This is a genomic window from Streptomyces sp. NPDC047072, from assembly GCF_040643855.1.
GTDB lineage: Bacteria > Actinomycetota > Actinomycetes > Streptomycetales > Streptomycetaceae > Streptomyces.
This window is the reverse complement of the sequence record NZ_JBEYVC010000076.1, coordinates 1-45,194: the sequence shown is the minus strand read 5'-3', so window position 1 is coordinate 45,194 and position 45,194 is coordinate 1. Positions and strand designations below refer to the sequence as shown.

Here is a 45,194-nt window from a genome sequence, read left to right as displayed (position 1 = left end):
CGTACCCGCGCACCTCGGCCCAGTCGGACAGGACGAGCAGCAGCAGGCGGTGGCGCCAGGGGACGCCCGGGTCGATCCCGCGGGCCGTCTCCCGGGCGGCGAGCGTGAAGACCTGCGCGGCGAGCTGCCGCGCGGTGGCCTCACCGGTCGTGCACGCGCGCGTGTAGGCCAGCACGGACGGCTGGTGACGGGCCCGCAGCTCCAGCAGCGCCTGGTAGGCGGTGACCGGGTCGGCGCGCAGCAGGTCGGTCAGCCGGGCGTCGGACGCATCGGTGTGCACCGCGTCCCGAGCCATGCGCACCCACCTCTTTCTGACGTACCGGCCAGTCTGTGAGGGACCATAGTGGGGTAAGAGAAGCGTGGGTGAAAGGGTTTCTCGGAGTAACGGAAGAGGCTGTGGACACGCCTGTGCCCGGAGCCCCACCGGGCCCCGGGCACACCCGCAGGTCACATGGCCGTGAGCGCCGAGAGCGCCGAGAGCGTCACTCCTCGACCGTCAGACCCTTCCGCAGCCGCACCAGCGTCCGCGACAGCAGCCGGGACACATGCATCTGCGAGATGCCGAGTTCGTCGCCGATCTCCGACTGGGTCAGGCCCGCCACGAAGCGCAGCGAGAGGATCTGGCGGTCCCGGGAGGGCAGCTCGGCGATCAGCGGCTTGAGCGACTCCACGTACTCGATGCCCTCGATGCCGTGGTCCTCGTAGCCGATCCGGTCGGCCAGCGCGCCCTCGGAGTCGTCCTCCTCGGGCTGGGCGTCCAGCGAGGAGGCGGTGTACGCGTTGGACGCGGCCATGCCCTCGACGACCTCGTCCTTCGACAGCTGCAGGCGCTCGGCGAGCTCGGCCACGGTGGGGGCGCGGTCGAGCTTCTGGGCCAGCTCGTCCCCGGCCTTGGCCAGGTCGAGCCGCAGCTCCTGCAGCCGGCGCGGGACGCGCACGGACCAGGAGGTGTCACGGAAGAAGCGCTTGATCTCGCCGACGATGGTCGGCATCGCGAACGTGGGGAACTCCACACCGCGCGAGAGCTCGAAGCGGTCGATCGCCTTGATCAGGCCGATCGTGCCGACCTGGATGATGTCCTCCATCGGCTCGCTGCGGGAGCGGAACCGGGAGGCGGCGAACTTGACCAGGGCGAGGTTCAGTTCGACGAGCGTGTTGCGGACGTACGAGTACTCGTACGTCCCCTCCTCCAGCGACTCCAGCCGCTCGAAGAGGGTCTTGGACAGGGCTCGTGCGTCGACGGGCCCCACCTCGTCGTAGGGGGGAATCTCCGGGAGACCGGCGAGCGGATCCAGGTCACTGTGTTCCGGAAGGGGTGTCGACGTCGCCTGCGGGGTATGCGATGCGTCGAGCCGGGGTGACATGATGTCCTCCATCGTTCTCGGCATATGGCTGCCGAAGCCGTGCGTGCACTGCGGTGTGCGGCGCCTCCAAAGCCGGCCGTGGTCGAGTACGTGTCTCTACTAGCCCTACCCGGTGTCCCAGGGCGATCGCAAGTGCGTTATGTGCACTTATGTCTGTTTGTGTGCGGTTGTTCGGGTGTCGGAGGGTGTGGAGAAGGCGTAGTGTTCGAGGGCGTCAGTCAGCAGGGCAGCCACGACGTCGGGAGAGAGAGACGGCATGGACCGCGGGACGGTCGGCAGCGCACAGTCTGGCCGGCTTCTGGTCGAGGTGCGGGAAGAGGGCTCCAGCGCAGTGGTGACCCCGGCGGGTGAGTTGGATCACCACACCGCGGATCTGTTGCGTGAGCCACTCGAGGACTGCCTCGCCAAGGGAAAGAGCCGGCTCGTCGTCGACTGCTCACGGCTGGAGTTCTGCGACTCCACCGGGCTGAACGTCCTCCTGGGGGCGCGCCTGAAGGCCGAGGCGGCCGGGGGCGGGGTCCATCTGGCGGGGATGCTGCCGGTGGTGGCGCGGGTCTTCGAGATCACCGGGGCGGACGCCGTCTTCACGGTCCACGAGACGCTGGCCGCCGCCCTGGCCGACGAGACCGGCTGAGCCGGCGGCCCGGCGGACGGCCCCGGATGGTGCCCACGCGCGTGCCCCGCTCGTCCCTGAGTGACCGGCGGTTACCGGGCGTCACGCCCGGCCGCCGGACATACGTCCCGAATACGGGGGTGTTCTGCCGGTCCGCCCGGGCAGGAGACATCCGTACCGACTGCGTGGTGAACGGCCCTGCAGTGACCTTGTGAATCGTGAACCGGTGAAGCGGTGAGGTGAAGCGCTGATGAGCACCACCCGGCCCTACTCGCCGGGCGACCGTGACCCGGAGCAGGACGCCGCCGCTGAGGCGTCGGCCGGGGGGCAGGTTCGCCGGCTCGGCTTCGAGGGGGCGAGCGGGGTCGTTCCGCTCGCGCGTGACTTCGCCCGGCAGGCGTTGTACGCGTGGGGCTGGCTGCCGGCGGCGACCGCGGACCGGCGGGCCGCGGCGGAGGATGTGCTGCTGGTGGTCTCCGAGTTGGTGACCAACGCGTGTCTGCATGCCGAGGGCCCGGACGAGTTGGCGATCAGCTGCGACAACAAGGTGATCCGGGTGGAGGTCTCGGACCGCGGCACGGGCCAGCCGGCCCCGCGCACCCCCCATCGGGCGGGACGGCCCGGCGGGCACGGCATGTTCATCGTGCAGCGGCTGTGCCTGGACTGGGGAGTCGTACGGCTGCCCGGGGTCGCGGGCAAGACCGTGTGGGCGGAGTTGGGCGCACCGGCCTGACGAGTTGGGCGCACCCGTTCAAGAAGCCTCACCGTTCCGCCACTTCCTTTGTCTTCCTTCCTTCAGGGGTGCGGCGTACCTTGACGGCCGATCTGATGTGCCGTCAGGAAATGAGGTGGAGCGCCGTGTCGTACCCGAAGCGAACCGTCGCGCTCGTGTCCGCCGGGGCTCTGGCCGGGGCGGTGGTGGTGCTGTCCGCGCCCCTTGCGCAGGCCGAGGTCGTGAACGTCAACTACGCCTGCAAGACGCCGATCGGGGACAAGAGCGCGGTGTCGCCGATCGACATCAAGGGCGTGAAGAGCGGCAGCGGCTACAAGATCACGATGTCCTGGCAGAAGGGCGTCTCCTCCAGCCCGGTCGACCTGGGCAAGGGGGCGATGAACCCGAGCGCCACCGTGAAGCTGGGCGGTGCCGACAACGGCACCCTGACCGTGACCGGGCCCGCCAACCAGGCGGTGGTGCCCGCCAACACCCCCATCAAGATCAATGACTTGACGGGCACGTACACCCCGAAGAAGACCGGCAAGGTCACCTTCACGGCGGGCGTGCTCACCATCAAGGCGCTCGGTACGACGACCACCTGCACACCGACGAACAGTCCGGGCCCGTCCCTGACCCTGGACGTCACCGCAGCGGGCGGCTCGGGCGGCACCACGACCGAGAACGACACCGGCGCCGAACTCCCGCAGACCGGCCCCGCGGACTCCGCGATCGCCCTCGGCACGCTCGGCGGCACGGTGCTCCTCGCGGGCGCGGCCGGCGCGCTCTGGCTGAGCCGCCGTCACCAGACGGGCCGCGTCCGGCACTGAGCGTTCCACGACAGCCGTTCTACGACAGCCGGAGCCGCCGATGTCGTCAGCCGCACGGGTCCCCGCCGTCCTCGCCCTGGCCGTCCTCGCCGTGGGCGCGCCCGTCCCCACGGCCCTCGCCGCCGACGGGTGGTCCCTCGCGCCCGCGGGCGGCGGCCGGCCGTCCTTCTACGTCGAGGGCGCGCCCGGGACGGTCGTCGAGGACACGGTGTCCGTGACGAACCGGGGCGGGAAACCGGTCACCGTACGGCTGTCCGGTGCCGTCTTCGCGCGCGCCGCCGTGACCGTCCCCGCCCGCACCCGCGCCGACGTCCCCTTCACGGTGCGCGTCCCGGACGGCGACCGCACGGCCGGCATCACCGCCCGCGACACCGACGGCCGCACCCGGCACGTCGGCCTCCGACTGCGCCCGTCCACACCGGAGTTGGCCGCGCTGACCGTCGAGCACGTGACCGTCCGCGGCGACCGCATCACGTACGACGTGGTCAACCGCGGCACGACCGCCCTGGTGCCGACGCTCGCCGTGCGCGCCGACGGCCTGTTCGGCCGGGTCCTCGACCGCGCCCCGCGCCTCCTGCGGACCGGCGTCCCGCCGGGCGGCCGCCTGCACCTCACCGAACCCTGGGCCGACCGGCCCGCCCTGGACGTGGTCGACGTACGGCTGACGGTGACGGCGGCGGGCGGCGCCCGCGACACGGCCCGGACCGAGGCACGGTTCGTGCCTTGGAACGCGGTGGCGGGACTCGCGGCGGTGGCGGCCGCCGGCGCGCTTCTCGCCGTACGACGACGTCGGCGCCGTACGCCCGACGGCGTGCCCGGATCCCCGGGCGCGCAGGCCGAGTTGACGGGAGCGACGACGTGAGCGGCAAGGGGCGGATCGCGGTGCTCGCGGTGGTGCTGGCGCTGGTGTCGGCGCTCTTCGCGGGGGGCGCCGCGGCGGCGGACGGGCCGACCGTGAAGGTGTCCAAGTCCCAGGCGGGGACCGGGGGTTCGATCACCGTGACCGGCAGCGGCTGGCGGCCGAAGACCCTGCTGATGATCCTGATCTGCGGACAGGCGGTGCCCTCGCGCGGGGTGCCCGGCGGCACCAACTCCTGTGCCAACGCGGACGGCCGGGCCACCACCACCGGCGCCGACGGCCGCTTCAGCAGGCAACTCCCGGTCGCCGAACCGCCGGTGCCCTGTCCGTGCGTGGTGCACGTGGCGACCGTCACCGGCGCCAAGGCCGAGGCGGACGTCATCTTCCAGGTGGCCGGGCACGCCGTGGAGCCGCTGCCCGCGCAGACCGGCGACGGCCGGCTCTCCGTCCTCACCGACACCCGACTCGACGGCTCCGGCGGCCTGTTGACCTGGTTCGGCGCACCGCCCGCCCGCACCCTCGTCCTCACCATCGGCAACATCGGCACCTCCGCCGTGAAGGACCCGGTCTTCCAAGTCGGCACCGCGCACGGCGTGTTCGCCCCGCAGTGGGACGACCAGCAGTGGCGCGGCACCGTCGAGCCCGGCAAGCGGGCGCAGATCAGACTGCCGGTCGAGCTGTCGGCCGGCGCGCACGGCGACTACACGGTCTCCCTCAAGTACGGCGGCAAGGTCCTCGCCGAGCGGCCCTGGGACGTGGGCCGGCCCTGGGGCGTGACCCTGTTCTGGATCCTGGTCTGCCTGGTCGTGCCGGCGGCGCTCTTCCGCCTCGGCATGGCGGTGGTCGACCGGGTCCGGCCGCGCCCGGCCGGCGGCGTCCGGCACCGCGGACTCAGCCTGCCCGTCCCGGCGTTCGCCCGCCGGCTGCCCGGTCTCAAACCCTCCACGGCCGCCCACGCGGCCACACCCGCTTCGACTCTGCCGTGGTTCACCCCGGACGCCGATCCGGGCGCCGCGGCCGGTCGGCTCTCCGCACCGCACCACGACGACAGCCCGACGAGTCCCACGACTCCCACCACGAAGGGATCCACGTGAGCAAGCGAAGGAGAGTCACACCGGCCACCGGGCCGAGAAGAGCGGGGGCCGCGACCTGCGCGCTGGTCCTGGGCGGGGCAGGGGTCCTGCTGGGTGTCACCGCGGGGCCCGCGCAGGCCGCCGAGGTGTCGTTCGCGACCCGCTGCGTACCGCCCGCGGGCGTCGGCCTCGACCCCGTCAATGGGACCACCAAGGTCGAGATCACCGCACCGGCCACCGCGAAGGTCGGCGACGAGGTGCAGGTCGTGTGGAAGTTCACGCAGGCCGCCTCCAAGAACCCCGACATCATCGACCTGCCCGCGAACTCGGTCCAGCCGACCGGCACCCTCAAGGCGGCCGGCGCGCAGACCGCCGACATCGCCATGACGGGGCCGCGCGAGAACCCCGCCATCCCCAAGGGCGGCGCGATGGTGCTGTCCGACATGAAGGGCACGCTGAAGCTGACGGCGGCCGGCTCGGTGACGCTCACGCCGGGCCCGTACACCGTCAACGCCCTCGGTACGAACACGGTGTGCACGCCGACCGAGACCGTGCCGACCGGAGCGACGATCAACGTCGGTGCGGGGGACGGGACTTCGAGCCCGACGCCGACCGACACCGACACCGGGACCGGGTCGCCGGATCCGACGGACAGTGCGACGCCGACGGACACCGGTACGCCGACCGACACGCCCAGTGACACCCCGAGCGCCACGGAGTCCGGTGACGACGGGCAGACCGACTTCACGGGCAAGGCCGTCGACATCCCGTACACCTGCCAGTCGCCCATCGGCGAGAAGAAGGCGACCTCCACGATCCAGGTCAACGCCAAGAAGGACGGCGGGAGTTACGCCATCACCGTGCAGTTCAAGAACTCGCCGATGGACAGCCCCGCCGACATCCCCGCGGACTCGGTGAAGCCGTCCATGGAGGTCGTCCTCGGCGGCGCGGACACCGGTTCGGTCCATGTGGAGGGGCCGAAGAACTCCGAGGCCATCAAGTCCGGCGACCCGATCGAGATCCCCGACATGACGGGCACGTACAAGCCGGGGGCGACGGGTGAATCGACGCTGTCCCCGGGCGTGTTGACGATCGAGGCCCTCGGCACGACCACGACCTGCAAGCCGGACAAGACGGAGGTCTCCCTCACCCTGACCACGGAGGAGCAGGAGGGCGGCGCGTCCGGCGGTACGTCGGGTTCGGGCGGCTCGTCCAGCACGTCCGGAGGTCTCGCGGCGACGGGCTCGGACGACCACGCGGCCCTGAAGGCACTGGGGTTGGTGGCCGGGACCGCGGTGCTGCTGGGCGGGGCGGTGTTCACGTTCATGCCTGGGAGGAGGGCACGGTAATCACCCTCAGGGGCGCGGGGAACCGCGCACGGTCCGGGAACCGACAGGGCCGCCGCAATCACCTGGATCGCGGCGGCCCTGTCTTTCATGTCAACGCTAGTGAACGTCCCCCATCAGGGACTTGACCTTGCGCCGGTACCTCCACACGGCGAACCCCGCGAGAGCGGCGAGCGCCGCCTCGCCGAAGACCGCCGGCGTCCCGCTGAGGTCGACCCCCGCGATCGCCGGGTTGGACAGCAGGCTCGTGATCGAGTCGCCCGCGGTGACCGCGAGGAACCAGACGCCCATCATCTGGGACGCGTACTTCGCGGGAGCCATCTTCGTCGTCACCGACAACCCCACCGGCGACAGGCACAGCTCACCCACGGTCTGGATGAAGTAGATGCCCACCAGCCACATCGGGCTGACCGCCGTGCCGTTCGCCGCCATGGCGATCGGGATCAGGAAGAAGAAGAACGAGACGCCGACCAGGACCAGGCCCATCGCGAACTTCACGACCGTGCTGGGCTCCTTGCCCCTGCGGTTCAGCCACACCCACAGCCAGGCGAAGACCGGGGCCAACGCCATGACGAACAGCGGGTTCAGCGACTGGTACCACGAGGTCGGGAAGTCGAAGCCGAGCAGCGAGCCGGCCGTCTTCTGGTCGTTCGAGCCGAACGCCTGGACCGTGGACGCGCCCTGGTCGTAGATCATCCAGAACACGGCGGCCGCGACGAAGAACCAGATGTAGCCGGACATCTTCGACTGCTCGGCGACCGACAGCTCCTTGTCCCGCTTGATGCGCAGCAGCACACCCGCCGGGACGACCAGGCCGATGACGGTGAGCGGGATCATCGCCCAGTTCAGCGTGAAGTGACCGGTCCAGCCGACGACGCCGTAGAAGACGGTCGCGGCGATCACCCAGAGCAGGCCCTTGCGCAGCCAGGCGGCGCGCTCCTCGGCGGCGAGCGGCTTCGGGACGACGCTGCTGCGCGGGTTGAGCGTGCGGGTGCCGAGCAGGAACGCGGCCAGTCCGATCGCCATGCCGACCGCGGCCAGACCGAAGCCGAGGTGCCAGCTGATCTCCTGGCCGACGGTGCCGATGGCCAGCGGGGCGAAGAAGGCGCCCGCGTTGATGCCCATGTAGAAGACGGTGAAGCCGCCGTCGCGGCGCGGGTCGTCCGGGCCGTCGTAGAGGTGGCCGACCATCGTGGAGATGTTGGCCTTGAGCAGGCCGGAACCGGCCGCGACCAGGGCCAGGCCCGCGAAGAACGGCGCCTGTCCGCCGGGCACCGCCAGCGTGAGGTGGCCGGCCATGATCGTGACCGCGGCGATGGTGACCGTCTTGCGCGGCCCCCAGACGCGGTCGCCGAGCCAGCCGCCGGGCATGGCGAGGAGATAGACCATCGCCGAGTAGACGGAGACGATCACGGTGGTGGTCGCCGCGTCCATCGCGAGGCCGCCGCCCATGCTGCCCTTGCCGGCGTCGGGTCCGCCGGAGAGCAGGTAGACGGTGAGCAGGGCCTTCATGCCGTAGTAGGAGAACCGCTCCCACATCTCGGTCATGAAGAGGACGGCCAGTCCGAGGGGATGGCCGAGGAAGGTCCTGTCGGTCCCGGGGGTACCCGGGGTCACCGGGTCCTTCGTCAGGCTGGACGCCATCGTGTGTTCCTTGCTGATCGGGTGCGCAAATCACCATACGGCAGGGCAACGACCGAAAAGGAAGGACTTGAGACACGAATCACAGGCGACTGGGGAACCGTACACCCCATTTCCAAGGCTCCTGCGCACTTCAATGATGTAATTCACAGGTTCGCCATAAGGTGCCCAAAGGTAAGAACCGCAGCGTGCCGATCACACTCTTCGTTCTGTCAAGAGCGGTCTACCATCACCTCTATGACCCGTGTACTGCTCGCCGAGGACGATGCGTCCATTTCGGAGCCGCTGGCCCGCGCACTGCGCCGGGAAGGGTATGAGGTCGAGGTGCGGGAGGACGGTCCCACCGCACTCGACGCCGGAATGCAGGGAGGCATCGACCTGGTCGTGCTCGACCTGGGTCTGCCCGGCATGGACGGCCTGGAGGTGGCCCGCAGGCTGCGCGCCGAGGGCCACGCCGTACCGATCCTCATCCTGACCGCGCGCGCCGACGAGGTGGACACCGTCGTCGGACTCGACGCGGGCGCCGACGACTACGTCACCAAGCCCTTCCGGCTCGCCGAGCTGCTCGCCCGGGTCCGGGCGCTGCTGCGGCGCGGTGCCGCCGAGCCCTCGCAGCCGCCGGCCACGCACGGCGTGCGGATCGACGTCGAGTCCCACCGCGCCTGGATGGGCGACGAGGAACTCCAGCTCACCGCCAAGGAGTTCGACCTGCTGCGGGTCCTGGTGCGGGACGCGGGCCGGGTCGTCACCCGCGACCAGCTGATGCGCGAGGTCTGGGACACCACGTGGTGGTCCTCCACCAAGACGCTCGACATGCACATCTCGTGGCTGCGCAAGAAGCTGGGCGACGACGCGGCCAACCCGCGGTACATCGCCACGGTACGAGGCGTGGGCTTCCGCTTCGAGAAGAGCTGAACCCTGGGTATCCGCGGGGTCCCGTCTAGCAGGTAAGAGGACATGCGCCGTCGACTGATCCAGTCCACGCTCGCCGTCGTGCTCGTGGTGATCGCCGTCTTCGGCGTGTCCCTCGTCATCGTCGAGACCCGCACCATCAGCAACAGCGCCCAGGAGCGGGTCGACTCCGAGGCGATCCGGCTGGCCGGGATCGTGGACAGCCGGCTCTTCGCCGCGGAGAACGTGAGCGCCGACATCCTGCGCGACCAGGTCGCGCAGGAACGGTACGCCGTGATCCGCATCCCCGGTCAGGACCCGATCGAGGTCGGCACCAAGCCCTCCGGCGAGGTCATCAGCTCCACCGAGGAGGGCGAGGAGGGCGAGACGGTCACCGTCGAGGAACCGCGCTCCTCGGTGACCCGCGAGGTCGGCCGGACCCTGCTCATCATCGGCCTGGTGGCGCTGCTCGCGGTGATCGCCGCGGTGCTGCTCGCCATCCGGCAGGCCAACAAGCTGGCCTCGCCGCTCACCGACCTCGCGGAGACCGCGGAACGCCTCGGCTCCGGGGACCCGCGGCCCCGCCACAAGCGCTACGGCGTCCCCGAGCTGGACCGGGTCGCCGACGTCCTGGACTCCTCCGCCGAGCGCATCGCCCGCATGCTCACGGCGGAACGGCGGCTGGCCGCGGACGCCTCCCACCAGCTGCGTACGCCGCTGACCGCGCTGTCCATGCGGCTGGAGGAGATCACCCTCACCGACGACCCGGACACGGTGAAGGAGGAGGCGAACGTCGCGCTCACGCAGGTGGAGCGGTTGACGGACGTCGTCGAGCGGCTCCTGACGAACTCCCGCGATCCACGCGCCGGCAACGCCGTCACCTTCGAGCTCGACGAGGTCATCCAGCAGCAGCTCGCGGAGTGGCGGCCGGCCTATCGCAGTGCGGGGCGGGCGATCGTCAGCTCCGGGAAGCGGCATCTGACGGCGGTCGGGACGCCGGGGGCTGTCGCCCAGGTCCTGGCCGCGCTGATCGAGAACTCCCTCATGCACGGTGGGGGGACCGTGGCACTGCGGACCCGGGTCACCGGGAATCAGGCGGTCATCGAGGTCACGGACGAGGGGCCCGGGGTGCCTGCGGATCTCGGGGCGCGGATTTTCGAGCGGACCATCAGTGGCCGTAACTCCACCGGTATCGGTCTTGCCGTCGCCCGGGATCTTGCCGAGGCCGATGGGGGGCGGTTGGAGATGTTGCAGGCCCAGCCGCCGGTCTTCGGGTTGTTCCTGTCCAGGACGCCGGTGAAGAAGGCGGCCGTGTTGGAAGACGACGAGCCTACGGTTCGGTAGTCGGGTGCGGGCCGGTGGGGGCTGGTCGCGCAGTTCCCCGCGCCCCTAAAAAATTCAGCTCACCCTTTGCTTTGACGGCGACCTCGGCTTCGTCACCGCCGCCTGCTCCGCCTCCGCCTCCTTCACGAAGGACTCGGCGCTGGCCACCGCCTCCTTCGCCGGCAGGGTCTTGAAGACCCACGTGCGGTACGACCAGAAGCGGAACAGGGTCGCTATGCCGATGCCGACGAACTTGAAGACGTTGCTCTGGATCGGGCTGTCCCAGCCGAAGCCGTACGTGGCGGCGTAGAGCAGGCCGTTCTCGATGACCAGGCCGACCGCGCTGAACAGCAGGAACAGCGTCAGTTCCTTGGTGCGGCCGCTCTTGTCGCGGTCGCGGTACGTGAAGTACCGGAAGCCGATGTAGTTGAAGACGATCGCCACGATCGTGGCCACGATGCTCGCGCGGACCACCGGCAGCTCGGTCAGATGCCGGACGAGATTGAAGACGGCGAGGTTGACGAGGAGACCCGCTCCGCCGACCGCCCCGAACTTCGCGGCCTCGCGGATGATCCTGCGCAGCGCTGAGGAACCATGTCCCATGGTCGTACAGGCCCCCGGTCGGTTGGCGTCGGTCGACGGATCCGTCAACTCAGCCATGCTAACCACCCCCCTTGTCGGTTGCCTGTGGATGGGCTCACAGAGCGGGAAACAAGCTGGTAAGAGGACCGGTAAGAGGAGCGGAATCCGGCCGCTCCGGCGCGGCCGATACTCTTGGGGCGTGACGTTCCCGGTAGTCGGCATGGTCGGCGGGGGGCAGCTCGCTCGTATGACACACGAGGCGGGCATCCCGCTCGGCATCCGTTTCAAGCTTCTCAGTGACACCCCCCAGGACTCCGCGGCGCAGGTCGTGAGCGATGTCGTCATCGGCGACTACCGCGATCTCGACACGCTGCGTGACTTCGCGCGGGGGTGCGATGTGATCACTTTCGATCATGAACACGTTCCCACCGAGCACCTCCGTGCGCTGGAGGCGGACGGCATCCCGGTCCGCCCGGGGCCCGACGCGCTCGTGCACGCCCAGGACAAGGGCGTGATGCGCGCGCGGCTCTCGGAGATCGGTGTGCCGTGCCCCCGGCACCGGATCGTGAGCGATCCGGCGGACGTCGCCGCGTTCGCGGCCGAGGGGGACGGGTTCCCCGTCGTGCTGAAAACAGTCCGCGGCGGCTACGACGGCAAGGGCGTGTGGGTCGTCGACTCCGCCGAGGAGGCCGCCGACCCCTTCCGGGCCGGTGTGCCCGTCCTCGCCGAGGAGAAGGTCGACTACGTCCGCGAACTGGCCGCCAACGTCGTCCGCTCGCCGCACGGCCAGGCCGTCGCCTACCCGGTCGTGGAGTCCCAGCAGGTCAACGGCGTCTGCGACACGGTCATCGCGCCCGCCCCGGACCTGGACGAGTCCCTCGCCCTGCGGGCCGAGGAGATGGCCCTGTCGATCGCCAAGGAACTGGACGTCGTCGGCCACCTCGCCGTCGAGCTGTTCCAGACCCGAGACGGCCGCATCCTCGTCAACGAACTCGCGATGCGCCCGCACAACTCGGGCCACTGGTCGATGGACGGCGCGATCACCTCGCAGTTCGCCAACCACGTCCGGGCCGTCCTCGACCTCCCGCTCGGCGACCCGCGCCCCCGCGCGAAGTGGACCGTCATGGTCAACGTCCTCGGCGGCGACTTCCCCGACATGTACTCCGCGTACCTGCACTGCATGGCCCGCGACCCCAAGCTGAAGATCCACATGTACGGCAAGGACGTGAAGCCCGGCCGCAAGGTCGGCCACGTCAACACCTACGGCGACGACCTGGACGACGTTCTCGACCGCGCACGTCACGCAGCCGGCTACCTGAGAGGCACGATCACAGAATGAGCCCCGTTGTAGGCATCGTCATGGGGTCGGACTCCGACTGGCCCGTCATGGAGGCCGCCGCGCAGGCCCTCGACGAGTTCGAGGTCGCGTACGAGGTCGACGTGGTCTCCGCGCACCGGATGCCGCGCGAGATGATCGCGTACGGCGAGCAGGCGGCGGAGCGCGGACTGAAGGTGATCATCGCCGGGGCCGGGGGCGCCGCCCACCTCCCGGGCATGCTCGCCTCCGTCACCCCCCTCCCCGTCATCGGCGTTCCGGTCCCGCTGAAGTACCTCGACGGCATGGACTCGCTGCTGTCCATCGTGCAGATGCCGGCCGGCGTCCCGGTCGCGACCGTCTCCGTCGCCGGGGCCCGCAACGCGGGGCTGCTCGCGGCCAGGATCCTCGCCACCCAGGACGACGAGCTCCTCGGCCGGATGAAGGACTTCCAGCAGGAGCTGAACGACCAGGCGACCGACAAGGGCAAGCGGCTGCGCGCCAAGGTCGAGGGGGCCGGGAACGGCGGCTTCGGCTTCGGGAAGTGACGGCCGTGAGCGCACTGGAGACCGCCCGGGAACTGCTCGCCGAGTTCCCGGTCGTCGACGGGCACAACGACCTGCCCTGGGCACTGCGCCAGCAGGTCCGCTACGACCTCGACGCCCGGGACATCGCCGTCGACCAGAGCGCCCATCTGCACACCGACCTGGCCCGGCTGCGGGCCGGTGGCGTAGGCGCGCAGTACTGGTCGGTGTACGTCCGCTCGGACCTGCCCGACGCGGTGCCGGCGACCCTGGAGCAGATCGACTGCGTACGGCAGTTGCAGGCGCGGTACGCCGACACCCTCCGGCCCGCGCTGACCGCCGCCGACATGGAGGCGGCGCGCGCGGAGGGCCGTATCGCCTCTCTCATGGGGGCCGAGGGCGGGCACTCGATCGCCAACTCCCTTGCGACGCTACGCGCGTTGTACACGCTCGGGGTGCGTTATATGACGCTCACCCACAACGACAACAACGACTGGGCGGACTCCGCGACCGACGAACCCGGTGTCGGCGGCCTGTCGGCCTTCGGCCGTGAGGTGGTGCGGGAGATGAACCGCGAGGGCATGCTCGTGGACCTCTCGCACGTGGCGGCGACGACCATGCGGGACGCCCTGGACACCTCCACGGCGCCGGTGATCTTCTCGCACTCCTCGTCCCGGGCGGTGTGCGACCACCCGCGCAACATCCCGGACGACGTCCTGGAACGCCTGCCGGCCAACGGCGGCATGGCGATGGTGACGTTCGTGCCGAAGTTCGTGCTCCAGGCCGCCGTCGACTGGACGGCCGCGGCCGACGAGAACATGCGCGCGCACGGCTTCCACCACCTGGAGACCACGCCCGAGGCGATGAAGGTGCACCGCGCCTTCGAGGAGCGCACCCCGCGCCCGGCCGCCACGGTCGCGACCGTCGCCGACCACCTGGACCACATGCGCGAGGTGGCGGGCATCGACCACCTGGGCATCGGCGGCGACTACGACGGCACGGCCTTCACCCCCGACGGCCTCACCGACGTCTCCGGCTACCCCAACCTCATCGCCGAACTCCTGGACCGCGGCTGGTCGAGGCCCGACCTCGCCAAGCTGACCTGGCGGAACGCGGTACGGGTGCTGGGCGCGGCGGAGGACGTGGCCCGGGATCTTCAGGCGACGCGGGGGCCGTCGAACGCGACGCTGGAGTCGCTGGACGGCTGACGGACCCGGACCGATCTTGGCCGATGCACTGCGCATGGGCGGTGGGCGGGAGGGTGGGCGAGGAGGTTCCCTGTTGAACGTCCGCCGTCATGGGTAGACCTTCCACAGGGTCCAGGACGTGGCATCTCCATGGAGGAGAGGGGGCGGCGTTGGCTGGGGGTCGAGATGCGGTCGTGTGGTGGAAGAGCAGCTACACCGGGGACGGCGAGGGCAATTGCTGTGAGATCGCAGTGTCGTCCGGTCAGGTGCGGGTGCGTGATTCCAAGTGTCCGGAGTCGGCCATGTTGTCCTTCGCCCCTGCTTCCTGGCGCTCGGCACTGCCGATGTTCTTGACCTCGTACGGCGCCGAGCAGGACCATGGGTGACTCGGATCCAGCCGGACGGACGATGAACGCTCAGCATGTTGGACAGTCGAAGACCAGGGAGCCCGGTGTTCTCGGGTACTGCCTGGTGGCTGGCGTGTTCGCCTCCGCCGCCGGGGCGGCGGCGTCCTTGCTGGGGGGAAGCCCGTGGGTACGGTTGGCGACCTGGCTGACGGTACTGGTTGCAGTGGCCGCCGCCGCGGGGTGGTGGTGGGCGCAGTCACCAGCTAAGGCCCGTCGATGGACGATCGGTCTTCTGGCGCCGCCGGCAGCGAAGGACGCACCGAGTCGAAGAGTCTGATGAAGCTCCGCACGAGTACCGGCCCGCTTCCCACACTGCCGATCCAGCAGATTTCCGGGGCCACGCCCATCCTGATGCCGGCATAGGCCACCAGGGCGGAGGACGCGGAGAAGAACAGCAGCAATGCCGCGATGGTGCGCAGGACACGTAGGACGTCGTCCACGTGCGCGTGCCGACGCCGCATGTTGTTGTCGGCCACCGTCCTGTGCAGCAGGAGGAAGCGAGCACAGGCGTCCCGGCCGCCGAGCGCGGCCCGAACGAGGGCCGCGCTCCGCGGGGCGCGACCGAACCCTGGTTCCGGGACAGCAGGACGCACGGAGTCACCTCGCGTGCTCGCGGCATCCGGCCCGGAGCCGCGACGCCCGTTCCTGCTGTTGTCCGTCCTCATGGCTTCCCCCGGGCCTGATGGCGCGCCGTACGCGTCAGGTGTGCTGCAACTGTTCGATGAGTTCGTCGAGCATCCTCAAGGTGTCCTCCTCACTGAGGGCTTTGCTCCGCAGATCTTCGAAGCACTCCTGGTAACGGGCGACGATCGCGCGGTCGTCGCGAACCGTGTCCACGCTTCCCGGGCCGGCCTTGTAGAGCACGTCCTCGTCGTCCTTGAAGCCCAGGAGGAAGAAGCTTCCGTCCAGGCTGTCGTGGGCCCCCGCCGTGAAGGGAAGCACCCGTAGGGTGGCCTTGTGCTCAGTGGTCAGCTCCTTGAGGAACTCCAGCTGACGGCGCATGACAGAGGGCCCTCCCAGCTGACGGCGCACGGCCGCCTCGTCGAGGATCATCTCCAGATCGGGTCCGTCCTCCTGGAGGGCCCGTTCCTGCCGGGCCATGCGGAGGTCCAGACGGCGCTGGATGCTGGCGGGCGTGCGGCCGCCCTCGAAGATGGCGGTGATGTAGTCCGCAGTCTGGAGGAGCCCGGGAATGAGGCTCGGGTGGTAACCCCGGATGTTGGTCGCCGCGCTCTCGTAGCCCAGGTACTGGGTGAACGGCGGGCTGATGACGTCGTTGTACTCGGTCCACCAGGACTGGCCCTTGCTGCCGCGGGCAGCTTCTTCCAAGTCGGTGACGACGTCCTGGTCTTCGACCCTGTATTCCCGGAGCAGCGCGCGAAGATCCGTGACCGACAGGCTGACGGTGCCCGCCTCGATGCGGATGATCTTCGACAGCGACCACTCCAGTGCCTCCGCGGCCTCCCGCTGGGTCAGTCCGCGTTTGTCGCGGGCCGCCTTGAGGGCCAGGCGTAGCTTGCGGCGGTTCAGGCTCGGGTCGACGGCCGTGGGCATGATGCTCCTCTTCTGGTGACGGTCGATGGTGGGAAGACGCCAGTCCTCCACATCGGAAATCGCCACGAGCGAGGCGGCGTTACTGAATTGCTGCCGCCTCTTCGCCGGGTGCGTCAAGCTGAGCGCGCACCGATACCGTCAATCGGGTGATTACCCAAAAGACACATGGCTAATCGCTCCGGTCTAGAGTAGGCCGCAAATATCGCTGCTTGATGATGGTGTGGGAGGGGAAAATGTGCTTGTGGTGAGTGATTGGCGACAGAGCTTGTTTGAGGAGCGGGAGTCTTCGGGTCCTGCATGATCTGACGAAGACGCACGAGGTGATGTACGGCAGCCGTACCCCGAACGCCCCGTCCACCAGGAAGCCCCCCGCACCCCGTGCGACGGTGACCGTACTGCGATCACGACGTAGATCACGACGTACGGAGCCCGCCATGGCAGACCTCCAGGACGAACTGCACACCACGGCCGAGGTCGGCGGACTCGACGACCTCGCCGACCCCTTCGAGGCGGCCCCGCAGCCGTACGCCCCCGTCTCCGACCCCGGCACCACTCCCCTGGAACGCGCCCACGCCATCCTCGCCGCGCACCCCGTCGCCGACGGCTACAGCGGACTGCCCTGGGCCCTCAGGCACCTGCCCTGGTTCGACCTGGAACTCGGCGAGAGCGCCGTCGACACCGACGTGCCGCGGCTGCGCGAGGGACACGTCGGCGCCCTGCTGTGGTCGCTGCACCTGCCCGAGGGCCTCGACGGGGACCGCGCCGTCGGCGCCACCATGGAACAGCTCGACCTGGTCAAGACCGTCGTCCGCAACCACCCCGAGGGCCTGCGCCTGGTCTGCACCGCGGGCCAGACCACCGACGCCCGCAACTGCGGCCGCATCGCCGTCCTCCTCGGCCCCGCGGGCGCCGCCGCGCTCGGCGACTCCCTCGGCATCCTGCGCTCCCTGCACGCCCTCGGCCTGCGCGCCCTCACCCTCTCCGGCGCGACCTGGGCGAGCGAGGCGGGGCTGACCCGGTTCGGCGAGGAGGTGCTGCGCGAGATGAACCGCCTCGGCGTCCTCGCCGACCTCTCCGGCGCCTCCGAGGACACCGCCCGCCGCGCGCTCGCGGTCTCCAAGGCGCCGGTGCTCTTCACCCGCTCCGCCGCCCGCGCCCTACGGCCCCACCCGGCCAACCTCCCCGACGAGCTGCTCGCCGAGATGGGCGCCGCCAAGGGGCTGTGCATGGTGCCGCTGACCGCCGAGCAGACCGGGCCGACGGTCCGGGACGTGGCCGACCACCTCGACCACGTCCGCGAGGTCGCCGGCGCCGAGTGCGTGGGCCTGTCCGGCACGTACGACGCGGGCACCGCGCATCCGCAGGAGCTGCGGGACGCCTCCTGCTACCCGCACCTCGTCGCCGAACTGCTCCGCCGCGGCTGGAGCGAGGAGGACCTCGCGCTGCTGACCTGGGGCAACGTCCAGCGGGTGCTGCGCGGCGCGGACTTCACGGCACGGGCGGCACAGCAGCGGCGGGAGCCGTCCACGGCGAAGATCGCGGAGCTGGACGGCTGACGGTCTCGGCTCACGGGATGGGGTCGATCCGGCAGAGGCAGAAGGGATGCCCCGCCGGATCGGCGTACACCCGGAAGTCCTTCTTCTCGTAGTCCTCCCGGTCCAGCACCCGCGCCCCCAGCGCCAGCACCTTCTCCTCCGCCGCGTCGATCTCCTCCCAGGTGGTCCCGCCGTCGAGGTCGATGTGGAACTGCTGGGAGTTGCGGTCCGCCCGCGGCCACTCCGGCGGGGTGAAGCCCTCGGCGCGCTGGAAGGCGAGCCGCGGCCCGTCCGGGACACGCAGCACGACCCAGTCGTCGTCCTCCCGCTCCGGGCTGCCCCCGCAGACCTGGGCGTAGAAGGCGGCGAGCGCGCGCGGATCGGGGCAGTCGAGCACGACGGAACGGAAACGGGCGACGGTCACGGCGGACCCTCCAGGTGTCGGCGGGCACAGAGCTTTCAGCAGGCGCAGAGACAGAACGGGTGCCCCGCCGGGTCGGCGTACACACGCCAGGAGCGCGAGCGGTCGTCCGTGTCCAGCGCCTTCGCGCCGAGCGCCAGCACCTCCTTCTCCGCCGCGTCCAGGTCCTCGACGGTCAGGTCCAGATGGAACTGCTGCGAGGCATCCGGCGCGGGCCACTTCGGCGGTACGAATCCGGCGGCGGCCTGGAAGGCGAGCGCCTTGCCGTCGGCGGTCGTGAGGTCCGCCCACCCGTCCTGCGCCTCGACGGTGCCGCCCAGCACCCGCGCGTAGAACCCGGCCAGCTCACCGGGGTCGGGACAGTCCAGGACGACGGCACCCAGCTTGGCGAGAGCCATGACTTCCTCCCGTTACCTGTAGAAGCACTCAACGAGTAACTGCGTTACCGCATACTCCCGCACTGGAGGTAACGTCGCAAGGGAAATCACAAGCTAGGTAGCGTGCACCCATGAGTGAGCGATCGCCCGCGCCCGGGGGCCTGGCCCTGGTCCAGTCCCTGGTCAACACGCTTGACCTGGAGTCGGGCGCGGACGCGCTGGCCACACCGGAGGGCCGCGCCCGCTTCGGCCTCACGCAGGAGGACCTTCCGGCCGCGCTGGAACTCCGCGAGTCCCTGCGAGCCACCCTGCTGGCCCACGCGGGCCACGCCCCGCACCGCGAGGTCGCGCCGCTGGGAGAGCTGCTGGCGGGGGCGCCGCTGATCGTGAGCGTCGAGCCCACGGACGGCTCGGCCACCCTGACCCCGCTGACCGGTGCCCCTCTCCTCTCCCGCGTGGCCGCAGCGGTCGCCACGTCCCTGATCGAGGGCACCTGGACCCGCCTCAAGTCCTGCGAGGCCAAGGACTGCCACTGGGCGTACTACGACCGCAGCCCGGCGGGAAGGGGCCGCTGGTGCTCGATGCAGGTCTGCGGGGCGAGGGCGAAGATGCGCCGCTACAGAGCGAAGAGTTAGTGGTCCCACCTAGGGGCGCGGGGAACTGCGCGACCAGCCACAACGGACCCGCAGCCGCCCGCCAACCCTAAGAGGCACCCCCCTGCCGCGCCCGAGACCCCACCAGCAGCAGACACAACACGGCAACCCCCGCGACGATCCCGGTCAACACCAGCAACGGATCCAAGGGCCGAACAGCGGACGCCGTGGTCTGCGTGGCCGCCTGCGGTACGACGACCGGCGAAACCGCGGGAGCCGGCGTGGGCGTGGCCGTAGGCGTCGGCGTAGCCACCGGCATCTCCATGCCCGGCATCGACCGCACCGCACTCGGCGTCGGCGTCCGCTGAGGACTCGGTACAGCCGCCGCCCGGCTCCGCGCCGGCTCCACCGGCACCCGCGACGGCGTCGGTGCAGCCACCACCGCCGCCCGCACCACGATCCCCGCCGTCATGTCCGGATGGACCGTGCAGTAGTACCCGTACGACCCGGCCGCCGTGAACGTGAAACTCCAGCTCTGCCCCTTGCTCAACATGGGCGAGTGGATGGCGACCGGCCCCGACGTGGTCTTCACGTCGTGCGGCGCGGTGTCGTGGTTCGTCCAGGTCACCGTCGCCCCCGCGGGCACACTGAGCGACGCCGGCGAGAACGCGTACCCGTGCATGGACACGCTGTAGGACGCCGAGGACGCCTGCCCGGCAGGCAGCAGCCAGACGAAGAGCAGAACAAGCACCGCGGCCCCTCGCAACGCCTTCATGCGAACTCCCCCGCGACCAGCAGCCGAAGCCGCGTGGCCGGCAGCCGGAACGGCAGCCGGAACCCGGTGGCCCGCCGCAGCAGCCGGTAGGGCAGAAGGGCCGTGCCCACGGCGAGAAGGCGGTCCTCGGTCCGGTCGACGATCCGCAGCCGCAACAGGACCGGGAACGGGGAGTCGTCGAGGGTGAGGTCACCGGTGAGCTGAAGACGGTCGCCGGGCGCTACGACATCCACCCGGTCGGAGACGAACGCGGCGCGGAAGGCACCCCCGTCGAACACGAGGCGGTACGTCTCCGCGCTGTCGTCCGACACCTCCCGCACCGCCTCGACAAGGGCGACACGACGGCGCCGTACAGGCAACGGCCCGTACCAAGCGGTGAGTTCGGCGAACGGGCGGGGCGGCGAAACGGTGGGCAGGGTGACGGTTGTCATCCCGAACTCCTTGGCAGGCGGTTCCCGAAATGTGGCGGCGGTGTGGAGAATGGGCCATGGACGCCGTTCCGGCCGACTGAGCCTCGGCCGGAACGGCGTCCACCCCCGCGTCAGCAGCTGGTGGTGAGGAAGTCCGTGGTGGGCGTGAGCAGGTGCTCGGCCCAGACGGTGTGCATCTTCACGTAGCTGTCGGGGTTCAGCAGATCGGTGACCTGCTGCCCGAGCGACTCCTCCAGGTGTGCCGAGTAGATGTGCTGGAGCAGCACGGTGAGGGTGTCGTCGGCCACCGAACTCCCGCCGTCCACCGCCGGCTTGAGGATGCTCTCGATCCACACGGTGTGCATCTTGAGGTACGAGTCGAGCGCCAGCGCGTCCTGCACCTGCTGCCCCGGCGACTCCTCCAGGTGGGCCGAGTAGAGGTGCTGGAGGATCGGCAGCAGCACGTTCTTGACGCTGGTGCACTGCTCGCCGGAACCGCCGTCACCGGTACCGCCCGTGGCCGTCGGCGTGGGAGTCGGGGAGGCCGTAGGAGCGGTCGTCGGAGTGGCCGTGGGCGTCGCCGTAGGACCGGTCGTGGGGGTCGGGGTCGGCGTCGCGGTCGGGGTGGGCGCAGGGGTCGTACCGCCGCCGCCACCGCCCGAGGCCGCGACGACCTTCACGGAGGACACCATGTCCGGGTGCACCGCGCAGTAGTACTCGTAGGTGCCCACCTTGGTGAAGGTGTACGACCACGAGTCGCCCTGCTGGAGCGTCCCCGAGTCGAAGGCGACCGGGGCCTTGGTGGTGGTCACCGTGTGCGGCGCGCTGTCGTGGTTGGTCCACTGCACGGTCTGGCCGACCTCGACGACGAGCTGCTTCCCGTCGCCGAACTTGTAGCCCATGATGTCGACTTGGTAGTCCGGCGTGGCGGCGGCCTTCATCGCGGCAGCGGCGGCAGCGGGCGCCTGAGCCGCGCCCGCGGCCTGCTGCGAGGCCGTCGTGGAGCCCGTGGCCGCGCTCAGCAGCCCGAGTCCGAGTACGGCGGCGAGCGCCGCGCCGAGGCCGGCGAACAGCAGGGACCGGTTCGCGGCCGGCGACTTGCTGCGCCGCCCACCGGTCTCGTCTTTGCTTCTCACTACAACTCCTTCTGTATTTCCGGGAGTTCAGCGGCCGGGATCGGCCGTGACCAGCAGACTCGTCACGGCGAGCACGACGAGGACCAGCCCCGTCTCGACCGCGACCGAGTAACCGAAGGGCCGCACGGTGGCGGCGTCGCCGCGCAGCAGCACGGCGAGATCGAGGCGGGTGCGCACCCACTGGCGGCTCGCGTACGCGGCCACCAGGACGCCCCCGAGGACGGCCGTCTTGACCAGCAGCAGATGCCCGTACGACGTGTGCAGCAGGGCGTCGTACGACCCCACGACCTGCCACGCGAGCACCAGCCCGGCGCCGACGATGCCGGTGACGCTCACCGCCGCGAGCTTCGAGTAACCCGGCACCACCGCGGCCAGCTCCGCGGCCCGCCGGCGCGGCAGCACCGCCAGTGCCAGCATCGCGAGCCCGCCGATCCACAGCGCGGCCCCGAGCAGGTGCACGAAGTCGGCGACGGCGCCCCAAGTGGGCTCGCTGCCCTCGGAGTTGTGGCCCGTCATGCCGGTGGTGCGCAGCAGTCCGAAGGAGACCGCGAGGGCGCCGGCCCGCCACCCGGGCGAGCGCGCCCCGCCCTGGAGCAGCGCGGCGAGCACCACGGCCGCGAGCACCCACATCAGCGCGCGGCAGGCGAGCACGATGCCGGGCTGGGTGGCCAGGAGGTCCGCGTACGTCGCCGGGCGCAGCGCGTCGCGCGGGCCGCCGAAGGAGACGTAGGCGCCCTGGAGGCCGATCGTCGCCACGGTCGCGAGCAGTCCGCCGGTCCAGGCCAGCCCGAGCAGCAGCCGGGCGCGCGGTTCGGCCGCCCCGTCCGGCCACAGCAGCGTGAGGAAGGCGAGTCCGCCGACGAACAGGGCGAGCGCGAGGTAGCCGGTCCAGCGGGCGGCGACGAGACCCTTGCGCACCGAGGGGGAAGGCGCGGGAGCGGTGGCCTTGTCGCCGCCGGTCGAGGAAGTCCCCGCGGCGGCCTGGGACTTGGGGGCGACTGCGAAGGCGATCCGCCCGGAGGAGGCGTGCCCGTCCGCCTCGTCCACGACGGACCACACGAGCGCGAACCGCCCGTCCGCCGGATTGCCGAGCGCGACCTGTACGACGTTCTTCCGCGCCGTCCGCGACACCGGCAGCCGGTCCCCGTCCACCGTCAGCACACGTACGGAGGCCAGGTCGACGGCCTCGTCGAAGGTGAGCGTGAGCCGCTCGGGCGCCTTCGCCAACCGCGCCCCGTCCTTGGGCGAGGAACTCACCAACTCGGTGTGGGCGGCGGCGGGTTGAGCGACGGCGAGCAGAGCGCAGACGAGGGCGGCGAGCAGCACCAGGACACGCTTCACGGGGTCGCCTCCGGCTGCGGGGAGGGGGCGAGGAGTCCGCCCAGGAGGCTGGAGGCGGGCGCGAGGCCGACGCAGGGGGAGGGCTCCGGGGACGGGCTCGCGGTCGAGCCGTTCAGGAGGCCGAAGACGGGATCGGTGACGGCGGAGAGGAGCGGTTGGACGAGGCTGACCTCGCCGGTCGCGCAGGCGTCGGTGGGGGACGGCGTCGGGGTGGGTGTCCCGGCGGGCGGCGCCGGGGACGTCGTATGGCCGGAGTGACCGCCGTCGCCCGGGGTGGTGGGCAGGGTGCCGGTGCCACCGGTGACCGCGCCTTGGCTGCCGGTGCCGTACCCACCGGTGCTGTACCCGCCCGTCGCGTATCCGCCGGTGCCGTATCCGGCATCCGCGCCGACCCCGCCGTACGACGGCAACTCACCGCTGCCCGAAGGTACTTGGCCCGTCGCCGTCCCGGGCGTGGCCGCCGGCGGAGTCGTGGTCGCGGGCGTCGCGGCCGGGGGCGTCGCGGCCTCGGCGGTGCCGGCGGGGGCGCCGATGCCCGACGCGTACCCCAGCACGATCACCACCGCCGCCACGAGCGCCCCGGCGACCACCTCGTCGCGGTGGTCGCGCGGAACCTCCGCCCTGCGGAACAAGGGCATGACTCACTCCTGACATGCTCAGGTCAATTCGACCGTAGAGTGCGGCGAATGACGAACAGTGGAGTGGAGGGCGGATTCCGCGTCACTACGCGGTGGTTAACCGATCGTTGCCTACCTCTCCTTTACAGGTGCTTGGGCTGTGAGAACGGTCAATTCGTCACCGTGCTCGAATGCAAATCGAACTCGTCTTGTGGATTCCAGGGAAGCCTGCATATGCCGATCACGGCCGCCGCCTCCTCGGGGTGCTCCACGAGCCACGCGGAGAGGTGCTCACGGACGATCTCCTCGACACCTTCACGCACCTCGCCGCCGCCGAGCCGGCCCCTCGTGGCGCCCTCGAACTCGGGCGTGTCCAGCCGCACCGCCACGACCGACGTCAGACCCCTGCCGATCTGTCCGGGACCGAAGTCGGGGTCGTCGGCCGTCAGCAGCCCGCGCGATCGCCCGTACGAGGTGAGCGCGGCCGCCAGCCCGGCCCGGAAGCCGGCGACATGCGTGCCGCCCTCCGTGGTGGCCCGGCTGTTGGCGAAGGACCGCATCCGCTCGTCGTCCGCGTCGCTCCAGCGCAGCGCCACCTCCACGATGCCCGCCATCCGCGGATCCTCCCGCTCGACGTGGACGACGTCCGCGTGCACGGGACTCCCCGCCCCCCTTTCGAGCAGTGCCACGAAGTCCCGTGTCCCGCCAGGGAATCGGAACCGGCACGCCCGGGACTCGCCCGGGGTGCGCTCGTCGGTCAGGGAGAGCTCCAGGCCGGGGTTGAGCAGGGCGAGTTCCCTGAGGCGCTGCTCCAGAGCTTCGTAGGAGCACTCCGTCGTCGCGAAGATCTCGTCGTCGGGCCGGAAGAAGAAGGTGGTGCCGGTGCCGGTCGCGGGCCCTGCGGTCACAGGCGGACCTGCGGCGACTCCCCGCGCGTACTCCTGGACCCACCGCTCCCCGCCCCGCCGTACCTCGACCGTCAGCCGGCTCGACAGGGCGTTGACGACGAAGAGCCAGTTGTTGAAGAAGGGTGTCGCGTCCACGACGTGACGGCCACCGACGTACTTCTCGGCCCCCCAACGGCTCAGCACGGCCTCAAGGGTGGGCTCACCGGAGTGCCCGGCGGCCTCCACGGGGATGCCCGACCCACCGTCGACGACCCGCACGCCGTCGGGCCTGAGCGTGACGTCCACGGAGCCGGAGCCCGCGGCCAGAACATCGTTCACCGCACGGTCGACGACGGCGAACACCATGTGCCGCACACCGCGCTCACCGGTCGACCCGACCCACATCCCGGGCCGCTTCCGCACGGCCGCAAGCCCCTCCAGCACCTCGATCCGACTGCCGTCATAACGCACGCCTTCATGACTCACAGAGTCCCCCTCCGAAGGAGTTCAACAGAGGACTCCACCCTAGGAGAAAACGAGAGAAACACCAGGTCAGACCACATTCGCCGAACCCCTGACAGCCCCGGACAACGCCCCCCGGCCGCCCCCCGACCCCATCAGTCGCCCCCGCCCCCCGCAGCCCGCCCGACCCCCCGCCACCGCCCCGTACGCCCCCGCCCCGCGCACCCCGAGCCCCCCGGATCGAGAAATCTCACCCCGGGTCTCCACCCGCGCCGTCCCCCCCCCCGCGGCCTCCGAAGGGATTGGTGCGTTTGTCCCGCCAAGACCCATCAGAAAGCGCTTGCAGCCGGGACATCTGCACCAATCACTCCGCGACCCGGCCCTGGCCCCGGTCGCTTAGGCCGTCGGGCGGCCCATCGCCCGGTACGTCCAGCCGGCCTTGCGCCACAGGGTCGGGTCCAGGGCGTTGCGGCCGTCCAGGATCAGCTTCGTCGCCGCTGCCTCGCCGAGGGCTGCCGGGTCCAGGTCGCGGAACTCTCGCCACTCCGTCAGGTGGAGTACGACATCCGCGCCGCGGACCGCGTCCACGGCCGTGTCGGCGTAGCCGAGGGTCGGGAAGAGGCGGCGGGCGTTGGCCATGCCCTTGGGGTCGTAGACGGTGACCTGGCCGCCCTGGAGGTGGATCTGGCCGGCGACGTTGAGGGCGGGGGAGTCGCGGACGTCGTCCGAGTCGGGCTTGAAGGTGGCGCCGAGCACCGCGACCCGCTTGCCGAGGAACGACCCGCCGCCCAGCGCCTGCCGGGCCAGCTCCACCATCTGGCCGCGCTGGCGCATGTTGATCGAGTCGATCTCGCGGAGGAAGGTGAGGGCCTGGTCGGCGCCCAGCTCGCCCGCCCGGGCCATGAACGCCCGGATGTCCTTGGGCAGACAGCCGCCGCCGAAGCCGATCCCGGCGCGCAGGAACTTCTTCCCGATCCGGTCGTCGTACCCGATCGCCTCCGCGAGCCGGGCCACGTCGCCGCCCGAGGCCTCGCACATCTCCGCCATCGCGTTGATGAAGGAGATCTTGGTCGCCAGGAAGGAGTTCGCGGAGGTCTTCACCAGCTCGGCGGTCGGGAAGTCCGTCACCACGAAGGGTGTGCCCTCCGAGAGCGGGGTCCTGTACACCTCGCGCAGCAGCTTCTCCGCGCGCTCGCTGCGCACGCCCACCACGATGCGGTCCGGGTGGAGGGTGTCGTCCACCGCGAACCCCTCCCGCAGGAACTCCGGGTTCCAGGCCAGCTCGGCGCCCTCGCCGGCGGGGGAGTTCTCGACGAGGTAGCGGGCGAGTCGGTCCGCGGAGCCGACCGGCACCGTCGACTTGCCGACGACGAGGGCCGGGCGGTCCAGGTGCGGGGCGAGAGAGGCGATCGCGGAGTCGACGTACGACATGTCGCAGGCGTACTCGCCGTGCCGCTGCGGGGTGTTCACGCAGACGAAGTGCACGTCACCGAAGGCGCCGACCTCCGCGAAGTCCATGGTGAAGCGGAGCCGGCCGGTGGAGCCCTCGATGCCGGCGACGTGCTTGCGCAGCAGGTCCTCCAGGCCGGGCTCGTACATCGGGACCTCGCCCCGCTGGAGCATCTCGATCTTCTCGGGCACGACATCGAGCCCCAGCACCTCGAACCCGAGCTCGGCCATGGCCGCGGCGTGCGTGGCGCCGAGATAGCCGGTGCCGATCACGGTGATCTTGAGGCTCATGAGGTCTCCAGAGGGGTCTGCGGTCATGCGGTGCCCGAGCATAGTCGGGCCCTGCGACGGGCAGTTTTCCCCCTGTCGCCAAGCTCACGTATCACTGCCGTGGGCAGGCCCCTAAACTTTGAGTTACTTAACGGTAATTAGCGCAGGCAACGCAGCGTCCTTGGAGCGTGAGAGACCTTGGCCGGATCGGCTGACTTCGACCTGTACCGCCCGTCCGAGGAGCACGACATGCTCCGGGACGCCATCCGTGCCCTGACGGAGGCGAAGATCGCGCCGTACGCCGCCGCGGTCGACGAGGAGGCGCGCTTCCCGCAGGAGGCGCTGGACGCCCTGGTTGCGAACGACCTGCACGCCGTGCACGTCCCCGAGGAGTACGGCGGCGCGGGCGCCGACGCGCTCGCCACGGTCATCGTGATCGAGGAGGTGGCGCGCGCCTGCGTCTCGTCCTCCCTGATCCCCGCGGTGAACAAGCTGGGCTCGCTCCCGGTCATCCTCTCCGGCTCCGAGGACCTGAAGAAGAAGTACCTCTCGCCGCTCGCCAAGGGCGACGGCATGTTCTCGTACGCCCTCTCCGAGCCGGACGCCGGCTCCGACGCGGCCGGCATGAAGACCAAGGCGGTCCGCGACGGCGACTTCTGGGTCCTCAACGGCGTGAAGCGCTGGATCACCAACGCGGGCGTGAGCGAGTACTACACCGTGATGGCCGTGACCGACCTCACGAAGCGCTCCAAGGGCATCTCCGCGTTCGTCGTCGAGAAGTCCGACGAGGGCGTCTCCTTCGGTGCCCCCGAGAAGAAGCTCGGGATCAAGGGCTCCCCGACCCGCGAGGTCTACTTCGACAACGTCCGCATCCCGGCCGACCGCATGATCGGCGAGGAGGGCACGGGCTTCGCTACGGCGATGAAGACCCTGGACCACACCCGCATCACGATCGCGGCCCAGGCTCTCGGTGTCGCCCAGGGCGCGCTGGACTACGCCAAGGGGTACGTCCAGGAGCGCAAGCAGTTCGGCAAGGCGATCGCCGACTTCCAGGGCATCCAGTTCATGCTCGCGGACATGGCGATGAAGATCGCCGCGGCCCGCTCGCTGACGTACCAGGCGGCGGCCGCCTCCGAGCGCGGCGACAAGGACCTCACCTTCCAGGGCGCGGCCGCCAAGTGCTTCGCCTCGGACGTGGCGATGGAGGTCACCACGGACGCCGTCCAGCTCCTCGGCGGCTACGGCTACACCCGCGACTACCCGGTCGAGCGCATGATGCGCGACGCCAAGATCACCCAGATCTACGAGGGCACGAACCAGGTCCAGCGCATCGTGATGGCGCGCAACCTGCCGTAAACAGGACGTCGAAGAAGCCCCGGCCCGCGCGGACCGGGGCTTTTTCACGTCGGGGGAGGATCAGAGGCATGGGCGTACGACATGACGACGGCGAGCTCTCCCGACTCTGGGAGGAGCACCTGCACGCGCCGTTCCCGGCGGGCTTCCGGGGCGTCGACGTCGCGGGGGTGGATCTGGTCCTGCTCGACTCGGACACCGCGGGCCTCGTCCAGTGCGAACTGGGTGGTGGTCTCGGTGACGACGCCGTCGCGACCCTCTGGTTCTGCGTCACGCGCCTGGACGAGGTCCTGCCGCTGATCGACGACCCCTGTTGCGCGGGGTACTACGAGCGCCTGCGGAGGGCGGCGGGAGTCGTGGCGGCGCGCTACCTGCCCGCCGCGACCTGACGCCCGCTCGTCCTGCTTCCGGTCACTTCCGCCAGAACAGGTGGTGTGTCACCCCGCTCGGGCTCGGTACGACCTCCAGGTGGAAGCGGTCCCGGAGGTCGTCCGGGGAGTCCCACAGGCGGAGGCCGGTGCCGAGTTTCACCGGGGAGACGGCGACGTGGAGGGTGTCGACGAGGTCCGCGTCCAGGAACTGGCGGACCGTGCTGACGCCGCCGCCGAGGCGGACGTCCTTGCCCTGGGCGGCCTCGCGCGCCTGCGCGAGCACGGCGGCCGGCTCGCCGGAGACGAAGTGGAACGTGGTGTCCGAGAGGGTGATCGAGGGGCGGGTGTGGTGGGTCAGCACGAACACCGGGGTGTGGAAGGGCGGTTCGTCGCCCCACCAGCCCTGCCACTCGTGGTCCTGCCAGGGCCCCCGCTGCGGCCCGAACTTGTTGCGGCCCATGATCTCCGCGCCGATGTTGCGCGAGAAGTCCCGCGTGAAGTAGTCGTCCAGCCCCCGGCTCCCGCCCGGATCGGTCCGATTGGGCCAGCTCGCCGTCGCCCCCGCCCAGGCGAACAGCGTCTCGGGCCCCACGGGCAGCCCGAACGGATTCTCCAGACTCTGCTCGGCGTCGGGCCCCGCGCCGATCCCGTCACTGGAGACCATGAAGTTCTGCACCCGCAGTAGCTGAGTCACGGGATCCTCCTGATGCTGTCGACAACGCTGATGAGACTCTCCCGACCGACAGAACTCATCGCAAGCACGGGGGCTACCTGCCGACGACGCAGACGCGCGGTTCCTCAGTCGTGGAAGAACAGCTCAAGGTCCTCGACGGACCCCGGCCCTGTGAGGAAGCCCTCGGCCTTCGCGATCTCGCCCTCGGGCGGCGGCTCGCCCTTCAGGAACCGCCGCATCCAGATCTCTCCCTGCTCGCCGACCGCGTAGATGCCGGACAGCAACTCGGCCATGCCCGCCGGACGCGGCGGCCGACACCCGGCGACCGGCCGGAGCACCCACCCGCCCGACCGCGCGGCGAGCCGCAGCACCCCCGCCCAGTTCGCGATCCTCCCGATGCGCACATGCCACGAGTCCTCGGTGAACGGGGCCGTCCGCCCGCCGTGGAGCGGGTTGGTCGCAGCGGTGATGTCCTTGATGACCTGCCGTTCCACGGCGTCACGGATCCAGCGCCCCGCCTGCGCCTCCTCGACGGCGGCGTCCCACCACTCCCATCCGCCGTCGAGCCGGGCCGCGAAGGTGTCCATGGCGTCAGGCTGCCACGCCACAAGCCGTGGAGGGGAACCCTCTAGTCCTCCAGCCCCTCCGCCGCCCGCTTCTCGCGGAGTTCCACGATCGCCCGTCGGCGTGCGAGGCGGTGGGTGCGGCGGATCTGGGCCTCCTGGTAGCGGCGGCGGTCCTTCTCCGTCTCCGGGAGGACCGGCGGGACCGCGCGCGGCTTCCCGTCCGCGTCCACGGCGGCGAACACCAGGTACGCCGACCCGACCTGCGTCGCCGGCGCCGACTCGTTCCAGCGTTCGGCGAGGACCCGTACGCCGACCTCCATGGAGGTCCGCCCGGTCCAGTTGACCTGTGCCTTCACATGGACGAGGTCGCCCACCCGCACCGGCTCCAGGAACGCCATCTCGTCCATGGACGCGGTTACCGCGGGCCCGCCGGAGTGCCGCCCGGCCACCGCGCCCGCCGCGTCGTCCACCAGCTTCATGATCACACCGCCGTGCACCGTACCCAGCAGGTTGGTGTCGTTGTGGGTCATGATGTGGCTCAGCGTGGTCCGGGACGCCGAGGTCGGCTTGCCCGGGATCTGCTCGGTTCCCGATTCCGGCGCGGTGGCCTGGTCTGTCATGGCCTCCACCTTATGCCGAGCTGCCATTCGCGGAATTTGTGTCAGCTTGGCAACAGCGCTGCCCTGATTTTCCGACGACCCTTGTATGGGACACAGCAGGTACCTGCACACTGGGCCCCATGAACGATTGGCCCGATGCATGGTCTGGCGACAACCGCGGCGACCGCTACGGACGCGGCAGCGCAGGCGCACAGCCCGAGGGCGCGCGCGTGATGCGGCAGGTCCGCCGCGGCCAGGCGCCGCCGTACGGAGGTGTGCCGCAGCAGCCGCCGCAGCCCTCGTACGTCAACGGCCAGGGCCATGGTGACTACGACGGGTACGACAGCGGTTACAACACCGGCCAGGTCTACGGCAGCCCCGGCGGCGGTGGCCACGACGGACCCGGCGACTACGGCGGCGGCCGCGGCCCGCGCCGCCCCGCGAACTGGCGCAAGCGGATCAAGTGGACCGCGATCGTCGTGATCACCGGGCTGATCGTGACGACCGTCGGCACCTACTTCTGGGCCGACTCCAAGCTCAACCGCGAGGTCGACCTCTCCAAGGTCATCGACCGGCCGGAGCAGGGCGACGGCACCAACTACCTGATCGTCGGCTCCGACAGCCGCGCCGGCCTCTCCTCGGAGCAGAAGAAGCAGCTGCACACCGGCTCCGCCGAGGGCAAGCGCACCGACTCGATGATGATCCTGCACACCGGCAGCAACGGCGACACACTGATCTCGCTGCCGCGTGACTCGGACGTGGAGATCCCGACCTTCGTGGGTTCCGAGTCCGGCAAGACGTACAAGGGCACGGGCCGGCACGTGAAGCTGAACGCCGCCTACGCCGAGGACGGCCCCGAGCTGCTGGTGCGCACGGTCGAGTACAACACCGGCCTGAAGATCGACCACTACGTCGAGATCGGCTTCGCCGGCTTCGCGAACATCGTGGACGCGGTCGGCGGTGTCGAGATCGACATCCCGAAGGGCGGCATGAAGGACACCAAGTCCGGTGCCGACTTCAAGGCGGGCAAGCAGACCCTCAACGGCGACCAGGCCCTCGCCTTCGTCCGTACCCGGTACGCCCTCGCGGGCTCCGACCTGGACCGCACGAAGAACCAGCAGAAGTTCCTCAACGCGCTCGCCAGCCAGGTCGCCACCCCGAGCACGATCCTCAACCCCTTCAAGCTCTACCCGACGATGGGCGCGGGCCTGGACTCGCTGATCGTCGACAAGGACATGAGCCTGTACGACCTGGCCTCCATGTTCTGGGCGATGAAGGGCGTCAACGGCGGTGACGGCACGTCGATGAACATGCCGATCTCCGGCTCCACCGGCGGCAACCTGCTGTGGGACAAGGCCAAGGTGAAGACCCTGGTCGACGAGCTGAAGAACGACGAGAAGGTCACGGTCTCCGGCAACTGAGCGCCGTACACGGAAGGGCCGGTCCCGGGAGGGGCCGGTCCTTCGTCATGTCCGCTCACCTGCGTCCGGCGACGATCCTCGGGTGCTTCTGCACCCGCCAGCCACCGGCGTCGTAGCCGAAGTTCTGCACCACGAGCCGCGGCTGCTGGAAGGCCGTCCCGTTCCCGCCGTTGAGCGCCTCCCACACCCCGGCGTTCCCGAACCCGACGACGTCGGCCCGCCGGTCACCGGTCAGGTCGGCGAGGAACCGCGGATGCCGCTCGACCCGCCAACCGCCCGCGACGTAGGCGAAGTTGGCGACGACCATCTGGGGGTTCTGGAAGGTGCCGTTGCCGTTGTTCAGCGACACCCAGACGCCCGCGTCGCCGAACCCCACGACGTCCGCGCGCCCATCCCCGGTCAGGTCCGCGAGGAACCGCGGGTGCTTCTCCACCCGCCAACCGCCCGCGACGTAGGCGAAGTTGGCGACGACCATCTGGGGGTTCTGGAAGGTCCCGTTGCCGTTGTTGAGCGACACCCACACCCCCGCGTCCCCGAACCCCACGATGTCCGCGCGCCCGTCCCCGGTCAGGTCGGCCAGGAACCGAGGATGCTTCTCCACCCGCCAACCCCCGGCCGCGTAACCGAAGTTCTGCACGACGAGCTGCGGTTGCTGGAAGGTGCCGTTGCCGTTGTTCAAAGACACCCACACGCCGGCGTCCCCGAAGCCGACGATGTCCGCGCGCCCGTCCCCGGTCAGGTCGGCGAGGAACCGCGGGTGTTTCTCGACGCGCCAACCTCCCGCGACGTAGGCGAAGTTGGCGACGACCATCTGCGGGTTCTGGAAGGTGCCGTTGCCGTTGTTGAGCGACACCCAGACGCCCGCGTCCCCGAACCCCACGATGTCCGCGCGCCCGTCGCCAGTCAGGTCGGCCAGGAACCGCGGATGCTTCTCCACCCGCCAACCACCCGCCACATACGCGAAGTTGCCCACGACCATCTGCGGCTGCCGGAAACCCCCGTTGCCGTTGTTCCGGGAGACCCACACGCCCGCGTCCCCGAAGCCGACGATGTCCGCGCGCCGGTCGCCGGTGATGTCCGCGAGGAAGCGCGGGTGTTTGGACGTACGCCAACCGCCCGCCTGGTAGGCGAAGTCGGCGACCGCCAACTGGGGTTGCGGGAAGCCTCCGTTGCCGTTGTTCAGGGACACCCAGACGCCCGCGTCGCCGAAGCCGACGATGTCGGCGCGTCCGTCGCCCGTCAGGTCGGCCTGGACGGTGGAGTCGGTCGGGAAGACCAGGGGGCTCGTGACCGCGCGGTAGGCGTTGACGCGGCCGCGGCCGAGCATGCCGGCGAACCCCGGGTTGGCCGCGTCCACGTCGTCGCAGGTGCTCTCGACGATCCGGCGGACCTGGTCGCCGCTGAGCTCGGGGTTGCGGGACCAGACCAGGGCGGCGACGCCGACGACATGCGGGGTCGCCATCGACGTGCCGTCCAGGAAGCGGTAGTTGCCGCCCAGGTACGTCGACCAGACGTTGACGCCGGGTGCGGCGACGTCGACGTTCGTGCCGAAGTTGGAGAACGAGGCACGGGCGTTGTTCTGGTCGAGGGCGGCGACCGCGATCACCTCGGGGTAGACGCCGGGATACTGCGGGGTCACGTCCGTGTTGGAGCCGTCGTTGCCGGCCGCGAAGCAGATCACCACGCCCGCGGCGACCGTGTCCTGGATCGCCGTACGGATGCCCGCGTGGTCGCCGCTGGTGCGCCAGGAGCAGTTGACGACGTAGCGGCGGTCGGGGTGGGCCTGGGCCTGGCCGCGTACATAGTTGATGGCGTCGGCGCGGTTGTCGTTCATGCCCGAAGTCAGGTTGATGCGCAGCGGCATGATCCGGCAGCCCGGCGCGGCCCCGATGACCCCGATCTTGTTGTCGACGGCCGCGATGGTCCCGGCGACATGGCTGCCGTGGCCGTCGTCGTCCTCGGGCACGCCGTCGCCCGCGTCGGAGAAGTCCCAGTCCTCCGTGCCGCGCGGCAGGAAGTTGTCCGCGAGGTCGGGGTGGGCGAGGTTGGCGCCGGTGTCGATGACGGTGACGACGATGTTCGGGTCGCCGCGGGTGAGGTCCCAGGCGTCCGTGACGGCGATGTCGACGCCCGCGGTGCCGACGACGCCGTCGACGGACTGGCCGGTGTTGCGCAGGCCCCACAGCCGCCCGAAGTCCGGGTCGTCGGGGAAGTAGGCGAGCGCGTCGTCGAAGCCGGCCTCGGACGGCTCGGCGAAGCGGACCTCCTCCAGGTCGGAGAACTCCCTGATGGTCTCGAAGAGTTCGTGTCCCTCGGGCACCTTCAGGGTGTAGGCGCCCGGGGTGCGGCGGGCGGCGGCGACGCCGCTGCCGTGCTCCGCGATGATGTGCTCGGCCCGCTCCGTGCCGACCTCGGGCCGGAACTGGACGGAGAACTCGCCGGGCACGAAGTACCGGGAGGCGCCGTTCTCGTCGATCATCACCGGCAGCGCGTCGGTGACCTCCGGCTGCTCCCGGAGCGCGGCCGCGTCGGTGTCGGCGGCCGGGTCGAGATAGACCGCGGCGAACCCGCGGACGAGGTTGTAGCCCCGGCTGACCGAGAGCAGCGGCTCGGCGGCGACCAGGCCGTCGAGGGTGGCGCCCGTGGCGTCGGCGGGCAGCCGCACCATGGCCTCGCTCCCGGACGCCCGGAAGGTCCTGCGCTCGCCGCTGGCCTTGTCGACGTAACTGAACTCGGAACCCGCTGACGTGCTGGTACCGCTCATGACGTGCCCCCGTTGTCGCTGGAACTACCCCCGTTGCGGGCGACCCGGCCCCGGCTGCCCCCAGGAGGCCGGCGGGTCGCGACCGATGCGGGACCACCCTCCTCCTCGCACCCCGGCCCGCCTAGGCCCGCGCCCGGGAAGCCCCCGCAGATACGCCGACTGACCGACCTCCCGCGCGGTGCCCGTCGTAGCGCTGCCCGGACGGGCCGGCCAGGGGCGAGGGCACCCCGCCGGGTGCCCTCGGACCGTGCCGGACGACCGGTGTCACATCGTCATGCCCGCCATCGTGCGGCAGGTCTGCACGCAGCGGCGGCACGCCTCGGCGCAGCGCGCCATCTGGGGGTCGTCCGGCATGCTCATACACGCCTCCGCGCACATCTCGCACGCCTTGGCGCACATCGCGCACATCTCCGCGTGCAGGGGCGAGCGGCGCATCATCATGTCCGCGCACATCCGGGTCGTCTCCGCGCAGTCGATGAGCGCCCGCATGATCTGCATCTGCGCCTGGCCGCCCTTCTGCATGCAGGAGCTCATGGTCTCCTCGCAGACGCTGTGGCAGTCCATGCACGCGTCGACGCAGTCCTGCATCTCCTTGCTCATCGCGGACATGCTCTCGGCCTGGGTCATGGCTCCTCCTGGGGGACGCGGAGCCCGGGGCGGGCCCCGTGTCCTTCCGTTCCTACGCCTGTCCCACGCCGGACGCCATCGGGCGGACGCGAACAATTCCGCCCGAAACCACTACGCGCACCCCACCTCGTCCCCCGTCACCACCCCGAACTCCCCCCTCGTCACGTCCTCCGCCCGTACCTTCCGTACCCGCTCGAAGTCCGCCCCCGCGACCACCTTGAGCAGCGGCCCCTGGCCCCTGACCGCGCGCAGTTCGCTGCCCGGGAGGGCCGTCGCCAGGGAGCGGGCGGAGCGGTCCCAGCGGGGGTCGTAGAGGACGACCGTGCGCTTGGCCGTGCGGGCGGTCGCGTTCGTGGGGTTGCCGGTCGTGCGGAAGCCGGTCGCCGCGAGCGCCGCGTCGACCCGCTGCCCGAGCCCCCCGGTGGCGGTGCCGTTCTCGACCTGGACGCGGATCTGCTGGGGGGCGACGGGGACGATCAGCGCCTTGGACGCGGGCTTGTGGACGGCGAGCGGCTTGTCGTCGCGCAGGGCCCTGAACAGGCGCTCGGACTTCACCGGGTCCCACTTCAGCGTGGAGCCGACGCCCTTGACGAGGTAGCCCATCCGTCCGATCGGCACGGTCGTGAACTCCGAGGAGGAGGGGGAGAAGTTGCGCATCGCCCGGCCGAGGTCGAGCAGTTCGTCCGTGCCGAAGCCCTTGTCGGCGCGTACGGAGCCGAGGACCGCCCGGGTCACGTCGCGGAACTTCATCGGGTTCAGCAGGATCCCGGAGGAGGTCGCCCGGTCGACGAGCGCGGCCAGGAACCGCTGCTGGCGCTTCATCCGGCCGAGGTCCGAGGAGCCGTCGGCGTGCCGGGAGCGGACGTACTGGAGGGCCTGGCCGCCCATGAGGTGATGCCGGCCGGGGGGCAGGTTCAGGCCGGTGTAGGAGTCCTTGAGCGGATCCGCGTTGCAGATCTCGACCCCGCCGAGGACGTCCACCGTCTTCATGAAGCTGGTGAAGTCGACCTCCAGGTAGTGGTCGATCTTCACGTGGGTCATCGTCTCCACGGTCCGGACCGTCAGCTGCGGGCCGCCCTCCGCGTAGGCCGCGTTGAGCTTGATGGGGTGCCCGTGGTGGTGCTCTCCGGTGGTGCGGTCGGTGTGCGCGGGCGTCATCGCGTACGAGTCGCGCGGCAGGCTCACCACGCTCGCCCGCTCCCGGTCCTCCGAGATGTGCACGATCATGATCGTGTCGGTGCAGTGGCAGGGCGCGCCGCCCAGCCGGTACTTCTGGCGCTCCGCCTTCGTGATCCTGTCGCGGCCGTCCGTGCCGACCAGCAGGACGTTCATGCCGTGGCCCGCGCGCGGCCGGTTCTTCATGTCCTTGAAGGGGTCCACGCGCGCGATGTCCGCGTCCAGGCTGGTGACCACCGCGTGCCCGATCCCGGCCGAGGCGAGCACCACGACCGACAGGGTGGTCACCGCCCGCATGGCCCAGCGCGGCTTCCTGCGCCGGACGGGGGGCCGGGGGCGGCGCTGCGGGCGGCGGGCGGCGGGGGAGCGGGGCGGCGTGGCGGGCATGGGGGGACACCTCCGCGAGGGGCCGTACGAGGGATCGTGAGCACCGTAGGCCCATACGATCTGCGACCCCGCCCGCCGCCCCGGGCGGGGCGAGCGCTGTCCCCCGTTCGCGGTAACGTGAGCCCCCTATGAACGCAAAGCCCGACGTGCAGCTCCCCGCCGTGTCTGTGATCATGCCCGTCCTCAACGAGGAGCGGCATCTGCGCGGAGCCGTCCAAGCGATCCTCGCGCAGGAGTACGGCGGCGAGATGGAGGTCGTGATCGCCATCGGTCCGTCCACGGACCGTACGGACGAGATCGCGGCCCAGCTCGTGGCCGAAGACGCACGGGTGCACACCGTGCCCAACCCCACCGGCCGCACCCCCGCCGCCCTCAACGCCGCGATCAAGGCCTCCCGCCACCCGATCGTCGTCCGCGTCGACGGCCACGGCATGCTCTCGCCGAACTACATCGCGACCGCCGTACGGCTCCTGGAGGAGACCGGCGCGCAGAACGTCGGCGGGATCATGCACGCCGAGGGCGAGACGGCGTGGGAGGAGGCGGTCGCCGCCGCGATGACCTCCAAGATCGGGGTGGGCAACGCGGCCTTCCACACGGGGGGTGAGGCGCAGGCCGCCGAGACCGTGTACCTCGGTGTCTTCCGGCGCGAGGCGCTGGAGCAACAGGGCGGCTACAACGAGGAGTTCATCCGCGCCCAGGACTGGGAGCTGAACTTCCGGATCCGTGAGGCCGGCGGGCTGATCTGGTTCTCGCCGGAGCTGAAGGTGTCGTACCGGCCGCGGCCTTCGGTGAAGGCGTTGGCCAAGCAGTACAAGGACTACGGCCGTTGGCGGCACGTCGTCGCCCGCTACCACGAGGGCTCCATCAACCTGCGCTACCTCGCCCCGCCGACCGCCGTCTGCGCCATCGCGGCCGGGATCGTCGTCGGCGCGGTGCTGACCCCGCTGGGCTTCGTGATCCCCGGCGGCTATCTCGCGGCGATCGTGCTGGGCTCGCTGCCCGCCGGGAAGGGGCTCTCCCTGAAGGCGCGGCTCCAGATCCCCGTCGCGCTGGCCACCATGCACATGTCGTGGGGCTTCGGCTTCCTGACCAGTCCGAAGTCGCTGGCCCGGCGGGTCATCGCCTCGCGACGGCCCGCCGTGCTCAACAAGGTGTGAGACGCGTCACGAAGATGTGAAACGCGTCACCCAATGAACCCGGGGCTCACCAGGTGAACCCCGGGTTCACGTGCATACAGGCCGAGTCGTCCGCGCCGTTGAGGGCCTCCGCCGACTCGGGGGTCGTGTTGTCCTCCTTGGGCGCCTTGTACGTCGTACCCGAGCGCCAGTCCGCGCCCACCACGAGCGTGACGCCGGAGACCTCGGTGGACTTCTTCACCGAACTCATCGGGATGCCCAGGGACTTGGCGACCGCCTGGGCGTCGCCCTCCAGGTCGGCGCTCGGGTAGCGGACGACGGTCGTCGCCTGGCTCAGGGAGCCCGAGCCGTCGTACGACGCCCGGGTGTAGCCCTTGTCCTTGAGCAGCCCGGCGACCGTGCTCGCCCGGCCGTTCACCGCGGCCAGCGAGGTGGTGCGGGTGCCGTTCTCGACCAGGACCCCGATCTCGTTCTTCGCGGCGGCCGCGTCGGAGGAGGCCGCCTCGGCCTCGGCGGTCTTGTCGGAGGTCGCCTGCTTCGCGTCCTTGCCGTCCAGCGCGATGTCCTCGCGCACCAGCCGGAACAGCGTCTCGGCGTCCTCGGTGGGCTCCACGCGCGCGCCGACGTAACGGTTCGGCATGGTCGTCATCGTGATGCGCGACGGCTCCACCTTGCGCAGCTCGTTGCTGAGGTCGTACAGCTCCTTGACGGTGCCCAGGCCCGGGTCGACGGTGAGCGCCTTCGTGGCCTGCTCGGCCAGCTTGCGCAGCTTGTTGGGGCTGCTCATCGTCGCGTTGGCGCGCAACTCGCGGACCAGGGAGTTCATGTACATGTGCTGGGCCTTGGCGCGGGCCAGGTCGCTGCCGTCCTCGAAGCCGTAGCGGGTGCGCAGCCACTGCAGGGCCTGTACGCCCTTGATCGAGGTGGTGCCCTTCCTCAGCTTCAGTCCGGACCCGTGGCCCGCGCTGTCGCGGGAGAGGATGTTGGCGTCGACGCACACCGGGACGCCGCCGACGGCGTCCGCCATGGAGACCACGCCCGAGAAGTCGACCATCATGAAGTGGTCGATGTGGATGCCGGTCAGCTCCTGCCAGGTGGCGACCGTACAGCCCGGGCCGCCGTGGCCGAGGCTCTGGTTGGCCATCGCACGGCCGTCGCTGGCCGCGTACACCTTGCCGTCGTCCGGGTCGGTGCACTTGGGGATCTGTACGAGGGTGTCGCGGGGCATGCTGACGACCGAGAGGTTGGTGCGGTCGGCCGAGAGGTGCAGCAGCATCTGCACGTCCGCGAGGGGAGCGGAGCCGAAGGTCTCCTTGGCGCCGCCGAGGTCCTGGTTCTCCTTGCTGTCCCGCGCGTCGGAGCCGATCAGCAGGATGTTCAGCGGGGTCTGGCCGGCCTCGTTGGGCGTCGGCTCGGCGACCTTGTCGTCACCGAGGTTCAGGTCGTCCTGCTCGATGTTGGAGTTGAGGTGCCGGTAGTAGAGGTAGCCGGTGCCCGCGGCCGCGAGTATCAGCACCGCGAGCGTGGCCGCGGACCATCTCAGCACCCGGTGCTTGCGCGGTGCCCGCCGGCTGCCGCCGCCCTCGCCCTTGTCGGTCTCCGGCACGGCTTCGCGCACGCTGTACTGCGTCGTCAACTTCCCAGTCCTCCCCACCCACCCGACCCGCACACCACGGCACGGGCCCACCGCGTCTTAGACCTACGACGGGCCCGTCAGGTTGCCCTACGACCCTGTGAGTACACCCGCCCTCCGGCGAAGCCCCCTCGACCACCCGGCCGGGGCAGCCCTGCGGGGCGTCCACGGCAACCCTTCGAGGCGGCCGGGACAGCGTCGCGAGGCGGTCGGGACAGGCGCGCGAGGCGCCTACGGCAACGTGCCGACGGCTTGCGTCAGCTGCGTAGGACTGGCTGCCGCACCGCGCCGACGGCCTGCGTCAGCCCCGCGCGACCGGCTGCCGCGACTCCCCGGCCGCTGCCCCGACCTGAGCGACGGCCCGGCGGCCCGCCGCGAACGGTCACGACAACGTCGTAGACCGACGCGCCGTAGCGGATCCGCCGCCGGTACCCGACGTCCGGCCCCGACACCCGTCGCCGGCCCCGGCACCCGACGCCCGCACCCGGCATTGGCACCCGGCACCCGACGCCCCTCACCGGCCCCCGGCGGAGCCGTCAGCTTGCGCACTTCTCCTGGTCCGCCGTGGACTTGTCCACGCCCGCCGCCGAGGCCGCGGAGGAGTTCTGCTTGACGCCCGCGCCCTTGTAGTCCTTGCCGAGGATCAGGGTGATGGCGGGCAGGCCCTGGGAGTTGAGGACGCTCTTGCCGGGCTTCATGGCCGAGCCGGGCAGGCCCATGATGTCCGCGAGCCGGCGCGCCTGGTCGGCCTGGTCGGGGGCGTACTCCAACGTCGTCTTCGCCTGCTTGACCTCGAGGTTGCCCGCGTTCTCGGACTTCAGCACCCCCTCCTCGGTCTGGAGGTAGGTCAGCGTCTGCTGCGCGCTGCCCGGCGCCGCACCCCCGTTGATGATGCGCACCCGCACCTCGGAGGCCTCCGACTTCGTGCCCTTGAGGCGCGCGGCGACCGCGGCCGCCTCCTTCTTCTTCTGGGCCGCGACCTCGGTGAAGGAGACGTCGCCGTTGATCGCGTCGAACACCGCCGGGGCCCGCGAGTCGTCGATGACCACCGTCACCGGCGTCGGCTCGGCCGGGTTGTCCTTCACCGGGATCGTCATGAAGGTGATGTTCTTCGGCGGCACCTTCTTCAGCTCCAGGGCGATGTCCTTGAGCGTCCCGACGTTGCCGATCGCGCTGTCCACGGTCAGCGCGTTCGTCGCGGCCTCCGCCAGCTTCAGCAGCTTGGAGGGGTTGGTGAGGGTGTCGCCGGAGGCCATCTTGCGCATCAGCGAGCCCAGGAACTGCTGCTGCACCTTGATCCGGTCCAGGTCGCCCTGGTTGCCGAAGGCGTGCCGGGTCCGGACGAAGGCGAGGGCCTGCTCGCCCTCCACCGTCGACTTGCCCGCGGGCAGCACCAGCTTGGACTGCTTGTCGTTCACCGCCTCCTCGACACAGACCTCGACCCCGCCCACCGCCGACGTCAGCGTCTTGACCGCGTTGAAGTCGGCCATCACGAAGTGGTCGGGCTTGATGCCGGTGGCCGCCTCGACCGTACGCATCGTGCAGCCCGCGTCCCGGCCGTCCTGGCCGAGGCTGGTGTTGAAGCGCTTGTCCTCGGTTCCCGCGACGGTCTTCGTGGTGCCGTCCTCCTGCTTGGTCTCGCAGTCCGGGATGTCCACGATCAGGTCGCGCGGGATGCTCATCGCGGTCGCGTTCGTCCGGTCCTTGGAGACGTGCAGCAGGATGTTGGTGTCGGCGTGGCCGACGCTGCCCTTGTCGCCGTAGCCCTCGTTGCCCTCGCCGGTGCGCTTGTCGGTGCCGATGACCAGGATGTTGAAGGCCTCGTCTTTGCTGAAGCTGCTCGCGGCGGCGTCACCGACGTCCGTCGTGCCGATGTTGCCCTCGAGGTGCTTCAGATAGAAGTAGCCGCCCGTGGCACCGGCGACCAGCACGAACGCCATCGTGCCGCCGGTCCACAGCAGGGCCTTCTTGGCCTTCGACTGCTTCTTGACCGGCCGCCGCCCGCGCCGCCCCGGCAGCGGCTCCTCGGGCACCCCCCGCCGCCTGCGCGGCGGCGGCACCTCCCGGCCGGGGGCGCGCGGCGGCGCCGTACGACCGCCGACCGCGCCCGGGACGGGGGCCGCCGCTCTGCGGGGACTCGGGACGGCCGACTGCGGAGCGAAAGGAGTCAGTCGCAGCTCGTATTCGCCGGTGTTCGGATTGAGTACCCACTGGTCGGCAGGATCGATGTCCTCCGCCCGCCCTCGGCCTTGTGCGTCCACGGTTGTCCGAAACCTCCGTCACGGCCACGTAATGACAAACCCCACGACCCTACAACGAGTACGTACGTCACAGCCGCCCCGTTCGACTACCACCGGTAGGGCGCGTAGACGTCCATGCACTTGCCGGTGTCCGAGCCGTTGATCTCGTCGGAGGTGCCGGGCAGGTCACCGGCCCGGGGAGCGGACTCCTTCGGATATGCCGTGCCCTCACGCCAGTCACTGCCCACGAAGAGCGTGACTCCGCTCACGTCGGTCGACCTCTTCACCGAACTCAGCGGAATACTAAGGGACTTGGCAACCTCCTGGGCATCGCCCTCCAGATCCGCGCTCGGGTAGCGCACCACGGTCCGCTCCTCCGACAGCGCTCCCGAGTCCGCTACGGCCTTGCTGTAGCCCTTCCCGACGAGGACCCGGGCGAGCGTGCCCGCGCGGCCGTCGACGGGACCCAGCGTCGAGGAGCGGGTGGCGTTCCTCACGAGGACACCGATCTCGTCCTTCGCGGCGGCGGGGTCCTGCGAGGCCTTCGTGCCGTCCGCCTTCTTCTTCCCGGATGTCGAGCCTTTGTCGTCGAAGGGCACGTCGTCCCGGAGCATCGCCCACATCTTCTCGGCGTCGGCGCCCGCCGGCACGAGGTGGTTCTCGTTCTGCGGGTCCTCGACGGTCGGCATGGTCGTCATGGTGATCCGGTCGGTCGGCACCGTCCTGAGCTGCGTGCCCAGGTCGTACAGCTTCTTGACCGAGCCGATCTCCTCGGAGACCGTGAGCGACTTGGTGGCCGCCTCGGCGAGACCCATCAGCCGGCCGGTGTCGGTGAAGACGTTCTGCTGCTTCAGCGTGCGGATCATCGAGTTCAGGTACATGTGCTGGGCGCGGGCCCGCAGCGGGTCGCTGCCCCAGGCGTGCCGGGTACGCAGCCACTGCAGCGCCTGCTCGCCCTGGACCTTCTTGCGGCCGGCCTTCATCTTCAGTCCGGAGCCGCCGGACACGCGGGGGAGCGGGCGGTCCCACACGTTCTGCCGCACACAGACCTCGACACCGCCGATGGCGTCCGCCATCCGCACCACGCCCGCGAAGTCGATCGTCATCCAGTGGTCGATGTAGACGCCGGTGAGGTTCTGCCAGGTGGTCAGCGTGCAGCCGGCTCCGCCGCGGGCCAGCGAGGTGTTGATGATGTCGTTGGTCGCCGGGTACTTGGTGCCGGTCTTCGGGTCCGTGCACTTCGGGATGTCCACCCGGGTGTCGCGGGGGATGCTCACCACCGCCGCGCTCTTGCGGTCCGCGGCGAGGTGGATCAGCATCTGCACGTCGCCCAGCGGCGGGTTGCCGCGGTCGTCCCGGCTGCCGCCGAGTCTGACGTTCGCGGCGGAGGCCCGGCTGTCGGAGCCGATCAGCAGGATGTTCAGCGGGGTCTGCCCGGCGGCGTTCGGCGCGGCCCTGCGCGCCTTGGAGTCGCCGCTGGCGCGCTCACCCTTGGTGATGTTGCCGTTGAGGTGGCGGTAGTAGGCGTACCCGCAGCCGGCCACCCCGAGTATCAGCACCGCGAGCGTGCTCGCCGACCATCTCAGCACCCGGTGCTTGCGTTTGGCAGCCCGACGCCGTCCCTGGACCATCCCCGTCTCCCCACCCTCACGCGCCCCACACGCGAAAAGACCTGTCCTACGCCCCGTAAGACGTAAGACAGGCCCTTCAGGTCAACTCACTTGGCGCACTCGACCTTGTCCGCCGTGGACTGCTGCACCCCCTCCGGGGCCTTGGTGGCGGCCGTGAGGGAGACGCCCGCGCCCTTGAAGTCCTTGCCGAGGATCAGCGTGATGGCGGGCAGGCCCTGGGAGTTGATGACACTCTTGCCCGGCTTCATCGCCGTACCGGGCAGGCCCATGAGGTCCGCGAGGCGCCGGGCCTGGTCGGCCTGGTCGGGGGCGTACTCCAGGGTCGTCTTCGCCTGCTTGACCTCGGTGTTGCCCGCGTTCTCGGACTTGAGCACGCCCTCCTCGTTCTGGAGGTACTCCAGCTCGCCCTGCGCGCTGCCGGCCGGCGCACCGCCGTTGAGGATCCGCACCCGTATGTCGGAGGCGGCCGACTTGGTGCCCTTGAGGCGCGCCGCCGCCTGCGCGGCCGCCGCGTCCTTGGACGCCTCCGCCTTCTTCTTGACCTCGGTGAACGACACGTCGTTCTTGATCATGTCGAAGACCGTGGGCGCCGTGGAGTCGTTGAGGACGACGGTCGCCTTCACCTTCTCCGCCGGGTTGTCGACCACCGGCACGGTGGTGAAGGTGAGGTTCTTGACGTTGAGCTTGCCCAGCTCCAGACCGAGGTCCTTCAGCTTGCCGATGCTGTCCAGCTGCGAGTCGACGGTCAGCGCCTTGGTGCCCGCCTCCGCCAGCTTCAGCATCTTCGCCGGGTTGGTCAGCGTGTCGTTCGACTTCAGCTTGCGCATCAGCGCGCTCAGGAACTGCTGCTGGAGCCCGATCCGGCTCAGGTCACCGCCGAAGCCGACCGAGTGCCGGGTGCGCACGAAGGCGAGCGCCTGCTCACCGGAGATCGTGTGCGTGCCCTTCGACAGCTTCAGATGCGAGTCCGCGTCGTCGATGTCCTTGGCCAGACAGACCTCGACCCCGCCCACCGCCGAGGTCAGCGTCTTGACCGCGTTGAAGTCGGCCACCATGAAGTTGTCGGCCTGGATCCCGGTCAGCTCGGTGACGGTGCGCACCGTGCAGCTCGGCGTACGGCCGTCCTGGCCGAGGCTGGTGTTGAAGCGGACGTCGTCCGTGCCCGGGATGACCTTCGTGGAGCCGTCCTCCTGTGTGGTCGGGCAGTCGGGGACGTCGACGATCAGGTCGCGCGGGATGCTCAGCGCGGTCGCGTTCGTCCGGTCCTTGGAGACGTGCAGCAGGATCGTGGTGTCCGCGTGGCCGACGCTGCCCGCGTCGCCGTACTTCGTGTTGCCCTCGCCGGTGCGCTTGTCGGTGCCGATCAGCAGGATGTTGATCGCCTTGTCCGTCTGGAAGCCACCGGTGCTCGCACCGTCGTCGGAGAGGGCGGTGATGTTGCCGTTGAGGTGCCGGATGTAGAGATAGCCGCCGCCCGCGACCGCGATCAGCACGACCGCCATCGTGCCGCCGGTCCACGCCAGTGCCTTCTTCGCCTTCGACTGCTTCTTGACCGGCCGACGCCCGCGCCGCCCCGGCAGCGGCTCCTCGGGCGCCCCCCGCCGTCTGCGCGGCGGCGGCACACCCCGGCCGGGGGCCACGGGAGTGGTCGTACGGCTGCCGGGTGCGGTCCTGCGCGGCGAGGGCACGGCCGACTGCGGTACGAAAGGAGTCAGTTGCAGCTCGTATTCACCGGTGCGCGGATTGAGCACCCACTGGTCTGCGGGGTCGATGTCACCCGCCTGTCCACGGCCTTGCGCGTCCACGGTTGCACACTAGCCGTCCGATTCCCCGGGAGGTTACGGCGGTGACATATTCCACGTCCCTACAACGGACAATCCGCCTATTTAACCGGACGTGTTGTCATCCACTTGGTGAACGCTTTACCCGCACACATCCTCGGCCGCCGTACTGCCCTGGAACGATTCCCGGTTCTTGGAGATTCCTGAAAGTTTTGGTTCGTCCTCCGTCACCGTCACCGGGGCATCCTTGCGCAGCCGTTCGAAAAGCCGCCGGGCCGCCGGTTGCGCGAGTTGGTCGCGATTGCGGTCGTGGATGTACGACTCCCTCGGCACGGTCAGGAA

General features: G+C 70.4%; 42 protein-coding genes and 2 pseudogenes. 18 read left to right on the top strand and 26 right to left on the bottom strand.

Annotated elements, in window-relative coordinates:
- Together ABZ896_RS28630 and ABZ896_RS28625 are read right to left on the bottom strand one after the other, a co-directional pair.
- Nucleotides 1–295: pseudogene (locus ABZ896_RS28630) on the bottom strand (ricin-type beta-trefoil lectin domain protein); the annotation flags it as partial.
- Nucleotides 296–482: 187 nt separating this feature from the next.
- The gene (locus ABZ896_RS28625; RefSeq protein WP_360935189.1) at nt 483–1,376 is read right to left on the bottom strand and encodes an RNA polymerase sigma factor SigF; all 894 of its coding nucleotides are present in this window, start codon (nt 1,374–1,376) and stop codon (nt 483–485) included.
- Between the two features lie 244 nt (nt 1,377–1,620).
- On the opposite strand from ABZ896_RS28625, the gene ABZ896_RS28620 reads away from it, so the two are divergent.
- The 6 genes from ABZ896_RS28620 (at nt 1,621) to ABZ896_RS28595 (ending at nt 6,800) form a co-directional block, all read left to right on the top strand.
- Nucleotides 1,621–1,998, top strand: coding sequence for an STAS domain-containing protein (locus tag ABZ896_RS28620; RefSeq protein ID WP_360935186.1), 378 nt, complete (start codon nt 1,621–1,623; stop codon nt 1,996–1,998).
- A gap of 229 nt (nt 1,999–2,227) precedes the next feature.
- Nucleotides 2,228–2,710: an ATP-binding protein gene (locus tag ABZ896_RS28615; RefSeq protein WP_360935183.1), complete on the top strand. Its 483-nt coding sequence runs from the start codon at nt 2,228–2,230 to the stop codon at nt 2,708–2,710.
- Nucleotides 2,711–2,835: 125 nt separating this feature from the next.
- Nucleotides 2,836–3,519: an LPXTG cell wall anchor domain-containing protein gene (locus ABZ896_RS28610; protein ID WP_360935180.1), complete on the top strand. Its 684-nt coding sequence runs from the start codon at nt 2,836–2,838 to the stop codon at nt 3,517–3,519.
- Between the two features lie 40 nt (nt 3,520–3,559).
- Nucleotides 3,560–4,381 (top strand): hypothetical protein, encoded by an 822-nt coding sequence (locus ABZ896_RS28605; RefSeq protein ID WP_360935177.1) that lies wholly within the window; start codon nt 3,560–3,562, stop codon nt 4,379–4,381.
- The gene (locus ABZ896_RS28600) at nt 4,378–5,472 is read left to right on the top strand and encodes a hypothetical protein (protein ID WP_360935174.1); all 1,095 of its coding nucleotides are present in this window, start codon (nt 4,378–4,380) and stop codon (nt 5,470–5,472) included. The genes ABZ896_RS28605 and ABZ896_RS28600 overlap by 4 nt, the downstream gene beginning before the upstream one ends.
- Nucleotides 5,473–5,540: 68 nt before the next feature.
- Nucleotides 5,541–6,800 (top strand): hypothetical protein, encoded by a 1,260-nt coding sequence (locus tag ABZ896_RS28595; protein ID WP_360935198.1) that lies wholly within the window; start codon nt 5,541–5,543, stop codon nt 6,798–6,800.
- A gap of 96 nt (nt 6,801–6,896) precedes the next feature.
- Here the strand turns inward: ABZ896_RS28595 and ABZ896_RS28590 are convergent, their stop codons facing one another.
- Complete coding sequence (locus tag ABZ896_RS28590) at nt 6,897–8,441, bottom strand: oligopeptide:H+ symporter (protein ID WP_360935171.1); 1,545 nt, start codon at nt 8,439–8,441, stop codon at nt 6,897–6,899.
- A 234-nt stretch (nt 8,442–8,675) separates the two neighbouring features.
- On the opposite strand from ABZ896_RS28590, the gene ABZ896_RS28585 reads away from it, so the two are divergent.
- Together ABZ896_RS28585 and ABZ896_RS28580 are read left to right on the top strand one after the other, a co-directional pair.
- Nucleotides 8,676–9,353: a response regulator transcription factor gene (locus ABZ896_RS28585; RefSeq protein WP_360935168.1), complete on the top strand. Its 678-nt coding sequence runs from the start codon at nt 8,676–8,678 to the stop codon at nt 9,351–9,353.
- Nucleotides 9,354–9,395: 42 nt separating this feature from the next.
- Nucleotides 9,396–10,673: an ATP-binding protein gene (locus ABZ896_RS28580; RefSeq protein WP_360935165.1), complete on the top strand. Its 1,278-nt coding sequence runs from the start codon at nt 9,396–9,398 to the stop codon at nt 10,671–10,673.
- A 54-nt stretch (nt 10,674–10,727) separates the two neighbouring features.
- Here the strand turns inward: ABZ896_RS28580 and ABZ896_RS28575 are convergent, their stop codons facing one another.
- Entirely contained in the window at nt 10,728–11,255 is a 528-nt protein-coding gene (locus tag ABZ896_RS28575; RefSeq protein ID WP_360935195.1) for a GtrA family protein, read from the bottom strand.
- Nucleotides 11,256–11,433: 178 nt separating this feature from the next.
- Here ABZ896_RS28575 and ABZ896_RS28570 point away from each other — a divergent pair, with 178 nt between their 5' ends.
- The 4 genes from ABZ896_RS28570 to ABZ896_RS28555 all read left to right on the top strand — a co-directional run bounded on the left by ABZ896_RS28570 (nt 11,434) and on the right by ABZ896_RS28555 (nt 14,646).
- Nucleotides 11,434–12,573 carry a 5-(carboxyamino)imidazole ribonucleotide synthase gene (locus ABZ896_RS28570; RefSeq protein WP_360935162.1) on the top strand — a complete coding sequence of 380 codons (1,140 nt, stop codon included), beginning with the start codon at nt 11,434–11,436 and terminating at the stop codon, nt 12,571–12,573.
- Nucleotides 12,570–13,097: a 5-(carboxyamino)imidazole ribonucleotide mutase gene (gene purE, locus ABZ896_RS28565; protein WP_360935159.1), complete on the top strand. Its 528-nt coding sequence runs from the start codon at nt 12,570–12,572 to the stop codon at nt 13,095–13,097. The genes ABZ896_RS28570 and purE overlap by 4 nt, the downstream gene beginning before the upstream one ends.
- Complete coding sequence (locus ABZ896_RS28560; RefSeq protein ID WP_360935156.1) at nt 13,094–14,281, top strand: dipeptidase; 1,188 nt, start codon at nt 13,094–13,096, stop codon at nt 14,279–14,281. The genes purE and ABZ896_RS28560 overlap by 4 nt, the downstream gene beginning before the upstream one ends.
- Before the next feature lie 89 nt (nt 14,282–14,370).
- A complete protein-coding gene (locus ABZ896_RS28555) occupies nt 14,371–14,646 on the top strand; it encodes a DUF397 domain-containing protein (protein WP_360935153.1) in 276 nt (91 codons plus the stop codon).
- A 224-nt stretch (nt 14,647–14,870) separates the two neighbouring features.
- Here the strand turns inward: ABZ896_RS28555 and ABZ896_RS28550 are convergent, their stop codons facing one another.
- Both ABZ896_RS28550 and ABZ896_RS28545 read right to left on the bottom strand, forming a co-directional pair.
- The gene (locus ABZ896_RS28550) at nt 14,871–15,143 is read right to left on the bottom strand and encodes a hypothetical protein (RefSeq protein WP_360935150.1); all 273 of its coding nucleotides are present in this window, start codon (nt 15,141–15,143) and stop codon (nt 14,871–14,873) included.
- Nucleotides 15,144–15,366: 223 nt separating this feature from the next.
- A complete protein-coding gene (locus ABZ896_RS28545; protein WP_360935147.1) occupies nt 15,367–16,221 on the bottom strand; it encodes a helix-turn-helix transcriptional regulator in 855 nt (284 codons plus the stop codon).
- 434 nt (nt 16,222–16,655) lie between these two features.
- Here ABZ896_RS28545 and ABZ896_RS28540 point away from each other — a divergent pair, with 434 nt between their 5' ends.
- Nucleotides 16,656–17,777: a dipeptidase gene (locus ABZ896_RS28540; protein WP_360935144.1), complete on the top strand. Its 1,122-nt coding sequence runs from the start codon at nt 16,656–16,658 to the stop codon at nt 17,775–17,777.
- Nucleotides 17,778–17,787: 10 nt separating this feature from the next.
- Here the strand turns inward: ABZ896_RS28540 and ABZ896_RS28535 are convergent, their stop codons facing one another.
- Both ABZ896_RS28535 and ABZ896_RS28530 read right to left on the bottom strand, forming a co-directional pair.
- The gene (locus ABZ896_RS28535; protein ID WP_360935141.1) at nt 17,788–18,180 is read right to left on the bottom strand and encodes a VOC family protein; all 393 of its coding nucleotides are present in this window, start codon (nt 18,178–18,180) and stop codon (nt 17,788–17,790) included.
- Nucleotides 18,181–18,215: 35 nt separating this feature from the next.
- Nucleotides 18,216–18,575 (bottom strand): VOC family protein, encoded by a 360-nt coding sequence (locus ABZ896_RS28530; RefSeq protein WP_360935138.1) that lies wholly within the window; start codon nt 18,573–18,575, stop codon nt 18,216–18,218.
- Between the two features lie 110 nt (nt 18,576–18,685).
- On the opposite strand from ABZ896_RS28530, the gene ABZ896_RS28525 reads away from it, so the two are divergent.
- A complete protein-coding gene (locus ABZ896_RS28525) occupies nt 18,686–19,189 on the top strand; it encodes a CGNR zinc finger domain-containing protein (protein WP_360935135.1) in 504 nt (167 codons plus the stop codon).
- A 67-nt stretch (nt 19,190–19,256) separates the two neighbouring features.
- On the opposite strand, the gene ABZ896_RS28520 is transcribed toward ABZ896_RS28525, so the two are convergent.
- The 7 genes from ABZ896_RS28520 to ABZ896_RS28490 form a co-directional block, all read right to left on the bottom strand.
- Nucleotides 19,257–19,922 (bottom strand): plastocyanin/azurin family copper-binding protein, encoded by a 666-nt coding sequence (locus ABZ896_RS28520; protein ID WP_360935132.1) that lies wholly within the window; start codon nt 19,920–19,922, stop codon nt 19,257–19,259.
- Nucleotides 19,919–20,353, bottom strand: coding sequence for a hypothetical protein (locus tag ABZ896_RS28515; protein ID WP_360935129.1), 435 nt, complete (start codon nt 20,351–20,353; stop codon nt 19,919–19,921). The genes ABZ896_RS28520 and ABZ896_RS28515 overlap by 4 nt, the downstream gene beginning before the upstream one ends.
- 110 nt (nt 20,354–20,463) lie before the next feature.
- Nucleotides 20,464–21,468 carry a plastocyanin/azurin family copper-binding protein gene (locus tag ABZ896_RS28510; protein ID WP_360935126.1) on the bottom strand — a complete coding sequence of 335 codons (1,005 nt, stop codon included), beginning with the start codon at nt 21,466–21,468 and terminating at the stop codon, nt 20,464–20,466.
- A 27-nt stretch (nt 21,469–21,495) separates the two neighbouring features.
- On the bottom strand, nt 21,496–22,809 hold the full coding sequence (locus ABZ896_RS28505) for a copper resistance protein CopC (RefSeq protein WP_360935123.1): 1,314 nt from the start codon (nt 22,807–22,809) through the stop codon (nt 21,496–21,498).
- Nucleotides 22,806–23,447 carry a hypothetical protein gene (locus ABZ896_RS28500; RefSeq protein WP_360935120.1) on the bottom strand — a complete coding sequence of 214 codons (642 nt, stop codon included), beginning with the start codon at nt 23,445–23,447 and terminating at the stop codon, nt 22,806–22,808. The genes ABZ896_RS28505 and ABZ896_RS28500 overlap by 4 nt, the downstream gene beginning before the upstream one ends.
- Nucleotides 23,448–23,596: 149 nt before the next feature.
- The gene (locus ABZ896_RS28495) at nt 23,597–24,799 is read right to left on the bottom strand and encodes a DNA gyrase subunit B (RefSeq protein WP_360935117.1); all 1,203 of its coding nucleotides are present in this window, start codon (nt 24,797–24,799) and stop codon (nt 23,597–23,599) included.
- Between the two features lie 372 nt (nt 24,800–25,171).
- Entirely contained in the window at nt 25,172–26,515 is a 1,344-nt protein-coding gene (locus ABZ896_RS28490) for a UDP-glucose/GDP-mannose dehydrogenase family protein (protein ID WP_360935114.1), read from the bottom strand.
- 177 nt (nt 26,516–26,692) lie between these two features.
- On the opposite strand from ABZ896_RS28490, the gene ABZ896_RS28485 reads away from it, so the two are divergent.
- Entirely contained in the window at nt 26,693–27,850 is a 1,158-nt protein-coding gene (locus ABZ896_RS28485) for an acyl-CoA dehydrogenase family protein (RefSeq protein WP_360935111.1), read from the top strand.
- A gap of 68 nt (nt 27,851–27,918) precedes the next feature.
- Entirely contained in the window at nt 27,919–28,236 is a 318-nt protein-coding gene (locus ABZ896_RS28480; protein WP_360935108.1) for a hypothetical protein, read from the top strand.
- Between the two features lie 22 nt (nt 28,237–28,258).
- Here the strand turns inward: ABZ896_RS28480 and ABZ896_RS28475 are convergent, their stop codons facing one another.
- The 3 genes from ABZ896_RS28475 to ABZ896_RS28465 form a co-directional block, all read right to left on the bottom strand.
- Complete coding sequence (locus ABZ896_RS28475; protein WP_360935105.1) at nt 28,259–28,912, bottom strand: dihydrofolate reductase family protein; 654 nt, start codon at nt 28,910–28,912, stop codon at nt 28,259–28,261.
- Between the two features lie 104 nt (nt 28,913–29,016).
- Nucleotides 29,017–29,478: a hypothetical protein gene (locus tag ABZ896_RS28470; RefSeq protein WP_360935102.1), complete on the bottom strand. Its 462-nt coding sequence runs from the start codon at nt 29,476–29,478 to the stop codon at nt 29,017–29,019.
- A 41-nt stretch (nt 29,479–29,519) separates the two neighbouring features.
- The gene (locus ABZ896_RS28465) at nt 29,520–30,104 is read right to left on the bottom strand and encodes an acyl-CoA thioesterase (protein ID WP_360935099.1); all 585 of its coding nucleotides are present in this window, start codon (nt 30,102–30,104) and stop codon (nt 29,520–29,522) included.
- A 92-nt stretch (nt 30,105–30,196) separates the two neighbouring features.
- Here ABZ896_RS28465 and ABZ896_RS28460 point away from each other — a divergent pair, with 92 nt between their 5' ends.
- Nucleotides 30,197–31,477 (top strand): LCP family protein, encoded by a 1,281-nt coding sequence (locus ABZ896_RS28460; RefSeq protein WP_360935096.1) that lies wholly within the window; start codon nt 30,197–30,199, stop codon nt 31,475–31,477.
- A gap of 55 nt (nt 31,478–31,532) precedes the next feature.
- On the opposite strand, the gene ABZ896_RS28455 is transcribed toward ABZ896_RS28460, so the two are convergent.
- The 3 genes from ABZ896_RS28455 to ABZ896_RS28445 all read right to left on the bottom strand — a co-directional run bounded on the left by ABZ896_RS28455 (nt 31,533) and on the right by ABZ896_RS28445 (nt 36,431).
- Entirely contained in the window at nt 31,533–34,241 is a 2,709-nt protein-coding gene (locus ABZ896_RS28455) for a S8 family serine peptidase (protein WP_360935093.1), read from the bottom strand.
- A 264-nt stretch (nt 34,242–34,505) separates the two neighbouring features.
- Nucleotides 34,506–34,868 carry a four-helix bundle copper-binding protein gene (locus ABZ896_RS28450; protein ID WP_360935090.1) on the bottom strand — a complete coding sequence of 121 codons (363 nt, stop codon included), beginning with the start codon at nt 34,866–34,868 and terminating at the stop codon, nt 34,506–34,508.
- A gap of 111 nt (nt 34,869–34,979) precedes the next feature.
- Nucleotides 34,980–36,431: an LCP family protein gene (locus tag ABZ896_RS28445; protein ID WP_360935087.1), complete on the bottom strand. Its 1,452-nt coding sequence runs from the start codon at nt 36,429–36,431 to the stop codon at nt 34,980–34,982.
- 128 nt (nt 36,432–36,559) lie between these two features.
- Here ABZ896_RS28445 and ABZ896_RS28440 point away from each other — a divergent pair, with 128 nt between their 5' ends.
- On the top strand, nt 36,560–37,588 hold the full coding sequence (locus ABZ896_RS28440; RefSeq protein ID WP_360935084.1) for a glycosyltransferase family 2 protein: 1,029 nt from the start codon (nt 36,560–36,562) through the stop codon (nt 37,586–37,588).
- Nucleotides 37,589–37,634: 46 nt separating this feature from the next.
- Here ABZ896_RS28440 and ABZ896_RS28435 read toward each other — a convergent pair whose 3' ends face one another.
- The 5 genes and pseudogenes from ABZ896_RS28435 to ABZ896_RS28415 form a co-directional block, all read right to left on the bottom strand.
- Nucleotides 37,635–39,173, bottom strand: coding sequence for an LCP family protein (locus ABZ896_RS28435; RefSeq protein ID WP_360935192.1), 1,539 nt, complete (start codon nt 39,171–39,173; stop codon nt 37,635–37,637).
- 563 nt (nt 39,174–39,736) lie between these two features.
- A complete protein-coding gene (locus ABZ896_RS28430) occupies nt 39,737–41,461 on the bottom strand; it encodes an LCP family protein (RefSeq protein WP_360935081.1) in 1,725 nt (574 codons plus the stop codon).
- A gap of 86 nt (nt 41,462–41,547) precedes the next feature.
- A complete protein-coding gene (locus tag ABZ896_RS28425; RefSeq protein ID WP_360935078.1) occupies nt 41,548–43,071 on the bottom strand; it encodes an LCP family protein in 1,524 nt (507 codons plus the stop codon).
- An 86-nt stretch (nt 43,072–43,157) separates the two neighbouring features.
- Complete coding sequence (locus ABZ896_RS28420; protein WP_360935075.1) at nt 43,158–44,876, bottom strand: LCP family protein; 1,719 nt, start codon at nt 44,874–44,876, stop codon at nt 43,158–43,160.
- 117 nt (nt 44,877–44,993) lie between these two features.
- Nucleotides 44,994–45,194, bottom strand: a pseudogene (locus ABZ896_RS28415) (LytR family transcriptional regulator); the annotation flags it as partial.

Bases quoted from the DNA above. Each gene is read 5' to 3' on its own strand.
- ABZ896_RS28515 (WP_360935129.1), bottom strand. From the start codon at position 20,353: ATGACAACCGTCACCCTGCCCACCGTTTCGCCGCCCCGCCCGTTCGCC.
- ABZ896_RS28460 (WP_360935096.1), top strand. From the start codon at position 30,197: ATGAACGATTGGCCCGATGCATGGTCTGGCGACAACCGCGGCGACCGC.
- ABZ896_RS28425 (WP_360935078.1), bottom strand. From the start codon at position 43,071: ATGGTCCAGGGACGGCGTCGGGCTGCCAAACGCAAGCACCGGGTGCTG.
- ABZ896_RS28615 (WP_360935183.1), top strand. From the start codon at position 2,228: ATGAGCACCACCCGGCCCTACTCGCCGGGCGACCGTGACCCGGAGCAG.
- ABZ896_RS28490 (WP_360935114.1), bottom strand. From the start codon at position 26,515: ATGAGCCTCAAGATCACCGTGATCGGCACCGGCTATCTCGGCGCCACG.
- ABZ896_RS28500 (WP_360935120.1), bottom strand. From the start codon at position 23,447: ATGCCCTTGTTCCGCAGGGCGGAGGTTCCGCGCGACCACCGCGACGAG.
- ABZ896_RS28580 (WP_360935165.1), top strand. From the start codon at position 9,396: ATGCGCCGTCGACTGATCCAGTCCACGCTCGCCGTCGTGCTCGTGGTG.
- ABZ896_RS28605 (WP_360935177.1), top strand. From the start codon at position 3,560: ATGTCGTCAGCCGCACGGGTCCCCGCCGTCCTCGCCCTGGCCGTCCTC.
- ABZ896_RS28625 (WP_360935189.1), bottom strand. From the start codon at position 1,376: ATGGAGGACATCATGTCACCCCGGCTCGACGCATCGCATACCCCGCAG.
- ABZ896_RS28555 (WP_360935153.1), top strand. From the start codon at position 14,371: ATGGGTAGACCTTCCACAGGGTCCAGGACGTGGCATCTCCATGGAGGA.
- ABZ896_RS28440 (WP_360935084.1), top strand. From the start codon at position 36,560: ATGAACGCAAAGCCCGACGTGCAGCTCCCCGCCGTGTCTGTGATCATG.
- ABZ896_RS28470 (WP_360935102.1), bottom strand. From the start codon at position 29,478: ATGGACACCTTCGCGGCCCGGCTCGACGGCGGATGGGAGTGGTGGGAC.
- ABZ896_RS28590 (WP_360935171.1), bottom strand. From the start codon at position 8,441: ATGGCGTCCAGCCTGACGAAGGACCCGGTGACCCCGGGTACCCCCGGG.
- ABZ896_RS28530 (WP_360935138.1), bottom strand. From the start codon at position 18,575: ATGGCTCTCGCCAAGCTGGGTGCCGTCGTCCTGGACTGTCCCGACCCC.
- ABZ896_RS28525 (WP_360935135.1), top strand. From the start codon at position 18,686: ATGAGTGAGCGATCGCCCGCGCCCGGGGGCCTGGCCCTGGTCCAGTCC.
- ABZ896_RS28545 (WP_360935147.1), bottom strand. From the start codon at position 16,221: ATGCCCACGGCCGTCGACCCGAGCCTGAACCGCCGCAAGCTACGCCTG.
- ABZ896_RS28480 (WP_360935108.1), top strand. From the start codon at position 27,919: ATGGGCGTACGACATGACGACGGCGAGCTCTCCCGACTCTGGGAGGAG.
- ABZ896_RS28455 (WP_360935093.1), bottom strand. From the start codon at position 34,241: ATGAGCGGTACCAGCACGTCAGCGGGTTCCGAGTTCAGTTACGTCGAC.
- ABZ896_RS28465 (WP_360935099.1), bottom strand. From the start codon at position 30,104: ATGGCAGCTCGGCATAAGGTGGAGGCCATGACAGACCAGGCCACCGCG.
- ABZ896_RS28575 (WP_360935195.1), bottom strand. From the start codon at position 11,255: ATGGGACATGGTTCCTCAGCGCTGCGCAGGATCATCCGCGAGGCCGCG.
- ABZ896_RS28540 (WP_360935144.1), top strand. From the start codon at position 16,656: ATGGCAGACCTCCAGGACGAACTGCACACCACGGCCGAGGTCGGCGGA.
- ABZ896_RS28585 (WP_360935168.1), top strand. From the start codon at position 8,676: ATGACCCGTGTACTGCTCGCCGAGGACGATGCGTCCATTTCGGAGCCG.
- ABZ896_RS28450 (WP_360935090.1), bottom strand. From the start codon at position 34,868: ATGACCCAGGCCGAGAGCATGTCCGCGATGAGCAAGGAGATGCAGGAC.
- ABZ896_RS28445 (WP_360935087.1), bottom strand. From the start codon at position 36,431: ATGCCCGCCACGCCGCCCCGCTCCCCCGCCGCCCGCCGCCCGCAGCGC.
- ABZ896_RS28620 (WP_360935186.1), top strand. From the start codon at position 1,621: ATGGACCGCGGGACGGTCGGCAGCGCACAGTCTGGCCGGCTTCTGGTC.
- ABZ896_RS28520 (WP_360935132.1), bottom strand. From the start codon at position 19,922: ATGAAGGCGTTGCGAGGGGCCGCGGTGCTTGTTCTGCTCTTCGTCTGG.
- purE (WP_360935159.1), top strand. From the start codon at position 12,570: ATGAGCCCCGTTGTAGGCATCGTCATGGGGTCGGACTCCGACTGGCCC.